Raw genomic sequence first — 57671 nt, 5'->3', positions numbered from 1 at the left:
CGGTGAGGGTGGTCATAAGGGTCGGCCGGCGAGGGTCGGTGACGTTCCAGAGCCGGACTCTGGCGGTGCCGCGCGTGCTGCCGGTTGCCGCGCTTCCGGTGGCGAGAACCTTGCCGTCACGGCTGAAGGCGACGGCCTGCACGCGGCTGGAGTCGATGCGGAGGGTGGCGTCCTGGGCGGGGTGCGCAGGATCGGTGGTGTCCCACAGCGTCACCGTACCCGCTGTGCCGGGGGCGGCGACCGTCTTGCCGTCTGAGCTGAAGGCGACGCTCGGCGGGAGAGTTGCGGGGCTGCTGAGTTCTGCCTTTGCCACCGGGTGATCCGGATCCTTCACGTCCCACAGCGACAGCCGGTGCTCGGTCTGAGCGGCGAGCAGATGGCCGCGTGGGTCGAAGCTGATGGCCGGGGTGGCGTCGGTGGCCAGTATCGCGCGCTGGGACGGTCTGTGCGGATCGGCCACGTTCCACAGCCGGATCGTCCTGTCGCGGGCGGCGGAGGCCAGTGTGCGTCCGTCGGGGCTGAAAGCGACGTTGAATACGCGGTCGGTGTGGCCGTTGAGCGCGGTGGCGTACCCGGCGGAGGATGCGGCGAACAGGCTGCTGCGGGCCTCGGCAGTCGGGGCGATGCGGTATGCCGCCAGGCTCAGTTGCTCGGCCGTGGCGGGATCGCCGGAGCGTAACTGATCCGCGAGCAGAGCGATTTGCCGAGAGGCGATCATGTTCTGCCGCTCGGTCGCCTTCTGGTACTGGCGGACGGCGACCAGGCCGCCGATCAGGGCGAGCACTAGCAGAACGGCAATACTGGCCACACCCGACCTGCGGATGCGCTGAGCTCGGACGCTGGCCGCCAGGAACCGGCGTTCTCGCGGTGCGAGTGCCGCCCTGCGGCCGGGCTCGGTGAACCACATGCGGGCAGCGGCCAGCCGTGCCCCGCCGTACAGCAGGCCCCGGTCGTGGCTGGTGCGCTCCCATTCCCCTGCGGTGTCGGTAAGTTGCTGGTGGAGCAGCAGCCCGCTGCGGTCCTCGTCGAGCCAGCGCCGAAGACGCGGCCAGGCACGGAGCAGGGCTTCATGGGCGATTTGCGCGGTCTCGCCGTCCAAAGTGACCAGTCGTGCGCTGACCAAGGCGTCGCGGGCAGCGGCGATGGCGGCGGCTTCTTTCTCCGGGCGTTCCGCGCACAGTTCGGCCACGTCGACGTGGCGTCGGGTGTCCTCGGCCCCCTTGCCGATGTGCACCATGCGCAGCAACAGTAACCGGGCAGCGCGTTGGCCCTCCGATGAGAGGGTTTCATAGGCTTGGTCGGCCTGTTTGGTGACGGCGTTCCATACGCCGCCGGTGGCGGCGTATCCGCCGATGGTGAGGGTGCGGCTGCCTGCGGCTTCCATCCAGGTGCGCTGGAGCGCATAGGAGAGAAGAGGCAGCGAGCCGTCATCGAAGCCGTCGTCGGTGGGATGCCCGGGCTCCTGGTCGTCCTCGGGCCCGGGACGCAGGTCCCGCAGGATCACCTCGGTCAGCCTCGGCTCCAGGTGCAGCCCCGCCCTCTCGGCCGGCTTTTCGATGGCTTCGCGAAGCTCCGGAAGGCGCATAGGCGGAACGGGCACATGGCGCTCGCGGAAGGCGGCGGCCAGCTCCGGGTAGGCGATGCACCGTCCGTAGAAGTCGGCGCGGACCCCAAGGACGACCACTGCCGCAGGGGCGGTGCCATCGTCAGCGCGCTTGCAGGCGGCACACAGCGCCCGGATAAAGACCCTGCGGTCCTCTTCGTCCGGACACTCGGTGAAGAGCTCTTCGAACTGATCCACCACGATCAGCAGCCGCCCGTCGGCTGCGCCCGTCCCCGCTGCCGGACCGTGCAGCGCCTGACGTACGAGTCCCGGCAACCGGGAGGCATCCGCCCGCAGTTCGGCGGCCACCGTCTCCTGTGGCCTTCCCGCCGGGGCCGCCAGCCGCTTTGCCAGCGCGGCCACCGGTTCCCTGCCCGGTGTGATCAGCATGTGTGACCAGATCTGCGGCCCGCGCACGCGTAGTTCCCCGCGCTCCACCGCGGGTATCAGTCCCGCGTGGAGCAGGGAGGATTTCCCCACTCCGGATGGCCCGACGACCACGACCAAACCGCCCTCGTCGTACCACTCGGACGTCTTGCGCACCAGCTGCGAGACGAGCCCTTGACGGCCGGCGAAAAACCGGGCGTCATCGATGGTGAAGGCGTTGAGCCCGCGGTATGGACAGAGCGGTTCGGGCCCCTGCCCGGCCGAGTCCGGGGCTTCCTGGGGCGGCTTGGACGGTGGGGACTTGACGGCGGGGTTCGAAGTCAGCACCAGATCGCTCGCCCGGTCGCTGAGGTGCCGCCGCGGTGCGGGCACCCCGCGTGGGGGCAGCACGCGACACAGGTAGCGGTAGGCGTGCTCGATCGTCAGATCCGGCAGGCCCGCCGGATCGCCGTTACGCAGCAGGCCGAGGAGTTCTCCGGTGAAGGCGGTGTATCTTTCCCCCACTGGTGAGAGCGCTTGCTCATCGGCCGACGACGAGGCCAGCAGATAGGTACCGCCGAGGGAAGCAAGTTCGAACGCGGTCGCCGCGGCTGTCCCGAACGCTCCCTGGGCTCGTCCCGCGAAACAGCAGTCCAGCACGATGATCACCGACCGTGCCGGGCAATTGTTCAGCGCCTCCCGCACCGCCTGGTACGGCAACGCCTTGAACGCCAGGCCGGTCACCAGCTCATCGGTGGCGTGGGTGGCCAGGTACAGCTCGTTTCCGGCGCTGACCAGCCCATGCCCCACGTAATAGAACAGGAACACGTCGGTTGCCTGAGCCGCGGCATCGGTCAGGGCCGTGCCCAGCGTCATCGGGTCGTCGGGATCGATGACAGGCCGCCCGCGCCACAGATTCCGCGGCCGCAAGCCGCAGCGATCGATGAGGAGCTGGGACAGATCCCGCACGGTGTCCGCCACCGCGGGCAGATCGGGCAGCCGGGAGCCGGCCACATGCGTGCCGGAGCCGATCACCAGAGCCCGTGATCCGGGTGAACTCAGGGCGGTCGGCCGATGGCCTCCGGACACATCAGCTGCCATCGGCCTGGGTCCCTTCGGGCTCAGGGGCAAGGCGCTGCGCCAGCTCTCCGGCCAGCTCCCGCACCTCGGTCGCCGTCAGGCCCCGCACGGGCGCGGCGTTCAATTCGTACGTCGATCCGTCGGGTTTGCTCACCTTGAGGCTGACACTTCCCGTCCGGCGGCGGATCCAGGTGATCAGCACGCTCGCCAGGGCGGTCGCTACCCCTCCGGGACCCACCGCAACAGAAAGAGTCTCCAGGGCCGATCCGAGCGTGCCCGGGACCGGCGGGGCGATATCGAGCCGCACCCGGCCACGCAACCTCTCATCCGCCACCAGCCACTCACACAGGGAACGCAGCTCGTCCCCGGAGCGCTGTCCTCGCACCTCAATGGCAACGTCCATCACGCTCATCTCCCATGACCGGTGCCAGACCACCGGGATCGGTACCACGCTCACCACCATGCCGTCAGGGGCTCTCCGGGCGGAGTTCGCACGCCCGTTGCTCAGGTTCAACTCGTGATTTCCGCGTCCTGGACCGGGTGGCCGGGGCCGGGGCGTGCAGCGCTCGCCCCAGCCCCGGCCGGCGTGTTCACCGCCCGTCAGGTGCGGATCAGCGGAACGCCTCGTATGCCTTGGCGTACATGCTGTGCTTCGGCCCCTTCAGGTACAAGCGCATGTAGTACGAGGTGCCCCTGGCGATGGTGGCGTCGAGCCTCCGCTGTTCGCCGTTGTTGCAGTAGTAGTAACCGCTGTCGTTGACGACGTGGCGGTCCTTGGTGCGGACGATCTCGGCCTTGATCTTGGCCCCGTCGTGGCCGTAGCAGCCGAAGTTCGTCGCCAGCCAGCGGGTTCCGTGGGGAACGAAGTCGGCGGTGGCCCAGTAGCCGGCGGGACCGTGGCTGCCGTGCCAGATCTCGACGTAGCGGGTCTGCGGGTTGGCGGGGGCGGCCTGGGCCGCGACCGGACCGGAGGCCAGCCCGCCTCCCAAGGCCACGGCTGCCGCCGCGAGTCCCAGCATCCTGCGTGTGATCACGTGCGTGTCTCCTTTTCGGTGCCCTGGCGGCGGACGCCGCCAGGACATGGGCGGTTGTGGATCAATTCACCAGCGCCAGCCAGGCCTTGGGCCCGACGATGCCGTCGGGGGTGAGATGGCTGCGGACCTGGAAGGCGATGAGCGCGTTACGGGTGTCGGTGGTGAACCGGCCGTCGACCGGCAAATGGGCACCGTGGGCGTCGAGCTCGGCTTGGACCGCCTTGACGGCCGGGCCCCGGTCGCCCTTACCGACGGTGGCGATCAGCGCCGACCAGGTTTTGGGTCCGACGATGCCGTCGGGGGTGAGATGGCTGCGGGTCTGGAAGGCGACGACCGCGTTGCGGGTGTCGGTGGTGAACCGGCCGTCGACCGGCAAATGGGCGCCGTGGGCGGTGAGCAGGTACTGAACGGTGGCCACCTGGCGGCCGCTGTAGCCCGGCTCGATCACCGGCCATGCGGTGGCCAGTGGGGGCGCCGGCGGGGTGTAACTGCCCTTGGCGGCGAAGTTCCTCAGGTCCTGCATCGTGCCGTTGAACTGGTCCTGGTCTCCGGGAAAGGTCCCGGAGTCGGAGGTCTGCCAGATCGCATAGGTGCGCCAGCCGTTGGGCAGCGGGTGGGGCGTCCCGGTGTAGCTGCCGATCCACAGCAGGTTGGTGGCGGCGAAGGCGGAGGAGTTGTCGGTGCACTGTGACCACCATGATGTGTTGGTGTTGATCACAGGGTGGCGGCCGGTGCGGCGCCGGTATTCGCTGTCGAACGAGGCGATCCAGCGCACCGTCGCACGGGGGCTGACCCCGTAGCAGGTGGGCAGCGTCCGAGTGGGCTCGACGTCCAGGACGCCGGGCAAGGTCTTGCCGTCGGGCCGCCAGGCGCCCCCGTGGTCGATGAAGTAGTCGGCTTGGGCACGCCCGGAGGACTTGTCCGGCCTGGCGAAGTGGTAGGCACCGCGGATCAGGCCGACTTTTGCCGCGCCGTCGTACTGCTGGGAGAAGCGGGAGCTGATGTAGGAGGTGCCCTCGGTCGCCTTGATGTAGGCGAAGGAGGCGCCGTGGGCGGCGACTGAGGGCCAGTTCACGCTTTCCTGATGGGCGCTGACGTCCAGCCCGCGCACGATGGCGGCTCCGGTGGGCTCGGCCGGGGCAGCGTGTGCGGAGGTGGCCGTGACCAGGCTGAGCAGCGCCAGGCTCGTGGCCAGCGCCGCGGTGCGGCCGGTGCGGCTTCTGCCATGGCGGGCGTGGCGGTTGGGCAGGTGGTTCATGGACGGCTCTCCGTTCAGATGGTTTGTGGGGTGCGGCGGGACCGTGCATTGGCCGCGTGGCATGGGCGAGTTGTCGGTGCTACGCGCGCACCAGGCCGTAGAAGAACGCACCGGACAGCGGGAAGCGCTTTTCGTATACGCCGCTGCTGTGGGCCCCGTTCGGGTCGGAGGTGTTGCCGGAGATCACGTCGACGTGGCCGCCGCTGACATGGTCGACGATGCCGATGTGGAAGCGGTTGTGGGCGCTGCCGTAGATGATCAGGTCGCCCGGCTTCGCGGAGTGCAGCCCGCTGGTGCCGATCCACCGGTGGTGCTTGACCGCCCACTCGTTGACAGCGGGCACGTATGTCATGGAGGGGATGTTTTCGCCGGCCTTCCGCCAGACCCAGGTGGCGAACGCGGCGCACCACTGGCCACAGACGTTGTACGGCTTGCCCTTGACGCATAGTCGGCTGTCGGCGTAGGTCCCGAGCTGGCTCCTGGCCACCTTGACGATCTTTGCGCGGAGGGCAGTGGTGGCGTGGCAGGACGTCACGGTCCGGGCGATGCCCAGGGACTTCATGGTGGCCGCGTCGGCGAGGCCGTTGGCCGGCAACTTGTGGGTGTTCTGGTACTTCTTGACTGCTGCGGTGGTGGTTTTGTCGTAGGTTTCGTTGGCCGGCACGGTCACCTTGACCTGGACTTGCTTGACCACGCCGCGGAGGCGGTTGAGGGTCTGCGGACCGATCAGCCCGTCGATGTCGAGGCAGCGGTCGCTTTGGAACGACTCGGTCGCCTGCCGTGTCTCCGGCCCGCTGATCCCATCGACGCTGCCCGCGCGGTACGCCAGGCCGTTGAGATCGGTCTGAGCGAGTTTGATGTCCGAGTTCGTTGCCGCCGATGCCGGGACCGGCGCAGCCAGCATCGTGCCGGTGGCGACGACGGCGGTGAGTGCGCCGAAAGCGGCCGCGCGAGCACCGCGCTTCGGACGCGGGGGTTGTGAACCTCTCGCCGACTGCACGGCTTCCGGCAGTTGTCGCTTCACAGTAGAAACTCCTTTCGCTCTTTTCTGTCGGCACCGGTGGTGGTTTCTCACCGTGGCGCCTTGACTCGGGATGTGGGCCAACGGCGGCCGCTGGCTCCGCGTCCGACGTGCTCCCCGGCCGCCCCCGTGACCGCCGGCGGCTTCCGGCGGCACCCCCGTGACCGCCGGAAGCTGAATTCGGTTGTAGGGCATGGTTGTTGTCCGGTGTCGGCGGATGGACGCCGGACAACAGACTCCGGACAATGAGGCAGGATCAGGAACGCGATCCCGGGGGGCGAGGGTCAAGTGCCGCGTGTCGAACGGCCGTTGGAAGACAACGACGATCCATTAACAGCATTCGCCGCTGACCTGCGTGCTTTACGGGAGAAGGCGGGAAGTCCGCCGTATCGGAAGCTCGCTCAGCTGGCTCACTACTCCTCCACGACCCTCGCGGACGCCGCGGGGGGACGTAAACTGCCCAGCCGTGCGGTCACTTTGGCCTATGTCCGGGCGTGCGGCGGCGATACCGGCGAGTGGGAGAAGCGCTGGCATGCCCTCGCCGCCGAACTGGCGGCCGGACACAACAGCGAACCCGGCCCCGACACGGAGACCGACCAGGACTGCCCCTACATCGGGCTGACCGCTTTCCAGCCCGAGGACGCCGCCCGGTTCTTCGGCCGGGACAAGCTCACCGGCGACCTGGTGACGCAAGCCCGCGCCCAGCGCTTCGTCGCCGTCTTCGGCGCTTCGGGCTCAGGCAAGTCCTCCCTGCTGCGGGCCGGCCTGCTGCCCAAGGTCCGCGGCGGCCGGCAGGCGGGGGCCGCCGGGTGGCGCACCGTGCTGTTCACGCCCGGCCCGCACCCGCTGGAGGAGTGCGCCGCGCGACTGGCCGTGCTGACCGGGGGAACCGCCACCGCGCTCCGCGATGACCTGGAGAGCGAGCCGCGGGCACTGCACCTCACCGCATTACAGGCACTGGCCGACCAGCCGGAGGGCAGCGAACTGCTGGTGATTGTCGACCAGTTTGAAGAGATCTTCACTCTCTGTGCGAGTGCCCGGGAACGGGCACGATTCGTCAACGTCCTGATCACCGCCTGCCAGGCCGCCAACAGCCGCACCCGCGTCGTCATCGGAGTGCGCGCCGACTTCTACGCCCACTGCGCGGAGTACCCCGAGCTCGTCGAAGCCCTTCGCGAGGGTCAGTTCCTCGTCGGGGCCATGACCACCGACGAGTTGCGTCAGGTCATCAACCAGCCTGCGGTACAAGCTGGTTGCACGGTCGAAGGAGCACTGCTCGCCCGGATCATCGCCGACGCCACCGGCCAGGCCAATGCCCTGCCCCTGGTTTCCCACGCCCTGCGCGAAACCTGGCATCGCCGCCGCGGCAACACCTTGACCCTGGCCGGATACGAGGCGGCCGGCGGGATTCAGCACGCCCTCGCCCACAGCGCGGAGGCCGTACACGCCAAGCTGAGCCCGCACCAGCGCCGGCTGCTGCGCTGGATCTTCCTGCGGCTGGTCGCCCTTGGCGAAGGCACCGACGACACCAAGCGACGGGTCCCCCGTGCCGATCTCGACACCACCCATCCCGACACCGGCACGGTGCTGGACACACTGGCCCAAGCCCGCCTCGTCACGCTCGATACCGATACCGTTGAGATCACCCACGAAGCACTGATCCAAGCCTGGCCGCGCCTGCGCGGCTGGCTGAATGAGGACCGCGCCGGGCTGCTCATCCACCAGCAGCTGGCATCGGCGACCGCCGCATGGGAACGCGAGCACCACGACTCCGGCCTGCTCTACCGGGGCGGGCGGCTGGCCGCCGCCCGCGAATGGGCCGAACGCCACCGCGGCGACGCCCAGCTCAGCAGCGGGGTCAGCGCATTCCTGGCCGCCTCGACCCGACAAGAGCGCCGAGCCGTCACCCTCCGCCGTGCCGCAGTCGCCGTCCTTGCGATGCTGACCGTGCTCGCCTCGGCGACCGCCGTGATCGCTTTCAAGCAGCGCGCCACCGCCCAAGCCGAGCGCAACAGCGCCGTATCCCAGCAAATCCTGGCCGAAGCCGACCAAGCCCGCGGCAGCGACCCCTCCCTCGCTGCCCAGCTCGACCTGGCGGCCTACCGGCTGGAGCGCACGACCCGAGCCTCCGTTTCCTTGCTCGACAGCCGTAACTTCCCCCTCTCGCGCCCACTTACCGGGCACAGCCGGCCGGTCTACGGCGTGGCCTTCAGCCCTGACGGCCGCACCCTGGCCACCGGCGCGGGCGACAACACGATCCGGCTGTGGGACATGCGGGACCCGTCCCACCCCAGATCCTGGGGCAAGCCTCTGACCGGCCACAAAGACTGGGTGTACTGGCTCCAGTTCAGCCCCGACGGACGCACCCTCGCCAGCGCCAGCCGCGATCACACAGCCCGGCTGTGGGACATACGCGACCCCGCGCACCCCAAGGTGTGGAACAAACCTCTGGCCGGTCACGCCGCTTTCGTGTTCTCCGTGGCCTTCAGCCCCAACGGCCGCACGCTGGCCACCGCCAGCTACGACAAGACAGTGCGGCTGTGGGATGTGGCCGACCCAGCCCACCCCACCGCCTTGGGACAACCCCTGACGGGCCACACCGACTCCGTGGCCTCCGCCGCCTTCAGCCCCGACGGACGCACGGTGGCCAGCGCAGGACATGATCACACCATCCGCCTGTGGAACGTCACCGACCCGGTGCACCCCACTATGTGGAGACCGCCCCTGACCAGCCCCGATGTCGTCTACGCGGTGGCCTTCAGCCCCGACAGCCGCATCATGGCCAGCGTCGGCGCGGACAAGACAGTGCAGCTGTGGAACGTGGCCGACCCCGCCCACACCATCCCCCTGGGGCCCGCGCTGACAGGCCACACCAACACCCTTCTTGCCGTCGCCTTCAGCCGTGACGGCCACACACTGGCCACCGGCGGCGCCGACAACACCATCCGGCTATGGAACTTGACCGACCCCGCCCACCCCACTGCCTTGGGGCAGCCCCTGGCCGGCCACACCGGTCTGGTCGACTGGATCGCCTTCAGCCCCGACGGCCGCACCCTCGCCAGCGCCAGCGAGGACGCCACGGTACGGGTATGGAACCTGCCGCACACCACCCTCACCGGCCACGCCGGCAGTGTCACCACGGTGGCGTACAGCCCCGACGGCCGTACTCTGGCCAGCGCCGGCGCCGACCGCACCATCCGGCTGTGGAACGCCCGTGACACGGCCGGCCCCACGCCCCTGGGTCCCCCGATCACCGTCCCCAACGGCGCCGTCAACACCGTCGCGTTCAGCCCCGACAGCCGCACCATCGCCGCAGTCGGGGACGACCACACGCTACGGCTATGGAACGCCGCCGACCCGGCGCACCCCAAGCAATTGACCGCGGTGCCCACCGGGAGCACCGGCTCCGCGCACGCCCTGGCCTTCAGCCCCACCGCAAGCCTCCTCGCCACCGACGGTGCCGACCACGCACTACGTCTGTGGGACATCCGCGACCCGGCACACCCCGGACCGGTCGGCCAACCGCTGACCGCACCAACGATCAAGGTCGTCCAATGGGCGAGCTTCAGCCCGGACGGCAACACGCTCGCCAGTACCAGTGACGACGACAAGATCAGGCTCTGGAACGTCCGCCACCCCGCACGACCCCAGCCGGCCTCGGTGATCACCACCGGTGAGACCGGCGGGGTCCTCTGGGGTGCCTACCACCCGACCGAGCACATCCTGGCCACCGCCGCCGCCGACCACACCATCAGGCTCTGGGACATTCACGACCCGGACCGCCCCCGGGTCTTGGGACAGCCACTGAGCGGGCACACCGGCGAGGCGGTCTGGGCCGGATTCAGCCCCGATGGCCGCACCCTTGCCAGCTCAAGCCAGGACGGGACCATACGCCTGTGGAACACCACCGATCCCGCACACGCCACGCCCCAGGGAGGACCCCTCACCGCCAACCACACCGGCATCATCCACACCGCCGCCTTCGCCCCTGATGGGAGCACCCTCGCTTCCGCCGGCGATGACCGCACCATCGAACTGACCGGCCTTGACCCCGAACCGGCCATCCAGCGAGCCTGCGCCACCACCACACCCCTCACGCAACAACAGTGGCAGCAGAACGTCCCCGAACTACCGTTCCGCCCACCATGCACCGAAAAGCATTGAGAGGGCGGTCAACGGGCGAATTCGAGATGGGCGAGGACGAGGAGGACCTGCGGCAGAGAGCGGTCGATGGTGGTTTCTTCATGGTTTTCCCCCGGCGGCAATCGAGCCGCCTATGGGCGCGGTTGTTCGCATCGCCGCCCACAGTCGGCTCATACTGCCCCGCCATCACCACCCTGCGGGACGTGCCGGGCGACAGGGCGCACAACGTGCTAGTGCTGTGACCGCAAAGGTTCACCGGGTCGGTCGCCCCACGTCATGTGGGGCTCGCGTACGGGCCACTCGGCCATGCGTGCCACGCCGAGCCCGACCGACTGTCGGACCGCCTCGTCAGTGGTGCAGGGGCCGCACACGTCGATATCCCGGTCAGGGACGGCACGGGACGCTCCGCCCTGGATCAAAGGGCCGTGGCAGCGAGGGCATCGGGCCTCCATGAACTGACCGTACCGAGGCGGCGCAGTCTCTCGGGCCCGATTTGGACGTCCCGGTGAACGTTTGCGGTTCACAGCACTAGGCCGTTTCGTTCGGATCTCTGGTCGTAGGTTCGGGTGTCAACGCACGTGGGGGCCGGCCGTGGGAGCTGAGTCGGTATCCGTCTGTCGAGTCGGTCCATCAGATGACCTTCTTCTCCTCGGCGACCATCACGGCCACCGATTCCATGTCGATGAAGCGTGCTTCGTCGGGGTTGACCAGCATCCGGTAGTTCTCGGAGGCAAAGAAGGCGTCGTGATCATCCCAGTTCTCGAACCAGATTTCCGTCAGGCCGTCGTAGGCCCGGGGCGGGTAGTTCTCGGCGGGGACCGGGTGGGACACGGTGTACTTGCGCACGTAGCGCTCCGCCTCCGGGATGGAGGTGAACAGCGGAGCGTGCCGGTTCCGGTGGTGTTCGACGAAACGCTCGTACGACATTCCCTCGACGCGGTTGATCATGAAGATGAGTTTCAGCATGGAGTTAACCTAAAAGCTCACATCAATGTCAGGGGCAAGTCGGTCAGCGGCATGAAAGGAGTCCGGCATGCGGATCGGTGAACTGTCCGCCCGGACGGGAGCCAGCCGCCGGTCGCTGCGCTACTACGAGGAGCAGGGCCTGCTCGTCAGCTCCCGCTCACCCAGCGGACAGCGCCACTACGAGGACGAGCACGTTCAGCGGGTGCGCCTCATACAGGCGTTCCTGGCAGCAGGCATGCCCAGCAGCATCATCGCCGAGATGGCGCCCTGCATGTCCGAGCCGACCGAGGACAGGGCGCGGCAGGCACTGAAAATCATGGGCCGCGAGCGGGCCCGGCTGTCCGAGGCCATCGACGGCCTCGCTGCCGCCAGGGCCGCGCTGGACCACCTCATCGAGGACAACCACGCGTACCTGGCACGGTCGACGGACGACGGTCCGTGAACCGGGGATGATCGGATCAGCGCGCGGACCACAGGAAGATACCTGCCACGTGGAGTCCGGCCAGGTAGATGGTGGCAGTCTTTTCGTAGCGGGTGGCGAGGCCGCGCCACTGCTTCAGACGGTTAATGCAGCGCTCGACAGTGTTGCGCTGTTTGTAGCTCTAGGGGTCGAAGGCCGGTGGCCTGCCGCCACGGCTGCCCCGACGTAGCCGGTGTCCGCGCTGGTCGGCGGGGGCGGGGATCACTGCGCGGATGCCGCGCCTGCGCAAGTGTTCGCGGATCGCGCGGGATGAATACGCCTTGTCGGCCAAGACCAGGTCGGGTGTGGTACGGGGCCGTCCTCGTCGGCGGGGAACGCGCAGGCGGGCCATGACATCGCTGAAGCCGGGTGCGTCACCGGCCTGTCCGGCGGTGAGATGGAAGGCCAGTGGCCGGCAGCGGTCGTCGGCGGCGAGGTGGATCTTCGTGCTCAGTCCGCCGCGGGAGCGGCCGATGGCATGGTCGTCCGGTTCACCGGCCGGGGCCCTTTTTTGCGGGCCCCGGCTGCGTGCTGGTGAGCCCGCACAATCGTGGAGTCCACCGACACAATCCAGTTGAGGTCCTCGTCCGCGTCGGCCCGGGCCACCAGGACGGTGAAAACCCGCTCCCACGTGCCATCGACGGCCCACATCCGCAGCCGGTTGTAGACACCCCGCCAGTTGCCGTACTTCTCTGGCAGGTGAACCCACTGGGTACCGGTCGGAACTTGAAGGCGATCGCGTCGATCACCTCACGATGGTCCCGCCAACGGCCACCCCGTTTCGGGGTGCGGTCCGGGAGCAACGGCTCAATCCGCACCCACTGCGCATCAGTCAACGGCACACCCGGACCAACGACCAGCTGATCCAAACGAAACTGCCTAGCGGCCTCAGCCCGCTCGTCTACGTCATAGCGCTACGGCCGCCGATGACCACCGCGTTCACCGAGAGTGTCAACGGCCTTGAAGAGCGGATCTGATCCACTCTCTGCGAATGTGAGACAGGGCCGTTGATCACTCCCGAGGCGATGCCCTGTCCCGGGCGAAAACCTGTTACGCCGTGCCTACTCGCCGTCCGATACTGGGTCCGTCACCGACGTGAGATCGGTTCCCGAAGGAACGATCTGGACGTACAGATCTGTTAGCTCTCCGGCAAGTCGAGCGTTGAGGCCGCCCTGCCCGATGGCTCTGGCGATTTGGTCGTCGGGGACGGCGACGACTGCTCGGTGTCCGTCGATGAAGATGCCGGTCGGTTCGGCGAAGACGAGCGCGTTGACCAGCAGGGTCCGCTGATCGCTGGAGTAGACGATGATTTCGATCTTCTCGTCGGTCAAATTTCCGAAGAGCAGGCGTTGGGCGCCCCGCTTCCGCTCGGCATCCTTTCCTATGAAGGCTCCTTTGACGCTGTACGTCGGCCTGGTGGGCGCCGCGACGATTTTCGTTCGGGCTCCGGGGACTCGCGCGATACCCATGACCGCCACCTGGCCGGTCGTCAGCTCGGTCACGAAGCCGGCCAGGACTCGTTCGACCAGGGCTGAGGCAGTGAGGGACAGAACCAGAGGACCGCGCGGGCTCGTTGCCAGCCTGCCGGGCCGAGTGTCCTCGCTCGGATCGAGGACCAGTGCGACCACGGTCTCGCCTTCCGGCAAACGCCGGATGGGACCGGACTTCCCAAGCTGGTGGAGCTCTTGTTCCGGCAGAAGCGCCTCATGTACACGGCCGTTGACGGGGTCGCGAACAGTACATCGATACGCGCCCGGTACCTGACCGCTGATACGCGCCGTCACCGCCATCCCGGGTGCCGGGAAATGGCCACCGGAATCCTGGAGGATAAACGCGGCGGCTTCGTCAGGCGTAAGGAGCAAGGTGTCCATGGTGAGCCGGACCAGCCCGACCCGGCGCGGGTAACAGCGCTTACAGGAGATCAGTCCACCCGCGCTTACCTTCAGAGCGTCATGTGCGTGGTCACCCCGGTTACGAGGGCAGGCCCAGCCCAGCCCATCGTCCGAGGTGGCGCCCAGTCGGCGGAGGAGCCTGGCAGGATCCGCCGCGTTCGCCTCCGCGATGCGCTGGTTGAGCGGTGAAATCTGAGGCACCGGTACGACCTCGGTCGTCTCGCCTGCTTTGACCACCTCCCTGCGGTAGTGCTCCCCCGCCTGCCTGATCAGTTCAAGATCGACACCTTGCCCTTGGGTCAACTTGTCGACTGGAAGTGGCTCGGCACCGGTGGACAGCACCGGGAAGCGCCAATTTTTCTCCTTGATGCGCAGGGCTGCGACCCTCCTCAGCATGCGCAGGGCGGCCGACGCGGAGTCCGGCGGAACCATGCGCAGGCGTGGCGCGTAATGAATCACCCCAGCCGTGGTCTCCTCAAGCCGCCCGTCGGGATCGGGTGGGAAGGGCACGGTGAGCATGCCGTCCGTCTGCGGACCGCCCACCTGTGCCCAGGAAAGGATCACGTCGGGTTTCGTCACGTTGCCGATACCCTCTGAGTACGGCTCGGAGTCGGCCAGTTCGAGCACGCTGCCGTCCGCGTAGGCGTCCACCCACCGGTGGGTGAACCCCACTACCGCAGCGTACGGTGGCAGGGCCTTCACTCCGCTCGGGGCGATGAAGACGATCTTCGCGGCTGCGTCGCCCAAGGTCAGGCCCATCTGCCGTAGCGTGTCGATCGTCGCGGATTTCGGGTCGGTTTCTTCCCTCGACGACCACGGGATCACCACATCCCTCGCCGCCAGGCCGGGCGGCGTCGATGGCGAGTGCCTTGTCCTGATCGCGAGGTCATACCGCGGCGGCGTGGTGGGGGGTGCTGGAGTATCCGGCAGCGGTATCCCCAGCCGGCGCATGGCTCGCGCGTCTACCCAGGTGAATGCCTGTTGACCGGCAGACACCTGCTCCTGGCCGTCTGGTTGGGGCAGCCAGGCGAGGAAGCTGAGCGCCCTGCCGCTCAGTTCGGCAAGGCGGCCGGTGATGGTGCGGGCGGTTCGCAGAAGCTCAGGTGGGGGGACCGTGCCGAGGAGGATCCGGCGCGTTCCCTCGGCGAAGTCGAACTGCCACTGCTGCGGCGGTCGGTCAGTGCCGCCGACTCGGCGCAACAGCCCGCTGAGAAAGATCTCCGCCAGATGGCCGGAGTCAACCGGCGGACCGAGCGCCTGCCGTACGAGCTGCATCGCAGGCACAGGCATCGGCGCGACCGCCGCCAGGTGCGCCGCAAGCCGGTATGCATCCGTCGACGCAACGTCACGGAAACGCTCCAGCACGGCGTTTGGCGCACGGTTGGTGTCGCTGTCCGCAGTTCGTGGCACGCCGCGTGCTTGCGACGGCGAGGGCGTCAGCAGCGGCAGTAGCGCGCTGGTACCCGCCGAGCCGACCAGCCGGGCCCATGTTGCGACCAAGCCAGACATGGGTGCGAGGACGGGTACCGGGACGCCGTCGAACGACCGGAACTCGGGTGGTAGGACGGGGTCCGTGACACGCCAGGTCCGGTTGGCTGCCGCCGGGCGATGTGCGGTGACCCGCCAGCGCTCCGTCTGGATGCCGGTGCCGGTCCACATCCGAGGTGGCAGCGTGTGCAACACGGCGATCGGGCCCACTCCGGCCAGCCGGTTCAGCAGGTCGTGCATCCGGCCGTCACGCCATGCGTGACCCACACCGTCGCTGACCACGAGGAGCAGCGTGCTGCCTGACGGGTCGAGAACGGCAGAAGGCAAAAGCGTCGCGGGGGCGGTTCCGAACGGACGGTAGCCGAGCAGTGGTCCGTCCGGGGCGTGGGTGTCCAGGCTGAAGGTGTGGATGAAGCGGAACGCCCCGCTGCGCTCCATGAGGAGCCGCACTTCGGTCGCCAGGCGCTGCCACAGGAGCATGGACACCCCGTCGTCGACCAGAATTGCCAGGTCCAGCCACTGCTCCTTCGCCGAGCGGAGCACGACATCTGGCAGTCCGGTCTCGGCCATCGTCATGACGGTCCTGGGAACGTCCAGCTCGGTCCGCCCCGGATCCGGCCGGTGCAGCCGGAGCGGGCGCAGCGCACGGCCGAGGGCCAGCTCCGCAGTGCCGAGGGCCTTCTCGCCCGGGGGCCGGACGGACACGGCGGGGACCGTTGGCGGGACGGCGGTCCTTCCATGCGTCGCCGGCGCGGCGGGGCTGCCGTGCAAGTCGCCTCGGGAACGCCGCGACCGCGCCCCCGGGAAGATATTTGACGGCCCTGGGTGCCCGTCAGCGTCCCCGGGCACAGTGTCGACCAGATCCTCTGCCGGGGGGTCACCGTCGGACGGGATCGCGGACTTCCGGCCCGCCCTCGCCAGCGCGTCAGCAGGGGCCGACGCCAAGTGGGTGGCGAGCCAGAGGGCATCGAGGAACTCCTCGCTCGACAGACCGGCTCCGCAGTCCGCCAGCACCTTCAGCGCTCGCTCGTACATGTGCGACTACACCGTTCCGCCGAGACGATGCAGTACGGCGTCCAGCAGACCGTCGGCATCGAGGCCGACGCCACCGCGGCGCAGGAAGACTGCGTTGAGCAGTTGGTCGGTGGCAAGCTCGCCACTCGCGCGTCGTGAGAGGAACGCCCGCACGAGCTCGTCGAGTCCTTCGACGGCGTCAGTGTCGGTCCCCGCTCCGTCGCCCAAGTGGGCACGCACGATCGCCCGCAGGCGCTCCTCATCGGGCTCGGGTAGGTCGAGCCGGACGCAGCGGCGCAGGAACGCGGGGGGAAAGTCGCGTTCGCCGTTGCTGGTGATGACGACCACCGGGAACTCCGCACACCGCACCCAACCGCGCTCGGTGGCCGCCCGGCCTTCCGGGTCCGCGGTCACCACGCGGACTCGGTCCTGTTCCCGGGACAGCCGGGCCAGCTCGGGAATCTCGAACTCGCCCTCCTCGAAGATAGTCAGCAGGTCGTTGGGGAGATCGATGTCTCCCTTGTCGAGTTCGTCGATCAGCAGGACCCGCGGCCGCGCCACCGGGACGAGCGCTGTCCCCAGCGGCCCGAGGCGCACGTATGAGCCGATGTCCGGCTCTTCCGCCAGCGGGCCATGCCCGTCGGCCCTGTCACGTCGCAGGTTCGCTTCGCGCAGCCTGCCGATCGCGTCGTAGTGATAGAGGCCGTCCTGAAGCGTGGTCCGGCTGTTGATCGGCCAGTGCAGCACCCGGCCCAGATGCAGTTCGTGGGCGATGGCGTGCGCCAGGGACGACTTGCCCGTACCCGGCTGCCCGGTGACCAACAAGGGCCGCCGCAGCAACAATGCCGCACTGACCACGTCCGCCTCGGCGGGCTCGATGAGATAGGGGCGTTGGCGCCGCCGGCCTCCCCCCGCTGGGGCAACACCGAACTGGCGCCAGGGCGGCGCCTCGGGGAACTCCACCTCGCGTACTCGGCCGTCTCCCTGGAACAGCCGCCAGCCGTTTCCGCTGTCCTTCGCTGTCACCCGGCAGTCGTCCTTTCCCAATCGTGCGGAGCGTCAGGTGGATTGGCATAGTCGGCCGTCGGAGGCAGTGGCACTCTGGGGTCGTCCCACACCAGCACCGGGCGCGCTGGGGACGAATTCGGCTCTTTGTACGCGAACTTTCGGAAGTCGTGAATCTGCTGTGGCAGGTCATGTAAAGACACGGTGCTGACGATGTCCTCGAGCCGCTGCGCGTGCTCGAGACTTCCGGCCTCGCGGTCCCACAGCACGACCGGAATACCCATCGCCAGGCAGAGATGCGTAAATCGGTGCCGGTCTGCGGGAGCACCGTGCAGGACGACCCAGGTGATGTCGCCCTTCAGCGAGTCCATCACCGTGAGCACGGCAGTGAAATCATCCCTGATGATGAGGGGGGCCATGTACCCGGCCTCCCAGCGCCGCCGGAGTTCCTGGCGCCGCTGAAGCTCCTGGGGCATCTTCCGGCTGTACTCGCGCAGCCGAAGCGCTACCGGGTACTCCTCCCCCAGTACTCGGCTTCCCTCGGGCACCCCGAGGGAAGGGGGGAGACCGAGTTCGGAGAGTTCGTCCAGCACTTTGTATGCGGTCCAGGTGTCGACGGGCACGTGGACATCGTCCGGGCCGACCAGCACTTCGACCCACGGAGGTGACTGGCCGCCGCCATTCCCATGACGCTTTGCCGCCTGGTGGATCCACTGCCCGACCTCCTCCGAGGTGTACGGCCCGTCCGGCAGCGGCCTTACGCGCTCCAGCGTACTGCCCTCCCGTACCAACCAGATCCGGCAGCGGTAGCGGTCCTGCTGGCCCGAGTCGTCGGGCCAAAGCTCTACAAGGATCCGTGTCACTGGCCGCAGGCGGAACTTGGCCCACCTGGCAGCTTGTATGCGGCAATCGGCCAGGAGGGAGCGGTCGACTCCCAGACGCTCGCGGACGCCTTCGCACCATTCGTCCAGGCGGCGCCTGAACCTCTTGTCGGCGACGGCGGAGGAGAAGTACACGGCCAGCCGCAATAACAGCGGCATCGGCTGAGCTTTGCCGTCCACCGGCGGCGCGTCGTGATAGTTCTCAACGTAATCGACGGCTTCAGGCAACTGCGCTTCCGCCACCCGGACGCCGTTCACCAACCAAGCGGGCGGAGATACGTGATACCGCAGCACCTCTCGAGCCGCCCGACAGACGAGCGTGGGGTGAGCGGCGTTCGCCCGCTCCAATATCTCCAGGAGGTCGGAGTGCTCCGTAACCGACAGAAGCCGGATACCCTCAACCGAACGCCCCAGCGCCAACAGCTCATTCAACGCGCTCCGTTGGTCGTCGCGCAGAGTCTTCATCAATGACTCGACCAAGGTGGCGAGCGCACGTTTCTCGGTGAACAGAAAGGCTGCCAACTCCTCAGAGGAGGGAGGGGCCGCACCCGATCCCTCGGAGGGCACCTGATAACCCAACTTCCTTGCCACCAGGCGTGCGTGGCGCTCCCGTTGTTCCGCGGTCTCGAATATCTTCCACAGAAGATCATCCACGCCTTCCGGCACGGTCTCTGAATCGGCTGCGGAGACGCGCAGGCAATCGGCGAGCACGCGGTGCGCGCCGGCACGACCCAACTCGTCGCGAATGTGCTGCCATGGCAGCACCAAGGTGCGCCGCACCGCCTGTCTGTCCGCGAGCGGCGCGTCGTTTATTACATGCTCGGCCACAAGGCCGACAGCCACACTGAGGTCACCTTGCATCACCAGCGGACCACCGCTGTACCCCGGGCCGATGGAGCCGCCGGTCAGTTGGCCATCGGCGTAGTAGAACCAGGCGTCGGAAACCTTGATGGTCGTGTCGGCGAAGCTGATGGGATCACCGCCACCGTGCCACGCCCGTACCTCAAGCCCTTGCGTCATCTCGCCCCATACCACCGGGCGCGCCGACGCTTCGGCCGGCTCGTCCAGTTCCAGTACCGCCAGATCCCCCTCCCCCCAGTAGCTTCCAGCACTCGGACGGATAGGCACCCACACCAACAGCCTTGCCGTGCACCGATGTTGAACCTCCCCATCGTGCAGCACGATCTCCAATCGGTCGGCAAGCGCCGGCCGGTGCGTATCCAGCGGCTCCCGTCCGAGAGCTTCGTTGACCACATGCGCGCAGGTGAGGATATAGCGCGACGAAAGCAGCGTGGCAGCTCCCGCAGCAGCCCGGCCGTCCCCGGTCAACACCGACACCAAGGTCGGCGCGGCGCTCGCCGACCGACGGAACCACCCCATCCATCAGTCCTTTTGCTCGTCGTCGGCCTTCCAAGTGGCCGAAATCATCATGGTCGCGTGGCCATTCATCCCCACAATGCCCAACTTCAGGTCTTGGCCGACCTGGATCCCGAACTGAACCGAGAGCTCCTGGGGCGGGTCGGGAACGCTGGTGACAGACCGGTGCACCTCCTCGAGCAGCGGCCCCAGCGGACGCAGCATGGTCCGCAAGCCCTCAGTGGCGACCACGGCGGCGCGACCACGGCCGCGGGACACTGGCGTCACCCTGCCGAAGCCCTCTGGAAGATCCCGAAAATCCTCTTCTTCTGCCGGCCTCCCGGCCTGCTCCGGTTCCCCGATGTCGGATAGCTCCAACCGCAAGACAGAACCGACGAGTTCGAGTTCAAGAGACTCAGACATGAGCACATCCTGTCTGATCAATTTGTCGTACGACGAGGAAATGCGAAAAGGTGACCCACTCGGGGCGCCTTCGGTGCCGGCCATGAGATCAGGATTCCGCACCTCTCTCCCGATGGCGGTAGTGCGCGGCGACTCGACCCGCCATCGGCCAAGCTCGCCCGGAAAGCCGTAGGCCAGACGCCTTCTGCACAGATGTGCCAGAATCGCCACGCACTCCATACGATGCGTCATCGGAATCCGGCTCACCGGAAGGCCATCTGCCCCACGCATCATGGTGCAGCCTGCTCATCAGACCCGTAAAGACTCCATCCCCCGCAGATGCGGTCTCACCTCCTCTGGGGTGGGATCGCGTGGAGTCGGCATCCGCCGGGGCTGGTTCAAAGGATCGATCGCCTGCGCGTAGCCACGTGCCCACTCCAGCCAGCGTCGGGGCGCAGCCGGATCCGCCTCGTCCAAGGCACCGCCCAGCTCGTCGAGACGACGCTCGAGAGCATCGCAGTACTCGCTCAGTGCGGCAGCCTCTCGCCTGCGCCTGGCCTCTTCACAAAGAGTCTCGGCGAGTTGCTCCTGGACAGCTTGCTGTTTGGCTTTCTCCACGGCTGCCTACCAGCGGATCTCGCGTTCCTCCTTGGCCTGCTCCTCGCTCGCCCGGCGCTCGGCATCCTCCAGGGCTCGCGCCTCGATCTCCCCGAGGATCACTCCCAGGGTGTCCTCCAGCGTCGCGCGTTTGCGATCGCGCCAGCGGCCCGGGCGGTTGGTCCGGCCGTGGTCGAGCTCTACGACCAGACGTGCGGCGCGCTCCGGGTTCGTGGACTGCGGGAACTCCTGCCTGACAGTAATGGTGTACGCGAAACCGTCGACGACCACGTCGACTCCGCCCTCGCGCCGCGAGTGATACGACCGGCCCGCCCTCACCTCGTATCCGCGCCGGACCGCCTCGGCGGCCAACGCCTGCAGGATCAGCAGTGACCGGCGGCGCAGCACAGGCGGCATCACCAACCGCTCTTCGTCGTCCCTGAGCACGGCCACGGCCGGATGCAGGGAACCCACTCGCGTGGGGACCGGGACCGCCGGGACGTCCCCTTGTGCCTTCTGGCCGCGTGAGTTGGATGCGGACCCTCCACAAGGAACATCTCCAGGCCCCGGGCGCCGAAGCGGGCTCTCTCGATGCGCCTGCCGTGCGGTTCCAGGCCATGACGTTTTGTGTAGTCGACGACCCGCCGCCATTCCGCGATCTCGTCGTCATCGGGCTCGACAAGGCGGACACGCCCCTTGGCAACCAGCCGCTCCACCAACTCCATCGCCTTCACGCGTCGCGCGCGAGCGACGGGCCGTTCGCTGCGGAGCGTCGGAGTGCGCCCCGGCCCGTAGCCCTGCGCCGCCCGTCGCTCACCGTCGAAGGCACAGTCCCAGCGGACACCGCCTGGTCGCCACTGCCGGCAAACGCCGGGTCGTCGGGATGGTGACCATGGCGAAGAAAGAAGTGGCCAGCCTCAGTGCCCTCCGCACGCGCCTTCCCAACGCCGCGCCCGACGTTCAGGAGCCCGCGGTCGCGCAGGGCATACGCCGACCGCCAGTCGCCCGGCGCCCAGGCAGCAGGACCTTCACCAGCTGCGACCCGGTCGAGAAGCGCGCGTTGCCCTTCGTTCAAGGCGGACCACTGATGCATGAACACCAGCCCACACCGCACCAGATGCCCTGCATAGAGCCGAAAGGGTGGCAGCGAGGCAGTGGGAGTTGCCTGGGACTTTTCTGGGATTTCCGGCTGCGTCCACGGGCACGAGCGCGAAACAGCCGAAAGGCCATTCGCACAGGTCAGCGGCCCACACTGCCCCGTCGCAGCGGGTCATGGCGCTGGCTGGTCTCTTCCGCGACATCTGACCAGCGGGACTCGGTAGGTCTGCGCTCAGCGTCGCTCACCCTTCGTGCCCCATCGAAATACGCCACCCTGACAGGTCCTGACCTGCCCAATTCCCAAGTCCCAGGGGCTGATCCGGCCTTCCGGGGAGACAGCAGTGGCCTCGACCATGATCAGACCAGTACCACCAGCAGCCCGTGCACCGTAGTGGGCGAAGTGCCAATCCCCTGGGACGCCGACATCCGCTCCGGACGCCTCTGCGCTGTACTGGCACAACTCCACCGGGGGTGGCGCCACTCTGCAGCCCAAGGGCGTCTAACCTGCATCGTCGCAGATCAGAGGGTCTTTCCTACGGCCAGATCGATGTGCCGGTCTGGTCAGATTCGACCAAGTCCACTCGGACGCATGCTGACCCTTTGCCTGACTTACCTGACACCTCGTCAGGTCGTGGAGATTGGGCGTGGAGGCGATCCGTCCGCCCGCCGCCCTCTTCGGGTAATGAGCTCGTACGAAGGGTGTCGTATTTCGAAGATCTTCGTAGTACGGTGTGTCCCATACAAAGCGCGGTCGAGTTGGCTGCCAGGTGAACGGAGTCCTTTGTGAGCGCCCTCTACGAGCCGTTTCGGCTTCGGTCGTTGACCATCCCCAACCGGGTTTGGATGTCCCCCATGTGCCAGAAGTGAGGCAAATTTGGCATTGCCGCAGGTCAAGGGCAGGATATCCACCGAGGGGGTCAGCAAAAGGTCAGCATCAGCAGGAGTCACTACATGGCCACTCAGCCCCTCGCCCGCGGCATGGGCACGTTCTTCAAGGAATGCAGCTGCGCAAAGCCCACCCGCTGCCCGCACGCGTACAAGATCAGGTACCGGAACGCGGCCGGCAAGCAGACCGAGGAGTCAGGGTTCCAGACACAGGACGCCGCCAAAGATCGACTCACGGAGATCTACAACCAGAAGCGCACAGTCCCCCAGTCCAAGGCCGAACGAATACAGACGCTCGGCCAGATGCGCTTCGAGGAGTACGCGGAGGCGTGGATCCAGCGCCGCCGCGGGGTTGTCCCCTCCACCATCCAGGACATCAAGGGCCTGCTGAAGAACCACGTATACCCCGAGCTGGGATCGCGTCGCATCAACACCTTCGACTCCCTCGTCATCGAGCAGTACATCGCCACGATGGAGCGGAACGGGCTGGGGCTGGCCGTCCAGAAGAACTCCTTCACCCGCTTGAAGTCCGTGCTGCGGGATGCCTACCGCCGAGGCGCGATCCCCGATGACCCCTTCCTGGACGTCACACCGCCGCAATACAATCCCAAGCGGGCCATAATTCCGACCGTTGGCGAATTGACGCAAATACGAACGGCAGGCGACGACGATGACTTCCGCCTCGTGGTCGACTTGATGAGCGGTTGCGGACTGCGCAATGGTGAAGCGCTTGCCGTCAACGTCAACAATATCGTCGCCGACGACGTGTACAGAGTGACCGAGCAGCTTCGCCACGAGGACGGCAAGCTTGGCAAACTCAAGCATAGAAAGTCGGGAGAATTTCGCGAAGTACCCCTACCCCGAACAACGAAAGACGCAATAGAGAAATACGCGGATCAGCACGGAGTCCTGGAAGGGGGTTACCTTCTCCCGTCCAGGAGAACCGGATCCCGGCTCATGTCCCATAGAACACTGCAGCGCCTGTGGGATTCTGCGAAGGAATCCGCAGCTGTTCCCGACGGTATGACCCTGTACAGCTTGAGGCATTTCTTCGCATCGAACTGCCTGACAAATGGGATACCCATCACGGACGTCGCCGAGTGGATGGGACACAAGAAAATCGAAGTTACATTCAAAATCTACCGGCACTTGATGCCCGGATCCATCAACACGGCCGCGAAGATATTGGACGCGGGCCTGGCAGCCTAAAAGCGTGGCCCCTCTCCGATGTGAAGAGGGGCCACTCAGAGGGTCAGATCCTCCGCTGTTCGAGCCACTTGAGCACGTCGGTCTTCTTGAACTTTATCTTCGCGTTACGACCGCCGCCCAGCTTGTACCCGCGAAGCCCTTGCTTTGGGGCGTCCCGGTAGAGCCAGGACAGGGACACATTCAAGAGGAGGGCAGTCTCCCGGGCATCCAGGAGGATCGGGTCACTGGCCAAAGGGACTCACTCTCCGGTCGAACGTCATCGACCACAACGGGAACAAACTGGCATTGGGTGCTGGGTTCGCTACGACTCCACCGCCAAGCACAGCCGAATGCGAACTCTCTCAATGGTCTCCGCGATCGCGCTTTTGGCCAACGGCTGGTCATGGTCTATATTCCGTTCGCGTTCCTGCCAAGGCTCCGTCTCGGCTGCCCCGAACCAGGTGCCCACTCATTGGCGGGTACCGCATGAAATTCCGCGGCAAAAGCGATAACAACAACCCGCCAACGTGGGCTTGATTCGGTTTGGCCGGCATCCGAGATCAGGGGCATCACCTCGGAAGGATGTCCACTATGGAGAGCATGGGAAGAAGTAGCCGCGTCCTCGCCGCTCGTTCACCCCGGAGTTCAAGGCCGAGATCGTGGAGCTGAGCCAGCGGGGTGACCGCTCGATCAGCCAGATCGCCGAGGACTTCCATCTAACGGAGACCGCGGTGCGGTTGTGGTTCCACCAGGCCGACACTGATGCCGGCCTGAGTGAGGGCAGCGGAAAGGAGGAATTCGATCGCCTGCGCAGGGAGAACCGGCGCCTGCGGGAGGACGCGGAGATCCTCAAGCGGGCCACGGCCTTCCTTGCGGCGGAGACCCGGTGAACGTGCACCCATTCATCGAGGCGGAGAAGCAGGCAGGCCACAGCATCAAACGCGCCTGTGAGCTGCTGAAGGTCTCCCGGGCCGCCTTCTGCGCCCGCGCCGTGGGCCCCCGGCCCCCGCGCGTCCGTGACGCGGAACTGACCGAGAGAATCACGCACGTCCATCAGGCGTCCCGCGGCGTGTATGGTGCCCCACAAGTCCATGCCGCTCTAAAGCGCGAGGGCACCGTCTGCCGCCGTCGATGCGTCGCGCGACTCATAAGAGCCGCCGGACTGACGGGGCTTCACCGCCGACGGCGTCGCCGCACCACGATCCCCAACCCACGGACCTTAGCCCAGCTCGACCTCGTGGGCCGTGACTTCCAGCCCAATCCCACCGCGCTCGACACCCGTTTATGCGGCGACATCACCTGCATCGTGCGCCGTGTGGCGGTTCGTCGTATCCCCTACTCAATAGGGAGGAACTTGGAGGAACATTCCTAGGTCACCCGGCTTACCCAGACGCGAAAGCGCGATGGGGACCAGAGCATGCCGGGAAAGCGGTGGCCGTCTGGAGGCGTCCAGGGCGGGGTGCCGCAAGACCTGCGCGATATGGCCAAGGCTGGATTGCTTGAAGCCTAATTCCCAGCGGCGTAAGTGATCGCCCGTCGGAATGACGCCCGAAACCGACGCCTCGTCATGTCCCGGAATGGGAGGTAGTCCGGGGCAACCTCCATGACGGAGGGCACCGCCCAGCGAGGGCGGCCAAGGGGATGAATGGGCGGCCTGTGTCGCGCTCGACACGTACGACGAATACGTACCACGGGATCGCCTACGGGGCGCGAGCCCTATGGCGACGGAGTGCTCGTAGTAGTCGCCGGAGTAACGACCGGCCACGAGGTCCGGGAAAGCCGGAATGAGGGCGAAGGGGCACAGGTGGTCGGATGTCCAGTGAAGGGAGGTACGCGTAATGCAGAACGCCGAAACGGTACTGGACGTCATCCGCAAGCGAGGAGAGCGAGGACTGCCGGTGGAGAGACTCTACCGGCAGCTGTTCAACACCCAGTTGCATTTACTGGCCTACGGACGCATCTACGCTAACAAGGGTGCGATGACGCCCGGGGTCACCGAGGAAACCGCTGACGGAATGTCACTGGAGAAGATCGGCAGCATCATCGACGCTCTGCGTGCTGAACGCTACCGATGGTCCCCTGCCCGACGGGTCTACATCGAGAAGAAGGGGTCAGCGAAGAAACGCCCGTTAGGGCTTCCGACTTGGTCGGACAAACTGGTCGCCGAAGTTGTCCGCCTTCTCCTGGAGGCTTACTACGACGTCCAGTTCTCTGACCGTTCTCACGGTTTCCGCCCTCGCCGGGGCTGTCACACGGCGCTTACGGAAGTGGCCCGGACCTGGCGGGGAGTGCACTGGTTCATCGAGGGTGACATCTCCGACTGTTTCGGCAGTCTGGATCACGAGGTGATGCTCAAGATCCTGGGAGAGAGAATCCATGACGGTCGCTTTCTGCGGCTAATCCGGGCCATGCTCAAAGCCGGGTACCTGGAGGACTGGCGGTGGAATGCCACACTCAGTGGTTCGCCGCAAGGCGGCGTGGCTTCCCCGGTCTTGTCCAACATCTACCTCGACCGGCTGGACCGGTTCGTTGAACAGCACCTGCTGCCGGAGTACACCTCCGGCAGGAAGCGCCGGGCCAATCCGGACTATCTGGCTGTCCAGCACGCGATCGCGAAGGCCAAACGCCACGGGGACCGGGAGGCAGCGCGGGTGCTGCGGCACCAGCGGCGCTCTTTGCCCTATGGCGACCCGAACGATCCGGGCTATCGACGGTTGCGATACGTCCGGTACTGCGACGACTTCCTGCTGGGGTTCGCCGGCCCCCGGCATGAAGCCCAGGAAATCACGTCACGAATCCGGACCTTCCTGAATGAGCAACTCAGGCTGGAACTCTCCGAATCCAAGACGTTGATCACGCACGCAACCAGCCAGGCGGCGCGCTTCCTGGGATACGAGATACGGGCACTTCACGCCGACACAAAGATCACCGACGGACGCCGGTCGATCAACGGCACACCCGCGCTCTTCGTGCCGGAGCAAGTGATCCGCACCAAGTCCGCGCTATACAAGAAGAAGGGGAAACCAGCCTCTCGCGGGGTACTTCTCCACGACGAGGACTTCTCCATCGTCGCGAAGTACCAGGCCGAATACCAGGGCCTCGTCCAGTACTACCTCCTTGCCCAGAATGTGCACCGCCTGGGCAGGCTCCACTGGACCATGGAGACCTCGCTGCTGAAGACCCTGGCCAACAAGCACCGAAGCTCAGTCCGGAAGATGTCTCGGAAATACCGGGCAACCGTCCAGACACCGCACGGACCGCGCCGCTGCCTGCAAGTCACAGTCGAACGCAACGAGGGGAAGAAACCACTGGTCGCCCGCTTCGGCGGAATCCCCCTCAAACAAAAGCGCACTGCCACGCTCACCGACGCCCAACCGGTGACAGCCCCCGCCTACAACGAGCTGATCCGTCGGCTCCTGGCCGAGTGCTGTGAGCTCTGCGAGACCCGCACGGATCTGGAAGTCCACCACATCCGCCGCCTCGCCGACCTCAAACAGCCCGGGCGCCGGGACAAGCCCGCCTGGATCCAACTCATGGCACGACGGAAGCGCAAAACCCTTGTGCTCTGCCGGACTTGCCACGACTCGGTCCACGCTGGACGCGTATCCACACCCTTGCGGAAGTAACCACTGGAGAGCGGAATGCCCGGAAACGGGCACGTTCCGTTCGGGAAGGGGCCGTCGGAAAAGGACCCGCACCACGGGCACCTCGTCGGCGGCCTACTTCACCCCACCGACGAGGACTGGCTTTACCTGGCCACCGTCATCGACATCGCCTCCCGCCGCGTCGTCGGCTGGGCCACCGCCGACCACCTGCCTTGCGCGCGGCCTGCCATCAGCGACGCCCACCCGGCTCGGTGGTCTTCCAGTCCGATCGCGGCTGCCAGCACACCAGCCGTGGCCTGGTCCGGTTCGCCGACAAGTTCAGGATCCGGCTGTCTGTCGGCCGCACGGGCCAGTGCTGGGACAACGCGCTCGCCGAGTCGTTCTTCGCCGCCCCGAAGAGGGAACTTCCCTGCGACCGCCCCTGGCCCAGCCGGGCCTCCGCGCGCACCGCGATCTTCCAGTGGGTCAAGGGCTGGTACAACCTGAAACGGCTGCACATCACTGTCGGCTACCGCAGCCCCGCCGACGACGAAGCCGCCACAGCAGCGGCCTGACCACCACACCGATGATGTCCGTCAAAGCGGAACGAGCTCACGCACCACAGGCGGAATCCTGCGAGACGACAGACCGTTCAACTCTCATCGCCGACAGACCTACCGGCCATGGATGTCCTTGTTCCCGCGGATGGCGCCCGGATGCCGTCCGGATCACTCCACGTCCCCGGCGTAGAAGGCATGCAGGTGCCCGGCGGTGGCTTGGGCTACGAGGCCGGGAAGCAGGGCCTGGAGGAAGGGCGGGATCATCCGTAGGCTGCGTACTCGGTCAAGCGGCATCCACTCGACGCCGGTCTGAGTGTCGTCATGGAGGAGGCCGCCGAGCCGGTCGGGATTCGTGGAGGATGTCGCACCAGAACACCGCCTCGACTCGGTGGTGACCGGTCTCGGACGGGATTGTGATGGGGCTGTCGGGGTGGTTGCCGGCGATGTGCTCGCGCAGGATGAGCATGGGTCCGGCTTTGACGCGTACACCGGTCTCTTCGAGGACTTCGCGCTCGGCGCAGGCCGCCAGTGTCTCGCCGGGCTGCTGGCCTCCGCCGGGGAGCCAGTACGTCTGGATATGGGGGTCAGGCCAGGTCCCGCGGGCCAGGAGTACGTGCTCGTCCCGAACGGCCAAGGCGGAGGCGGCGTTGCGCAGGTACGTGCCGTTGGAGGGTTGGTCAGTCACCCCTAGTAGTGTGGCCCAATGATGGTGTCAGCGTGGGCGGTTGGCGGATGTCCAGCCGAACGATGCTTGGCACTCTGCGCGAGGACACAGCACTCCCCCAGGCGTCGCCATGGACCGGCCCTGCGGTCACGACGCGTCCTTCGGGGTTGGCTCGTTTCACAGGATGTTCCAGGCGAGTTGAGGGTCTTCGCAGCGCAGTCCGGAGATGCGGCGCTCGACTTCCGTGAGAGTTCCGGGGGCATGAGCCGCCTTGCGGGCGTTGGTTGTGATCATGCGTAGCTCGCGCAGGTCCCGCAGTACGCGGTAGCCGGGCCATTGGGTGACGTCGATTCCATAGGCGTTCGCGAACTGGCGGTAGTGAGCCGGGCCGTGGCCGAATCGCCGGCAGTGGATTTCGACCGTGGCCAAGTCCCATTCGGGCTGACCGTAGGCGACGGTGTCCCAGTCGCACAGCACTGCCCCGCCGTCTTTGGTGTGCAGTGCATTTCGGTGCTGCGGGTCGCCCTGCACTACGCCTTCCGGCAGCATGAAGGCGACTTGGGAGAGTTCATCGGCCAGTCGTTCGGCACGATCGGCGAGAAACAGCAGAGTCTGCGGAGGAAGGGACGTCGTGGCGGCCAGCGAGCTGCGGATCGCCTCGACCACATTCAGTCGCCTCAGTCGAACCGGTGGATCGGTCAGTCGATGCAATTCCCGCAGTGGAGCCGCAAGTTGGACGGCGCTGACCGGATGCTCGGGCTGCGGCAGGTAGGTCCAGAAAGTCACCGCATGCCCGTCAACGACGACAGGCTGCTGGGCCACGGGGTGCAGGGGGGCGGTGGGGAAGTTCTGCTTCATCAGCCACTGGACGAATGCGACTGTCCTGACCACGCCTGTCTCGTCCGACCCTCGTCGGGCGATCTTCACCACCACCGGCTCCGTGATCAGGCGCACAACCGCGTTGGTGTGCCCCCGCAGCCGGATCGCACCGGTGCAGTCGAGGCCGACTCGCGTGCAGGCGCGCTCCAGCACGTGGTGCATCTCGGTGTCGTCGAAGCCGCCGAAGGTGATCGTCGTTGGTGCCGTCATAGGGCTAAGGCTGTCGGAGACGGGCGGCCGGTGTCACACCTCCCCGGGCGGAAGCGCCAGAATTTCACCTAGGGCACGTGCTGCCGCTGCTGTTCGTATGGCCGGCGGCAGGACAGCGATCACGTGACGGGCTCGCGCTCCCAGGATGGGCGTCCGGTGAGGCTCAGGAACGCCAAGGTAGGTCGCCTGGGCGAGTTCGCATGCTTCGGTGGGGTTGTGATCCTGGGCCAGACAGATAGCTTCTTCGAGCCGGAGCAGCGCCGGGTCGATGCCTGTACGGTCCGGGTACAAAGCCAGTGCCTGGCGCTGCACCTTGCGGGCCTGTCCGCTGCGGCGCAGGTGTGTGTAGGCGCCGCTGAGGTAGAGCAGCAGCCGTCGCTCGGGGAAGGCGAAGGCATCCTCTCCTCCTGTGTCCGGGGCGCGGTCGAAGATGCTCTGGGCTGTGTGGATCGCGTTGTTCGCGGCCTCGGTGTTTCCTCGCCGAGCGAGCGCTCTGGCCTCGGCGGCCGCAGCCAACGCGCCTGTCGCACGAGGGCGGTTGTACAGGAGGAGCCGGGCCTCGCGTGCCAGGGTGATGGCGGCCTCCAGGGGGCCGTAGTAGTAGGGAAGCATCGCGGCCTGGGCGCGTACACGGGCGCGCAGGTCGATGTTTCCGCTGTCATCGGCGGCGGTGCGGGCCGTGGCGTACCAGGCCCTGGACTGGCGTAGCACGCCCAGTTTCATCAGGGCATCGGCGATGAGGGTAGCAAGTATTGCGGTCATTTCGGAGAGCCGCACCTGAACGGTGGCAGGCTGGCGCTCGGCCGACAGGGCCTGTACATCCCGCAGTTCCGCGAGGAGTAGGGACAACATGGGTTCCGGGGGTATGTACAGGTATTGCCGGCGGAGGTACATGATCCGTTCGTCGAGCAGGTCGAGTTGCGGGGGGCTGACACTGGCCGACGCCAGGGTCCGGTCCACCGATCGACGTGCGTCGTCCAGCAGATGGTCAAATGCGTTCGCCGCCTGGTGCGAGGCTGCCGGCGCACAAGAGGCAACTCCGCGAGGCGTTGGCACATTGTCCGGGTCCACCGCAGCCCCGGGTTCTCGTCGGGGCGTGGTGCGGTAGTCCCCAACGAGGCCAAGCCCGCGGGCATCTGTCTGATACAGGCGACACAGCAAGTCAGCAATGACCACTTTCGGGCTGACCGCGCCTGATTCGTACTGGGATAACTTGTCGATGTCCAATTTGGGTGCTGCCGGATAACTGCCGTACATGAGTCTGTACTCGGCCACAGCGGCTTCCAGGGACAGTCCCCGTGCCAAGCGGTGAGCACGGAGTCGGCTCACACCGCAGCAGGCGTGGATCTCATCCACCAACCGCTCGGTCGGCCAACCGCTTGCCGCACCTCGCTCACGCCAACGCTTCGCACAGGACGGGCGGTGATCTTCTGCCACGGGCGCTGCCTCCCAAATGTTCGTCCTGGTGATGGCGGAGCGTAGCCAGGGGTTCCTCGGCTGGGGGCTGAGATTCGCGGTTTTCCCAGAAGATACAAGGTCGCCTCACCCAAGTCTTTGGTGTTTTAGGGGAATTCGTGGTTTCCCCGGATGGCCGCTCCGGGCGGCTGGACCTCACTCTGTCCTTCCGCCGCGCTCCCGCGTGGCCCCCCGCCACTCAACTTCATGATGCCGAGGCCGACATGATGAGCCAGAGCAGCACCTCCACTCACCGTCCAACGCTTCAGCAGCGCCTGTACCAGAGCGTTCGCCACCTTGCCAAGGAGCCCTCGGAGCAGCAGCGCCAGCCGGATGACGAATCCGCTGATGCGGAGCGGTTCCGCACCGAGCACGGCGACGCGAGGAATTGGAGCAGTCGCGACTTCGAGGACTACTGGGACCTCGCTCGCGCGATGCCCGCCGCCGACCGCAGCCCAGAGAGCACCCGATGACAGCGGATAGGGCGCTAAAGCTACGCCGCCATCTCCCGCCGCATCCTGCCCAGGGCCTCGCCCGCTGCCGCCTGGATGTCCGGCAGGCGCCGGCCGGCCGCGCGCATGACGCGTTGCAACTGGTGCGGCAGCCGCTGCACGACCGCTTCGCCCACCGCGGCGTTCAATGCCTCGGCCGCTCCAATCCGGTCCTCACCGACGAGCCGGACCTGGGCAACGGTGATCAGCTCGATCACGCGCCACTGCGGTGCCACGGTCGTCGTCAGCGTCGGCTGCTCCTCCACCTGCCTTATAGCCAAGGCTGCTCGGTCGGTGGCGAGCAGTCCGCGCAGGCGGATTTCATGGAGTGCGTAAGGGTTGAACAGCGAAGTGTGCGCGACCGTGTCGAGCATGCTGTCCGTTTCACGCACGACGGCGTCGAACAACTCCTGGTGTCCCAGCGCCCCGGCCGCGCGGGCGAGCAGCGGAAGTGCGGCAGCACGGTCGTCCACCGTGGGTGCAATGGCTGCGGCATGGCGAAGGCGTTCCACGGCAGCGCCGCGAAGGCCCGCCTTGCGCAGTTCGTTGCCATGCATGCGCAGTGCACCGGACACCATGGCAGGGTCGTTGAAGTGCCGAGCGGCTTCCAGGGCTTTGGCGGTCCAGCGGGCGGCGGTGGCGAGGCGTTCTTCTGGCAGCACGTTGCCAAGCGCCACGCCGAGGCCAACGCGGGCGTGGGCGAGGAGGCGTACGGTTTCCCGTTCGGCATGCCCGTCCTCGACGCGAGCTTCAAGACGGGCGACCAGCGGCCAGAGCTCGGAGACGGCTTCGGAGGCATGCCCGGACTGGCGTGCGATCTCGGCCAGGCGCACGGTGGATGCGCCGAATTGCAGCATCGAGCGGTGGTCGGTGTCCGCAAGGTCAGTGACGCCCAGGACGTGCGGAGGCAGCCCCAGGCGTGTGGCAACCCGGCGGCGCGAGCCGACGTCGTCCAGGGAGCGCTTGCCGAGCTCCAGCGCCGAGATGTAGGTCTTGTCATAGCCGAGGAGCTGGCCGAGTTCGGTCTGGTTGAGCCGGTGCACCGACCGGTGGAACTGAAGGATCTGCCCAAGGTCGCGGGTGGCGAGTACGGTCTCGGCCTGCGGGGTCGCCCAGTGCCACACCACATGGCGGGCGGCGGGGCGGGGAGGCGGAATGCCGCCACTGGCCTGGTCCGTCATGGCGCCGCCCTTCGGTGTTCGTCAGGTGTGGCGTTGTCCGTACCAGGTGGCGATGGCGCGCTTGTATCCGTCGGGCATGTGCAGTCCCGGCACCTCGTCGGCGGTGAACAGCCCGATTTCCTTGTGCTCGAGGCTGATGACCGGTGTGCGGTCCGCGGTCAGCACACTGCAGCCGTATGTGACGATCAGGACCCGGCGGCCGGGGATCGGCTCGTAGATCCACACGCCGCCGTCGATGAGCGGGCCGGCCTTCACCTCCCACCCGGCTTCCTCCCGCAGCTCCCTGGAGAGGGTCGTCTCGGGGCTGTCGTCGCCGGGTTCGAGCCGGCCGCCGGGCAGCTCCCATTCCTCTCGCTCGTTCTTCAGCAGCAGCACGCGCTGGTGGATATCGAGGGCGACAGCCTTGATGGAGACGGGCCAGGTCGGGGGCGTGTAGGTCATCGCTGCTGTCCTTCGCGGGGCGTCGCCAGTCCAAGAGCCGTGCGGAACATAGCACGCCACCGACAACTCACCGATGTTGTAGGCGAATTGTCTGAGTCGACTATCTGTCGCTGTACCCCGCGGACGGCCAGCGCTGACCCTGGCCGCATCATCCGCGTCGAGAGGAGTACACACATGCGCAAGGCCGATCCGTTCTGGTCCCATTACCTCCACATCCACTCGCCGCGGGCTCAGAAGGTGATCGAGGAGCGGTTACAGCAGTCCGGGCTGGTTATCCTCGACGGGTTCTCCACCCGGCGTGCGGTCATCGACTTCGCCGAGCGGATCATGGACCTCACCCCGCATCGCGACAGCGATCCGGACGGCCTGACAACCATCCGCGATACCCGGCGCCACGCGCATCTCGCCGGGTACGCCGGGCTCACCAACGGGGAAGTCGCCCCGCACACCGAACGCGCCGGCATCCCCACTCCGCCCCGACTCATGCTCATGGTCTGCGGCACCCCTGCCGCCCACGGCGGCACCTGCCTGTTGACCGACGGCCGCAGCGTGCACACGGAGATCGCCGCGCGGATGCGCGAGGTGGCCGTGGCTCTGGCCAAGCCCCGCACCGCCTTCTTCGGTGCCGCCGATGGCCACGCCACCCAGGTGTTCACCGAGCACCCCGACGGCCGGGTGTCCCTACGGTTGCGGCTCGACGGGCTCGCACGGTTCAGCCCCCTCGTCCAGCCCCACCTTCCGATGCTGCGAGCAGTCCTGAGCACCCACCAAATCCCGCTAAAACTCGCCGCCGGCCAGGGCTACCTGCTGGACAACCATCGCTGGCTCCACGCCCGCACCGCCTTCACCGGGCTGCGCCTGTTCTGGCGAGCTCTCGGCGAGCCCCGTTTCGTCCTGCCCCGCGGATTCGCCCCCCTCTCAGGGTTCGCCACGCCATCCGCGACAAGCGCGGAGGGCCTGTCATGAGCCCGACCCAGATCACCCGCCGGATGAAAACCCACGACACCGAGGCAACCGTGCCCGAGCTCCCGATCGACATCGACGAGATCCAGACCACGATCCGCACCACCCTCGACCGTCTCCCGGACGCCACCACGGCCGAACCCCTGCTGCTCAGCCTGCGCGGCCACATCCAGCTGCTCCTCCCCGAGATCGAGGCCAAGGACTGGGAGCGGCACGGACAGGGCATGCTGATGCGCTTCCTGACCGAATCGGTGCGCGAGAAGTTGACCGAGGAGCCGGTGAGACCGGTGGTGGCGCGCTGCCTCTACGCACAGCAACTGGCGCGGGTCTGCCGCAGCCTCCTCCACTTCGCCCAGGCCGATCCGGAAACGGTGCGGCTTCCCCAACAGGTGTTTCCATGAGCGCCCGTCACAGCCGTGAAACCGAGCGGATCGATGTGAGAGACCCACTCCGCAAGATCCTGGCTCTGCTCGGGGTGAGCGTAGCCGTGCCCGCGGGGCTGCTGCACCAACAGATCGGCAGCGCCCTCGACGCCGCCTTGGTCACCCCTGCGCCGGTGATTACGGCGGACGCAGCACCGGACACCCGGTGCCCCTGCAACTCATCTCACCCAACTACCGCGCACCCAGGGGGTGCTTGATGGATCAGCTCCGCATAGTCGTCGGCTCGGACAAGGCCGGTTCCGGCTACAAGGACATACTGGCCGCGGATTTACGGGCGCACCATCTCGTGTCGTCCGTGATTGATGTGGGCGGTATCGATGGCCCGGGCTACGCCACCTATCCGGAAGTGGGATTCGCCGCGGCGCAGTTGGTCGCCGAATCCCGTGCGGACCGGGCGCTGCTGGTGTGCCACACCGGTCTGGGCATGGCGATTGCCGCCAACAAGGTCCCGGGTATTCGGGCGGTGACCGCTCACGACTCGCTGTCGGTCCGGCGGTCGGTGCTGTCGAACAACGCGCAGGTGCTCGCATTGGGGCAGGGCGTGGTGGAGCTGGGTCTGGCCCGGCGCCTGGTTGGTGAGTGGCTGACCTATCGCTTCGACGGCGCCTCCTCGGCTGCGGCGAAGGTCGACCTGATCAGCGACTTCGAGCGGCGGCTTGAACTGCGGGCGAGGAGGGTCCGCTATGCCTACTGATCGTGCGACGGTTCCCCGCAGCCATGCTCCTCTTCGCTGGCCTGTGGAGCCTGCTCAGGGCGGCTGGTACACCGATGCCGAAGCCGAGGCCGCCCGCGTGGTGATGGCCGAGTCGTCCGACTGGCGCGTCGGCTGGAAGTCGGCTGAATATGTTGCGGCGTTCGAGGAGGCTTTCACCGCCTTCACCGGAGCCCGCTTCGCCATCGCCTTCAACTCCGGCGGGACCGCGCTGGAGATGCTGCTCCACTACCTCCAGCTGCAACCGGGCGACGAGGTGATCGTCTGCGCGGTGAACTTCGTCGGCCCGCTCATCGCGGTGATCGGCCAAGGTGGCCGGCTCGTCCTGGCCGAACCGGAGCCGGTGACCCTCAACCTCGACCCGGCCGACGCGGAGCGGGTCATCACTTCCCGGACCCGGGCGATCCTGGTCACTCACTGGAACGGCGCCGTCGCCGACATCCGCCCCTTCCTCGAGCTGGCTGACCGGCACCCGAACCCGGTGCACGGACCGCCCGTCGTGATCGTGGACGCGGCCCGGGCGTGCGGCGGGCGCACTCCCGTCGGCGCCCACGTCGGGGCCGAGGGCTGGGCGACCATGTTCAGCTTCGAGTCGAAGAAGCTGATGACGACCTACGGCCAAGGTGGCCTGATCACCACCAATGACCAGGCACTCGCTGAGCAATTGCACTGGCTGCGCACCTACGGCGGGACGGAGCACTGGGGCACCAACCAGATGATGACCAAGGCCCAGGCCGCCGTCGGGCTCGTCCAGCTCTCCCGTCTGGACGAGATGAACGACGCCCGCATCCAACAGGCCCACCGGCGCAACCGCAGCCTGGCCGACATCGACGAACTCACTCTCCCGCCGACTCGCCACGACCGCCGGCACCTGTACTACCGGCACAGCCTCCTCGTCCCCGATGCCTGGGCCGGCGAAGGCCGCGACGAACTCATGGACATCCTCGCCGCCCGGCATGGGCTCGGCAGCATCATCAGCGACCGTCCCCCATACCTCTTCCACCGCCTGATCCGCGACCACACCGCCGGGCAACACTGCCCCCTCGCCGAGAGCCTGACTTCCCGCCTGCTCTGCCCCTGCCTGCACCCCCGAATGAACCCCAGCGACGAAGCCGAGATCACCCAGGTCATCCGGCAGGCCACCGCGCACCTCGCCCGCACGCGCCCCACACTCCGACCACGAAGGGGATGACGTCCCATGTCGGTGCTGAGCAAAGAGATCGACGGCATCCTGGCCCGGGAAATCTCCCTGGCCACCCCCTACGAGCGCAAGAACGCAGCCGGCCTGCTGCGCATGGTCTTCCTCATCCCCTTCGGCCACGCCTTCTCTCTGATGTGCAACGGCCCGATGGGACTGCACGACCTGATCAACCGCACTCCCGACATCCCGGCCGTCGCCGAACGCGCCCTGCAATACGACTGCCTCGTCCGCGACGGCAACCGCCTGACCACCCCCGACGGCGAGCCCTACCGCACCATCGAGTCACCCCGCCCAGTGAACGAGGCCGACATCGTCGGCGTCTCCCTCATCAACTCCGGTGACCTCCACAGCCTGCTCCGCCTCCTCGACCTCGCCGGAATCCCCCGGCGCAGTGCCGAGCGCGTCCCCGGCAGGGATCCGCTCGTGGTCGGTGGCAACCAGGGACTGGCCGATCCGGAACCGCTGGCCGACTACCTCGACGTTGTGGCCATCGGCGAAGCCGAACGCTCGCTCGCCGAGCTCATCCGGATCGTCCACGCCCACCGCCGCACAGGCGGCGGACCCTTGCTCCAAGAGCTGTCCCGCGTTCCCGGCCTGTATGTGCCGTCGATGTACGAATGCGATCTCCTCCCGGGCGGCGGAGTGCAAGCGGTACGCCCCCGCTCCGCGGCTATCCCGTCGGCCGTACATGCCCAGTACCTGAAGGTCGGGGATCTGCACGACGCGCACTTCGTCTACCCCATCACTGACGGCACGGCTGCCGGCGTCCACCCGGTCGTGGGCTGCCTGCACAGCTGCCACTTCTGCAACCTCGGCGTCCCGCCGTTCCGGCAAGCACCCCTGGAGTTGCTGAGCTCCTACATCGACCGCCTCGAACACCATCGCGTACCGAAGATCATCATCAGTGCGCCGACGTTCACCCAGTACCGCCACCGCCAGCAGCTCCTGGACCACATCCGCGCCTACGCCGACCGCGCCGCCGCCCAGGGGCGGAAGGTGACCACGATCATCGGATCGATCCGCGCGGACGAGATCAACGCCGACTACCTCGACGCCGTCACCGAACTCGGTGACTTCGGGCACCTCTTCACTGAACTGCACCTCGCCCAGCCCCGGGGCGTCATCACCATCGCCCCGGAGTGGGCCGCACCCGACCTGGTGGCCCTGTACGGCAAGACCCAGAAAAAAGAGCGGGTGGACCGGGCACTGGACCTGTGCCGCACCAGCGGCAAGGTCAACACGGTCATGCTCTACTTCATTATCGGAGCACCCGGCGAACGCGCAGCCGACCGCCTGGCCGTAGCCGACTACGCCCGCGACGTGCACCAACGCCTCGGCGCGCCGGACGCGAACGTCATCGTCAAGCTCCACCAGTTCATGCCCAAGCCCGGCACTCCCACCCAACGGCTGCGGATGACCGACCCGGACCTGGTCTGGCAATACGGCGAGCAGATCGAGGACCGGCTCCGCGCCCTGGTCGGCGAGCGCGAGTACGCCAACCATTACCGGGTTGAGCAGTTCCCGACCAGCCGCATGCACCTGGAGGTCATCTGCTCGCGCGGCGACCGCCGCATCGGCCACCTCCTGGAAGACCTCTACGACGCGGGCACGGACCTGTCCGCAGTCACCAAAGACCAGCTTGTACAGGCAATGGCCGGGCACGGCCTCGAATACAAGCGCCACTTGCGGCACATGGACGATGCGGTCCTGCCCTGGCACATCCTCAACCACGTCAACCCAGCGGCCGAACAAGAGCTGGCCAAGGCCCTCGCCAAGCGGGAGGCCGCCTCGTGACCAACGCGACCTTCCCTCTCTACCCACACAAGCACACCCTGGCGGCGGTACCAGACCCCAGCGAGCATGCCGTCTGCCTGCGCACCCGCGTCCCCGCAGCGACCCTGGCCAGCACAGCGGGCGTGATCATGCTCTATCAGCGATCCCTCTTCCGGGAGGTTCAGGCGGGCGCACTCGACGGCTGGGTCCGGGGCGACCTGCGACTGTTGGAACACCGAGGCCGCACAATCGGTATCTGCGGCGGCTTCGGTCTCGGCGCCCCCGCCGCGGCCCTTGTGCTCGAACAGCTCATTTCCCTCGGGACCACCCGCGTGATCACCCTGGGGACGGCGGCATCCCTTCAGCCTGATCTGCAAAGCGGCGACGTCGTGGCCTGCCGGTTGGCTCTGCGCGATGAAGGCGTCTCCCATCACTACCTCGCCCCCGCGCGCAGTGTCCGGCCCTCCGCCCGCCTAACCGATCACCTCGTGCACACCCTCCAGTCCCACCATGTCGCGGTCCGCCAGGGGCCGGGATGGAGCACCGATGCGCCGTACCGCGAAACCCACGCCGAGGTCACCCGCTACAGCACCGAGGGAATCCTGGCCGCGGACATGGAAGCCGCGGGCATCTTCGCCGTCGCACAGCACCGCCGCATCGACGCCGCAGCCCTCTTCGTCATCGCCGACTCACTCCTTCACCGCCAGCCCCGCGAGGACTCGCCGGACACCCAAACGGCGCTGCGCACGGTGCTGCGGGCTGCGCTCACTGCTCTCAGCACTGCTCCGTGATCGCCACGGCCGCGGCACGATGTGCATTACGGTGAGGCGTCCCGCAGATGACGTGACGATGGCGCGCCCGCGCCTGCTCGACCCGCAGCAGAAGGACATCACCACCGTGAGCACTGGCGCACCCCGGCCCACGATCGGCGCCGTGGTCCTGACCATGAACGACCGGCCCGACGACTTCCCCAAGGCGATGTCCTCGCTCCTCGCCCAGGAAGACATCGATCTCGACATCGTCGTAGTCGGCAACGGATGCCACCCCGCCCAAGTGCCCGACGGAGTCCGCACGATCACTCTGCCGGAGAACGTCGGCATCCCTCAGGGCCGTAATGTCGGTGCCGAGAACGTTAAGGGCGACTTCGTCTTCTTCTTCGACAACGACGCCGTGCTCCCCACCCGCGACGCCCTGGCCAGACTCGCCGCCGAACTTCAGCGCGACCCGCACCTGGCATACGTCCAGCCGCGCATCGCCGACTCCGACACGGGCGTCACTCTGCGCCGCTGGGTGCCCCGTCTTCGCGCCGCCGACGCCACGCGGCCGGGCACGGTGACCGTCATGGCCGAAGGCGTCGTCATGGTCCGCCGCAGCATCTTCGAACTCGCGGGAGGCTGGCCGGGAAGCTTCTTCCTCTTCCACGAGGGGATCGACCTCTCCTGGAGGTTGTGGGATCACGGGTACACCGGCCTGTACAAGCCCGAGATCATCGTTCACCACCCGGCGACCAACCCGGCCCGCCATGCCACCTTCTACCGCCTCAACGCCCGCAACCGGGTCTGGGTCGCCCGCCGCAACCTGCCCGCATGCCTGATCCCCCTCAACCTCGCCACCTGGATTCTGCTCACCCTGTGGCGCGTCCGCCAGCCAGCCGCCCTCCGGGCCTCCCTGGACGGCTTCCGGGAGGGGCTGCGCAGTGACCCCCGGTATCGAGCACCGATGAGCTGGCGCACCGTATGGCGGCTCACCCGGGCAGGCCGGCCACCGATCTTCTGATCCGGCATCGAGAGGAAAAAGCACGTCGAACAAGCCCGCGCCGCCAGCCTGCACTCCCGACTTGGCCATGCCCGTCAGTGACGAAGGTCTTTTCTTCGCAGCCGGTTTGCAGCCAACGGTCCGGGGCATCGGACCGTTCCGGCAGGGCGTACCCGCCTTCGGCATGTCGTCATCGAGCCACATTCGGTCGGGCATGAACTCGTGTCGGCGGACCTACTCGAACGCGGCCCGAAGCTATGGCCGCAGCCGCTGTCCAGCGCTTGGCGCCATGTCAAATCCGCGATCTAGCCGCTCCAGACCACTACCCTGCGGCCTTTGTCCGCTTGTGGCTCTCCACGGGAGTCACCACCCCACTCGACACCCACCGCGCCCACAAAGAGCGCAAGTTCCGGCATCCGGGCCAGCGGCGGCTGCCGGACCGGCAGGTGCTGTGCGGGATCCTGTATGTGCTGCATACCGGGATCCAGTGGGAGTACCTGCCCTAGGAGCTAGGCTTCGGCTCAGGCATGACGTGCTGGCAACGGCTGCGGGACTGGAAACTGGCGTCCTGCAGCAGCTCCACGAAGCACTCCTGGCCGAGCTCAACGCGGCACTGAAACTGGACTGCTCACGCGCCATTGTCGACTCCAGCCAGGTAAGGGCCCCGCGTCGGGAATCCCGCCGCAAACCGGACACGCCTTTGCCGACCGGGGCTACGACCACGACATCTGCCACGACCGACTCCGCGAACGACGCGTCATACCCACGATCGCCCAACGCGGAACCCGCCACGGCACCGGACTGGGCACCTGCAGATGGCGAGTTGAGCGCACCCCCACCTGGCTTTACGGCTTCAAACGCCTCCGCATCCGCAGGGAATGACGAGCCGACATCCACGAAGCCTTCCTCCGTCTGGCCGGCTGCCTCATCGAGGTCGTCATCACGCGCCACTTGAACGCTTCGACTCCACGCACCTCGCTCTGAGCGAGGAGAGGCTGGCCGCCGTGATCGCGCGCTGCACCGCTGCGGACTGATCCGGCTGGTTCCGCGCGGGAGTTACGGCGCTCTCCACCTCGTGCGACTGGGCTACGTTCGAATGCGCTAACCGAAGTGCCGTTCAGGACTTGGTGTATCGCGATAGGAAGGCGCGTTCATCGTCCGAGAGTCGGCGGGGCCGTCCAGTGTTGAGGTTGTAAGCGACGATCGTGGTCGTCGCTTCCGCATACAGCTGATCGGCGTCGCGGATCTCGTAGCCGAGTTCAAAACTGGCGGCAGCACCCTTGACGACCCAGACGTGCACATCGACGGGCTCATCCCGGTACTGCAGGGGTGCCCGGTAATCAACGATCGAGCGGGCGACGACGAACGCCTTCTGGCGGCGGCCTTCTTCGTCGGTGGGGAGCACCTCCGCGAACATGCGTGTGCGTGCTTCCTCCATGTACTGGAGAAACAGCGCGTTGTTGATGTGTCCGTAGGCGTCGGCGTCGGCCCAGCGCAACGGGCAGGTATACGTGTAGCGGTGCAACGGAAAGACTTTCTACGAAGGGTCGGTCGCAGGGCGGCGGCAGCGTGAAACCGAGCTGCGGCTCACCTTAGGCTGGCCACATCTTCGCAGCCGGGCCGCAGGTGGTCAGGCTCAGACAATTCCGCCTGGATTTCGCGGAGCAGGCACTGCTCCTCATGGAGTTCACCGAGGAGCTGCTCGATGCGTGAGGCGGCTGCGTCGCGGGGACCCGGCAATGCCAGCCGGGTCAGAGCCTTCAACTCCGCCCGGGCCTCCGCTTGTAGAGCACCCCTCGGTACGCGTGCAATCACCGTGGCGGGTGACACCTTCGTGACGCCCCATTCCCCAGGGGCCTCTTCGACGGCCCACACCACGTTGCGCTGAGTTGGCGAGAGGGTCAATTGACAGTCGGACGCCACAAGGCGGCTGAGAGCCGGCAGGGGGATACCCCCCTTTCCGGCCTGCGCTGCGGCCTTGTCCGGGTTCTCCACCACAAGGCGGGCGGTGGCCACCTTGGCGGCACGACGCCGTTCGGCCTCGGCGATCCGTTCCTGGGCCCTGTCCCGCTCGTGTTGGGCGTTGTGGGTTTCGTTCGCCCAGGCGTTGCGCACGCCGCCCAGCGCATCCCGCTGGCTGTCTGATTCAGCCTCAGCCTCAACCCACGTCATGACTACGAATTTACAGTCGGGCATGATCGCGGGGTACGCCACGTGGCTAACGATCTCGATCGTCCGCCAGCCCAGCGTCGGCACGGTGGCGAGGAAGACATGCCCATCGCGGTGTTCCACCAGGTCGTCGTCCGATTCCCAGATGTGCTGGACGTCAGGGTTCCTCCTGACGTCCTTGATCAGTTCCTGGAGATCCGCGTCATCGCCGTGGGTAGTGAGCGCGAAGCGGAGCATCCGCACGAAGACCGTGGCGTGCTTGTGCCAGTCGTGGTAGGTAGCGCGCCCCTCGGCGGTTGTGAGGGCCCAGCGGATCAGGTTGGCCCGGGGCTCCATAACCCAGGGCCACAGTTCGGCCATGGCCTGGTTGTACGCAAGGATGTTCCAGTTGCGGTCCGATAGGTAAGTGGGGCTGGGCATCTGACCGTCCATAAGCAACCGCAACGCGGACGGCACTTCCTGGCGGCCCTCCGCCGGTGTCCGAAGATAGGTGCCCACATTGTGCAGGAGCAGGGCGTGTCGCTCTTCTTGGTCGAGGCCCAGCACCTCGGCCAAGGACTCGCACTGGGCCCGGGTGAACCGCGGCGTCGCACCGCGCTCGATGTTGCGGTAGGTCCTGACGCTGATGCCTAGGGCCTTCGCGGTAGTCGGCTGGATGAGGCCGGCGGCCTTGCGCCACCTTTTCAGCATCGCGCCAAAGCCCATGTACTGACCGGCGACTCCGTCGGGCCGTACTGCGAGGACCTCCTTCCCAACAGCGTCGTTGCTGCCGTCGGTCCGCATCTGCGCGACCATCAGCCCTCGCTCTCGTGTCATCGACCTAGCGGGGTGAACCCGAATTCGGGCATGAAAAAGAGGGCAGCCTAATCGCTAACCCCCACCCCTGTCCTGTCTCGGTAGACGATACGCAGGATTCAAATGATCTTGACCGCTGGCTCCACCAACCATGCACCCCCCGGAAATGCCCAGTTCAAGGACGAGCAACACAACACATCGGCACCAATCCCCCGTAAACGGACAGACTCCCCCTCCAGCCTCGACTGAGGCTACGAAAGCGGCAAATGTTTGCCGCTTTTCCCCTTCCGCCTCTCAGCCCGGTCTAGACCACGCCGGCGGACACATTCCTTCGCCCGACAGAACTCCTCATTTCGCTTCCCCCGCAAGCAACTTACGACCCATCCGGCAGGTGGATATGCATGTACCGCCCAAGCAATCTATTCGCATAAACAGGACAAAAGGAAGTCGTTGACGCCCTCTTGTCGGCTTGACTTAAATCCTCCTACCAGCCGGCACAGCGAACAGGCACAGCTTGAGACACAGGGGGTCGAGTGAAGATCATCTCCGGAATGCTCGGAGCGATCCGCCTGCTGCCCGTGTTTCGGTCGACTGCCTCCACCCCAGGTGCAGGCGCCCTTCCACTGCGACCTGTGGAGAGTTCTTGAACAAGGTCTGGATCTTGAAGCGGGTCACGCATATGTTCGTCGTCCCTCGCCGGGCACCTGGCCCGGCAGCCGACGGCACGAGGAGCGATACGCGAGACACGCATTCCAGCCGGGCCGCATAGGCCCGGAAACAGCGACGGCGCCCAAGGAGCTGTAACTCCCGGACGCCGAGCGCCAAATGGCACTCCTGCCCCTGCCAGGGCGGAGATTTACCCACCGTCACCGCACCGGCCCTTTCCACGGGGCACACCGGCGCGGGTTTCACCACGAAGGAGAGTGTTGCATGCCTTCTGCCCTACGCAAAAGGCCCGGCATCCCGGCCTGTGCGGCAGGCCCCTACCCCTCGATGCCCACTCAGCCCGGCCGTGAGCGCGCCACGACGGCCTCGGCGGGCCTCCGGTATCGCGTCGTAGGCGGGAGCGGCCGATGAGTGTCGATGCCCGCGAGTGGGGGTGGGAGCACAGCTCCAGCCGGGGAGTGGCGCGTCTGGTCCTGCTGTCGATCGCCGACCGCGTGCCGGACGGACAGTGCGTCGCCTGGGCTTCCCTGGCAAGCCTGATCCAGCGCACGAATGCCTCCCGTACCGCCGTGCGGACCGCGCTCATAGCGCTCGCCGAGAGCGGTGAGCTGGAGCTGCTCGATGACCTGGAGGGCCCGCAGCGCGCCACGGTCTACCGCCTGCCGCGTGCCGCCGCGTGGCTGGCCAAGGTCGCGGCGGCCAAGAAGGACGACCCCGACGCCTACGTCGAGCCCCCTGCGGACACGGACCCGGTCCCCGAGCTGGACGAGGAGGCGAAGAGGAGGCTGCGGCGGTACGGAATCTGGCCCAAGAAGGGTACGGAATCCGACCCGTCCCGGCGGAATCCGACCGGTGCGGAATCTGACCCCTCGCGACGGATTCCGACCCCTCGACGTGTCGGAATCCGCACCAAGGAAGGTACGGATTCCGTACCCCAGAACCAAAGTGAACCGAAGGTGAACCGTAAAGGCAGCAGTAGTGGTGGGGCTGCCGTCACCTCGGCCAGCGAGTGGCAGGTCGACCCAGCCAGCCACACCTGGGCCCGACAGCAGGGACACCTCGATCGCCTCGGCGAGGCGGGGCTGCAGGCCGCCGACGCCAAATGGCGGGCCCACCGGGCCGACTTCAAGCCCCGATCGGCGGCGGCCTGGGCTGCCGACTGGCGGTCCTGGGTGGCCCGCGAGCACGCCCCGGCCCGCCCGAATCCCTCCGCCCCGCCCGGCAGCAACGGCGCCGCCCCGGCAGGCATGACCCGCGCCGAGGCGCACACCGCCGCCCTCCTCGCCGCCCTGGGCGAGCCGACCGGAACGGAGCAGTAGCCGTGGACCGCCGCGAAATCGCCGCCCTGCTGGCCTACATCGGCCGGCTCGACCCCCGCACCATCCGCACCGACCAGGGCGAGGCCCGAGACCAACTCGCCCAGTGGCACGAGCTGCTCGGCGACGTGCCGATGGCCACCGCGCACGGCTGGGATGCCCGGGTCGCCGCCCGCCAGCACATCCGCACCTCGCCGTACCAGATCGTCCCCGCGGACATCGCCCGCCCGTGGGAGAGCTACCGGCGCGACCGCCTGGACCGGCACACCGACCCCCTCCCGTCCGCTGACCCGGACGACCACGCGGCCTGGACCGCCGAACTGGTCGGCACCCGGCGCGCCGTGGCCTCGGGCACCGCGGCACCCGCCCACCACCGGCAGCTGACCAGCGGCCGGTTCAACCCGCAGCTGGAAGCGCGGCTGAAGGAGATCGGCTCCTGCATCCCGCCGCACGCCCGAGCCGCCCTGGCGCCCTACCGGCCCGCCCGCGCCGCCCGGGAGGCGGCCATCGCCGCAGGCCAGCCCGACGCGCTCTCGGTTAGGTGCGAGTGGTGCCACGCGCAAGCAGGCGAGCCGTGCCGCCGCCGGCGCATCGGCCCCGACGGCGGAGCACGCGGCAACGCCCCGCGCGCCACCCCGCACCCCGGCCGCTTCGACCTCGCCGCCGCCCAGCAGGCCCAGCTGGCGATGGCCTGACCGGCGCACCCGCCACCGTCCCGCCCGGCTGCGGCCCCCCGCTCCGCACCGCAGCCGGCACCGAGGTCGCGTCCACCCGCCGCCCAGCGCGGCCGACGCGGCAGTACATCGGAGACCGCCTTGCGCTACATCACCACCCACCACGCGCCGGCCACCGGCCTGCGCGGCATCGGCGACACCAGCTGGCAGCCCCGCGGCGCGTGCTACGGCATGGACGTCGAGGACGCCGACGCCACCTTCTTCCCCCTGCCCCGGCAGCACCAGGCCATCGCCGAGGCCAAGGAGCTGTGCGCCGCCTGCCCGGTTCGCCGCGAATGCCTCAACTACGCCCTGGAAAACGACTTGAAAGAGGGCATCTGGGGCGGGCTGACCGCAGCCGAGCGCCGCCCCTGGCACAAGGGGCTGGAGCAGCGTCTCGACTACACGCGGGTGCTGGCGGTCTTCAACGGGCGCGATGTGCACCTCACCGAGGCCGAACGGCAGAACGTCATCGACCACGCCTACGCCCGAGGCTGGCATGCCGACCGGCTCGCCTTCACCTTGCAGATCGGCCGCAAGCACGCCCAGGAACTGCTGCGGGAGGCCGCCGACAAGGTCTTCGCCCGGGACCGCAACTTGGGTGTGCCCCCAAGTCCCAAGAAAAAGAAGAGGAAGCCGCAGGCACCGACGACGAGCCAGCCGGCGTCTGCTGAGCCCGCCCGGGAAGAGCCGGTGTTCCGTCCGGTGAAGCCGACCTCCGCGCACGCCCCCTTCGGAAAGGCCGTATGACCCACCCCGCCCATGCCCTCGGTGCCATCCTGGACCTGCCCCTGCTCACCATCGGCGTCCCCGTCGCCCTCCTGGCGCTGGCGTTGACCGGCTTGGCGATGCGCCACCGCGGAAGGCGCCCGCAGAATCGTTCGCGCAGCCTGGCGGTCACGGTCGCCGCCCTCGCCGCGCTGGGCTGCACCGCCTACAGCGCGGACACCAGCTGGGCCTTCGCCGCCGACTACCTGAACATGGCCGGCACCGCCGAGCGCAGCGCGATGTTCGGCGCCGCCGAACTGGCACTCTTCGCAACCGCCTTGATGGCCCGGGAGAACCTGGCCGCCCAAGGGGCGCCGGGGCTGCCGGGCACCCTGGTCTGGGTCGTCACCGGCGTGCAGGTGATCCCCGCCTACGCCGAGAGCGGCCCTGTCGGCGGCACGGTCCGCGCCTTCGTCGGCCCGGTCATGGCGGCGATGCTGTGGCACCTGGCCATGGGCATCGAACTGCGGCTGCGCACCCCCGGCGCCGCCTCCCACGGGCTGATCGCCACGCTGGGCCGGGAGGCGCGCGAGCGGCTGCTGTCCCGCCTCGGCATCGCCGCCCGGGACCGCGACGCCGCACAGATCACCCGCGACCGCGCCACCGCCCGCGCCGTCACCCTCGCCACCCGCCTCGCCGAACGCACCCCCAAGCAGCAACAGAGCCGAAGCGGACGGCGCCTGACACGGAAGCTGTCGAAGGCGATCGGCCGGGCCTCGGTCGGCACGGACCCCATCCAGCGCGCAGCCCTGCTCGACCAGCTCGCCGCGCGCCGGCACGCACTCGCGCTCGCCACGGTCCCCCTGCCCTCCCCCTGGTCCCCGCACGATGGCGGCGAGAGCACCGCCACGGTCCCGCCGTCGAACAGCGGAACCACCGCGGTCCCCATCGACGGTCCCCACGCCGACACCGAAGCACTCGGGGACCGGGAACCGCTGGAGCGGGGACCGGTCCCCCAGACCGCCCCCGATGCGAGCGGAAAGGCGCTCCCCGAAGCCGGGGACCGTGACGCGGGCACCGGGGACCGGGACCGCGCCGCGGGGACCGAAGCCCTCAAGCCGGACTCCGGTCAGGTCCTCGATGGCGGCGAGGGGACCGGCCAGCCCGCGGACGAATCCCCTGGTCAAGCCCCTGACGGGCACCGGGGACCGGAGGGCGCCGAGTCGGGGACCGACCCCACCGGGGACCGGGGACACACGGTCTCCCTGCGGCAGAAGCCGAGCACGAAGGCCAAAAGCAAGAGCAAGCGCAGCGGACCGTCCCGCACCCCGCGTACGCAACGTCCCTCGCGGGAGCTGCAGGAGTCCGTGGACCAGCTCGTCCAGCAAGTCCGCCCGCACGTCCCCGAGCTGCTCGCCCGGGACGGCAACGAGGCCGTCACCCGCGTCCAGCTGCGGGAGATCCTCCGGCGCGAGGGCCTCACAGGCGGCCGGAACGACCGACTCAGCCTCGTTCTCCAGCAACTGCGGAGCGAGACGACCAGCACGACAAGGAGCACCACCCGATGAAGACCTGCCGCCAATTCGCCATCACCCGCAACGGCTACGAGCGGGAGATCCAGATCCTGAGCTCCCACTCCGAGCGCCACGCCGACAAACCGTCAGGGAAGGCCAGCGCGAAGCGCGCGATCACGACGAGGGAGCAGATGGCGAGGGCGCTCAGCAGCCACGTCGGGCGCTGCCCCGAGTGCGGCTGAACCGGCCAAAGCAGCAGCACAAAGCCCCTATCCGTACACGGTGGCCCGGCTTCGCGCCGGGCCACCGCCCCTCTCATGCCACAGGAGTTTCACCATGACGACCGCGTCTGCGCCCGACCGCTTCGAGGACCGCTTGGTCTGGGCCTTCATGCACACCTTCCTGACCTATGGCGTCCTCCACTCGGCCGTCGACGGCCCGGACGGGCAATGGTTCGTCCAGATCCATCCCACCGAGCGCGTTCATCACCTCACCGACGCGGAGGACGCCTTCGACTTCGTGCTCGACATCCTGGAGATCATCCACACCGCCCAAGTAGGCGGGCAGTGACGACCCCGCACACCACCCCCGCTTCAGACGACAGTTCGCCGAACTCCAACTCGACCGCGGGGCGAGCAAGTTATCGGCCAAGACACTCTTCCCCGTCGGGGAAGCGCGCCTTGGCCAAGCCCGCCCCGGGGGTGGCGGGAGCGGACCAGCACCGGGGGGTGCTGGTCCGCGAGGCAGCGACCGAGGGCGGATCGCAGCCGGAGGAGACGCCTTCACCGCGCAAGCCGCGCGCCGCGAAGAAAGCCTCGCGCAAGCGCTCACCCAAGCCGCCCACGCACAAGCGTGATTACGTCTGCAGCGTCCGCTTGAACGACGATGAGAAAACCCTGCTCAGCGCTGCCGCCACCGCGACCCGTACGAGCCTGCCAGGCTTCCTCGCCCGCAGCGGTCTCGCCGCCGCTCACGACCTCGACAGCACCGCCGCCGCCATCGCCGGCCACCGCGAGCTGATCGCCGAGCTGTTCGCCGCTCGCCGGCACCTCGGACAAGTCGGCAACAACCTCAACCAGATAGCCCGGGCCATCAACTCCGGTGGCCAGCCAGCGGAAATCGACGCGGTCGTCGCGGCGGTCCAGCGCGCCGTGACCCGCGTACAGGCAGCCACAGATCGACTGCTGGACCAGCGCTGACCTGGCTGCCCCTCAACGCCCCGCATCCCGCCACTTCCAGCAACCACCTCGGACTGCAGCATGATCCCCCGGATACAAAAGCGCGGGCAGCGCACCATCGGTCTCCTCTCCTACCTCTACGGGCCCGGGAAGCACGAGGAGCACATCGACCCGCATCTGGTCGCCTCGTGGGACCACAACGCTCCCGACCCCGGCCGCGACCCGTCTGCCACCCTCAAGCAGCTCCAGCAGCTCCTGGACCAGCCCGTCGAGAACATCGACCAGGCCAAGCGGCCGAAGAAGCACGTATGGCACCTGTCCGTCCGCAACAGCGCCGAGGACCGGATCCTGACCGACGAGGAGTGGGGCGAGGTGGCGCGCCGGATGGTCGCCGCAGCCGGTATCGACGATCCCGAACAGGGAGCGGGCTGCCGGTGGGTGGCCGTCCGGCACGCGGATGACCACATCCACATCGTCGCCACGCTTGTCCGTGAGGACGGCTACAAGCCTGACCTCCACCACGACGCCGCCCGGGTCCAGGCCCAGGCCCGTGTCCTGGAAGTGGAGTTGGGCTTGCGCCGTCTTCACAAGGGCGATGGCACCGCAGCCCAGCGGCCCACCAGCGCCGAGCGGCACAAGGCCGAGCGCCAGGGCCGGGAGCGCACCGCGCGGGAGGAGCTGCGTGAGACGGTGCGGCGCGCGGTGGCCGGTGTGACCAGCGAGAGCGAGTTCTTCGAGCGGTTGGCCGCCGCCGGCCTGCTGATCCGCAAGCGGGTCGCCCCCTCCGGTGACCTGCTCGGGTACAAGGTCGCTCTCCCCGATGACCGCAACAAGGACGGCGAACCGGTCTTCTACCCCGGCGCCCGCCTGGCCCCTGATCTGTCCCTGCCGCGCATCCGGGAGCGTTGGTCCGCCGACGCTCGCGACCAGGACGTCGCGCCCCCGCAGGCGCCCGCCCCTGCGGGGCCGAGCGGCCCGGCCGGCGCCCGCAGGCGGGCGGCCTCGGCCGCGTGGGCGGCGGTGCTGGTCATCGAGCACGGCGACGACGCGGTCGCCGCCGCGTACATCGCCGCCGCCGGGGAGGTTCTGGACGCGCTTGCGAAGACCTCCGCCGCTCACACCCGGCGCGAATTGCGCGAGGCTGCCTGGGCGTTCGAGCGTGCCTCCCGCTCCCATGTCCGTGCCGAGCGCGGTCACGACCGGGCGCTGCGGCAGGCCGCGCGTGACCTCGTCCGCGGCGGGCCGGCGCTGGGCCGGGGCGAGGATGGCGCGACCACCGCGATGGCGATCGACATGCTGTTCTTTCTCATCACCGCCGCCGCCCACTGGCATGCGAAGAAGAACCATGCCCAGCAGGCTGCCGCCGCCCGCCAGGCCGCCGAGCACCTGCGCGCCGCTTACCAGGCCGCAGCCGCCCAGCCGCTGGGGGCCCTGTACCAGCGCGGTCGGCGCCTGGGCCGGGCGTTGCGGCAGCGGCAGACGGCGGTGCTGCGCGAGGCGCTGCCGGAGCTGGCCGAGCGGATCCTCGCCGAGCCCGGCTGGTACGCGCTCGCCGCCACCCTCGCCGACGCCGAGGCCGCTGGCCATGACCCGGCCGCCCTGCTCGCCGACGCCGCCGGGCGGCGGGAACTGGACACGGCGGCCTCCGTCAGCGACGTCCTGGTGTGGCGGCTGCGCCGGGCAGCCGATCTGCCTGCGGATACCACCGGCATGGCGGCCGAGGGGCAGCCCCTGCAGGGCTCGCCGAACCGTACGGGCCGGGCGGCCGGAGTCGGCCACAGCGCCCCGGCGCGGCAGGACCGTCACGGCCCGCGTCATTGACCCGGCATGCCTTGACGGGCCAGTCGGCTTCGACCGGTAAACCGGTCACGAGTCCCCGCCGCACGGGCTCAGGGCAGCCGGGCGGTTGGCGCTGGTGCGGGATGGTTCACAGCCAGGGAACCTCTATCCGGAGCCATCTGAGGATCTGCTCGGACAGGTCGTGTGCAGTCCAAAGGAGTACCGGGTAGCCGTCGGAGCTGTATCCGCTGGGCGCCCTGCCGGTGAGGCTTGGCCCGGGGCTGCGGTGCACACGAACGGGTATCGGCTGGCCCGAGCCCTGGGGCCGGCTCGGCGTGCCGCGGCGGGCGCGGTCGGCGTCGTAGGCGGCACGCTGCCGCGGATCGTGGAGAACGTTGTAGGCGGTTACGACGGCGGCGAAGGCGTCGTGCGTCGCCGCTGCGGCGTCTGCGGTATCGGGGTGCAGGCTGCGTACCAGGCGCCGGTATGCGGTGGTGATCTGCTGGCCGGAGGCAGACGGCGATACGCCGAGCACCGCGTAGTGGTCCGTGAGCGGGCGCTGGCCGGGCATGACCCTCACCTCCCTTGCTGCCAGTGTGCCCCCGCCAGCGCCGGGGGGTGCTTAATGGTGTCCGGGATGCCTGTTCGGCACTGGTGGGAGCCGCCGGGAGACTCAGCTCTGTTCGCCTACGATGCGGCTGAGCGCCGTCCGGCTGTGGTGGTAGCGCCGCAGGTCGGCCCATCCATGTCCTCGGCGGCCTCGCTCGGCGGCCAGGGGTATCAGCAGCCAGGCGATCGCGTCCACACATACCTCCTTCTTCGACTCGCGTCGCTGAGGGCCGAAGGTCGGCTCGCCGCCCGTGACCGGGCCTGGCCACGGGCGGCGAGCCGCCTTGATCGGGGTCAGGCGTGCAGTTCCTTGGCGCGCTCCCCGCCGCTGATGGCGATCTTGCGCGGCTTGGCCTGCTCGACGACCGGGATGCGCAGGGTCAGAACACCGGCGTCGTACGAGGCGTCGATGTGCTCGGTGTCCAGGGAGTCACCCAGGAACAGCTGCCGGGTGAAGGTACCCGAGGGCCGCTCGGCGGCCAGGACGTCCCCGTCCTGCGGCACCGTCGGCTTGCGCTCCGCGCGCACGGTCAGCACGTTGCGCTCGACATTCAGGTCGATGGAGTCCACTGCGACGCCGGGCAGGTCGAAGCGGACGAGGAACGAGTCGTTCTCGCGCCAGGCGTCCATCGGCATCACCGAGGGACGGGCCGCGGTCCTCAGCAGCTGCTGGGTCAGACGGTCGAGGTCACGGAAGGGATCGGTACGCATCAGCATCGTCGTCATCGCCTCCTTGTCACCGTTGGGATCCGGGCCGATGCTCAGTTCCGACACCACCCTTATATAGCCCACCTCTATGAAGTTGACAACTTCCGACTCAACTTTGGGAAATCCTCGCCGGAAGGACGGCGGGGCGCCGACTCTCGTGAGTGGCAGGGACCTGCTACTGAAGGACGGACAGCGCACCGCCAAGCACGCGCAGCGCACGCGACCGGGCAGTGGTTGCCAAAGCGCCGGACAGGGTCGTATATGGATTGGTGGGTGCGCTCCGCGGAAGCCGCCCCGCAGCAGAGTCGCAGTCACTGTCCGGAAGGAGTGACCCGAGATGCTGATGCGTACCGATCCCTTCCGTGACCTGGACCGACTTGCCCAGCAAGTGTTCGGCACCGCGGCCCGGCCGGCCATGCCGATCGACGCCTACGAGGCCGACGGCGCCTTTCTGATCCACTTCGACCTGCCCGGGGTCGATCCTGGCAGCATCGACCTTGGCGTCGAGCAGAACGTGCTGACGGTGCGGGCCGAGCGCCCGTCCCCGCAGCCGGACGACCGCGAGATGGTGGTGGCCGAGCGTCCGTATGGCACCTTCAGCCGACAGCTGTTCCTCGGCGAGACTCTGGAGACGGACAAGATCGAGGCCAGTTACGACGCCGGGGTGCTCACCGTGCGGATCCCGGTCGCCCAGGCGGCCAAGCCCCGCAAGATCGAAATCAGCAGGGGCGACAGCGGGGCCCAGCAGATCACCAGCTGACCGCAGCCGCGCCGGACCGGGCCCGGCGCTTGTTCAACCAGGCCACGGTCCGGGCCGTCGCACGCGGCCTCTAGGGCCATGGCAGCCGCCCACGTCCGTCGCGCTACCTGCGGAGGAGGTGGACACAGTGATCACCGAACTGGCAGTGGAACGCGTCAAGTTCACCTGCGGCCAGTGCTGGCACGAGTGGAGCACCGACTACGACGTCCAGCACTACCGCGACGACACCGGCCACGAGTGGGAGTACTTCTCCAAAGACGGCATCGCTGTGGCCTCCCCCTACACTCCGGCCGGAGCCCCACCGTGCCCGCGGTGCGGCCGTCACTGGGTGGGCAGGCTCCTGGCCCGCCGGCCGATCCCCACACCGCCCGGACCTGCCCGGACACCGCGGGAGAAGATCGAGGCCGGGCACCGCCCCGAGCGCCAGACGGCACCACTGCTCGGCGCCTCCGCCCACACCCAGCCCACCCCTTCCATGCCCTCGGAGCATCAGCCGGGCCCGGAGGCGTCCACGCAGGGGCCACGGTGACCGGCGGGAGGTGACGCACCGCGCAGAAAGGGAGGTGTGCGGTCATGGCCGAACTCTCAGTCCGTGCGGACGAATTGGTCGTCCGGCTGGCCTGGTGGGAGAAGGCCGCCGCCAGGCGCGGGAACGTGCGCGTGCCGCTGGCGGCCGTGGAGAAGGTGTCGGTCCAGCCCTGGTGGCGCGCCCTGCGCGGCATGCCGGGCCGCGGCCTGTGGATGCCGGGCACCCTGTCCGTAGGCGTGCGCGAGCTTGGCGGGGCGCAGGACTTCGTCGTCCTGCGGCCCCGGCAGGGGGCGGCGGCCTGCATTGACCTGCGCCCGGGTTCCGCGCCGTTCGCCCGCATCGCCGTCTCCGGTCCTTGTCCCCAGGCCACTGTCGCCACCGTGCGCACGGCCAGAAGCCGTCAGGAGTGCTCGCGCCCGGCCGCCGCCGCAGACCCTGAACCGGATGACGCACCGAAGAACGCGACGGGGCAACCGGTGTTCACGCCACGGCCCGCCACCGTCATCGCCACCACTGGCTGGCCCGTTTTCGTCCGGCTGGCCTCTGCGGCGACCTCGCGATGCTGGTAGCCGCGTGCCACGGCCTGTGCGTGGCCCGACGGGCAACAGCCAGGTGGACGGGGCTCGCGCGCTCTCCTCGACTGTGGACTTTGTGAATTGAACGAGCGAGCGAGCCTCGGGCACGATCATGACGCGTGCAGGACGGGACGAGGGAGGACGCGAGGGTGTTTGGCCGGATACGACGCCGCCGGGAGCAGGAGTTCAGCGAGATGCAGCGCCAGCACTACGAGGCGTGGCTGCGGATGGATGGCCAGGTACCGCCGGTCGTCCAGACGCAGACGGCCGAGCAGCCCGTCGAACCGGAGCCGGTGCCGATGGTGGACGACTTCCTTCCGCCGGAACTGCGTGTCCCCAGCCACGACCAGCTTGAAGGCCGGATGATGCCCTGGCCATGGCCCATCGTCCTGGACGGCGAGGTCGTCGCCTGCGCCGAATGCGGCGCGTACCGGGACTGGCTCATCCTCTCCACCCGCGACCAGGTCTGGCTGCGCTGCCGGGACGGCCACCAGCAGCACGAGATGCGGCTCGACACCGCCTGGTACAACCGGCACGCCGGCCCCGGGGACGCGATCCACGCGACGTTCGAGGACGGCCTGCGCCACCTCGGCCACCGCTGACCCCCCACCCCCCTTCGACCCCCTTCCCGGGCCCCACGGGCCCACACTGCCCAACCGTCACCGAGCACCAAGGGGTCAAAACGCCTATGCGCGTTCGCGTCGCCACCACCGCCCTCGGCCTCACCGCCGTCGCCCTCCTCGCCCTGCCCGCCTGCTCCACCCACCCCAGCGAGGCGAAGCCCGCCTCCCCCTCCTCCGCCCACACCGGCACCCCGGCCGCCGCCCAGCCCAGCAAGGCTCCGCTGTCATCGGCCGCGCTGGAGACCCGCCTGCTCGACGAGAGCGACCTCGGCACCGGATACACCCGCAAGCCCGAGACCCCCGCTCAGCATGATGACGTCACCGTCCTGGGCTGCCCCGCCCTGAGCAAGCTGGGCGCGGACGCGGCAACCGGCGGCTCGCTCGACTTCCCCCGCCAGGCGAAGGCGGCCTTCACCTACAGCGGCGGCAGCGACTCGGAGATCTCCGAGGAGCTGTACAGCGACACCCCCGCCAAGCTGTCCGACGGCACCGGCCGGATCTTCGACGCCATGACCGGCTGCCCGGCGTACCAGGTCCTCTCCGGCAGCAGCGCGATCGACGTCACGGCGCAGAAGACGGCCTCGCCCCGGCTCGGCGACGAGCAGTGGAGCCAGCTGCTGACCTTCTCCGCCGGCGGCCAGGACAGCGTCGTCAAGCAGACCGCGATCCGCGACGGCAGCCTGCTCCTCGTCGTCTCCGGCGCGCCGGCCCTGGTCGACCAGCACCTCGGCAAGGCCCTCGCCAAGGCGTCAGCAGCCCGCTGACGCGCTGTCCTCCGACCCCGAGTTGGACTCTTTGCCGCGGCAGAGCCGGAACACTGCACTATTCACCCGGGCCTCGCAGATCCCGGCCGTGCCGTGGCCGTCCGGTGGCAGCAGGGAGGCGACTGGATGACGTTTGCCCGCTGACGTTGCGGGCCGGTCTTCGACAACCTGAACAGCGGCGGTTGTCTCCGTGCGAGTGAACGCCGGTTGTGTGCGCGTGGCCAGAGGCCGGGATTCGCAAGCATTCCTGATGTGGATGACGCATTGGCCTCGCCCGCCGCACGAGTAAGGACGGCCCGATCCGCGGGCGGCACCGTGGCGTTCCTGGGCATCACGGCGCTCGCCTTGGTGGCCGTCGGGACTTCCGTGACGGGCGTCGCGTTGACGGTGATGTACCACGTCGAAAGGCACCTGTCGTTCGTGAGGGCCTTCCCGCACAACCTGCTGCTCGCGGTATGCCTAGCGGCGGCGGGAGCGCTGGTCCTGCGACGGGACCGGCGGCATGGTGCCGGCTGGGTGCTGCTGCTGGTAGGTGCTGCGTTCGGGATCATCGGCCTGGCGAACGTGCTCGGGAATCTACGTGACTTGCATGTGCCCGCCGGCGACGCCGTGTCCTTCCGCCTGCGCAAGATTCTGTACGCCGTGGCAGCCTTTACCAAGGATGGGGGCTTGGCCCTCCTGCCGCTGTGGTTCCCGGCCCGGCTGCTGCCAGGCCGCCTCCGGCAGATCACTGTGGCTGCCGTCTGCACCGCCTACCTCGCCTACCTCACGCCGTTTGTCTGGTACTGCTTGCACGCCCCGGACGAACACTGGCAGGCCGCCGAACATCACCCGCTGTGGGGCCAGTTGGGCGCCTTGATCGTCTGGATGTCGCGGACCATGGCCGCAGCCTTCACTGTCGGGCTGGCGCTGCGGATCCGACACTGCCAGGGGCTGGCGCGGCGTCAGCTGGGTGTGCTGCTGATCTGCTTCGGTGTGTACTGGGCCGTATCGATCACGGACATGCTCGGCCAGCAGTTCTTCCACGTCCGTAACCCTGCCTGGCTGGACTTCGCCACAAGCGGCCCGACCGTTCTCGGGCTGGCATTGATGTCGGCCTCGGCCCTGGCCCGCGATGACCTCACCAAGCACGATCGGATGCTGCGTCGCCTCCTGGTCATCGTGGGCCTGGGAATTGGGCTCTTCGCCAGCTACCGGGCCCTGTTCGCCGTGGGGCAAGCGCTGTACCACGGGGAACCAGCGACCAGCGCAGCCTTCGCTGCCGCTCTGTCGGTGCTGGCGTTGCGCCCGCTGGCCGCGTTGCTGTGGCGGGCTGTCGACTGGCTGTTCTACGGCCGCCGTGCCGGCCCGTACCAAGCGGTGCGGACCCTGGCCGGGCAGCTGCGCGAGCGATCCAATGCCGACGAGGTCGCGGAATCGGTATGCCGTACCGTGGTCGAGCGGCTGGGCCTGCCGATGGCCCTGCTCAAGGCATACACCCGCAATGGACAGCACCTGCTGGCCCATGTGGGCCACGGGTCCCCGGACATGGTGCTGTGCGAGCTGCCGCTGTGGCACCACGGTGAATTGGTCGGCGAGCTCGCAGTCGCCTGCCGGCCTGGGTACACCGGGCTCGATGGCACAGACCGGTCCGTACTCGAGGCACTGTCCGATCAGGTCGCGCCGGTTGTGGCTGGACTACGGCTGCGTGAGGAACTGCGGGCCAGCCGAGAACGTGTGGTGACCGCTCGCGAGGAGGAACGCCGCCGCCTGCGCCGGGACCTGCACGACGGCATGGGACCGGCGCTCGCCGGCATCCGCCTCCGCCTGGAGACGGCCGCACTGCACCTCGGCGCCGACTCCGCCGCCACAGAGCTGATCGGCCAGGCTGTTGAACAAACCGCCGCGACGTTGCGCGACGTGCGGCGGATCACCGACGATCTGCGGCCCACCGAGGTCGACGACCTGGGCTTGAGCGCAGCCCTGGAGCAGCTCGCCAGCAGGCTTTCAGGGCCACAGACCCGCATCACCGTCGCCGTTCCCGCGCAGTTGCCGGCGCTTCCCGCCGCGACAGAAGTGGCTGCCTACCGGATCGTCGCCGAGGCCCTGACCAACGTTGTCAAGCACGCCAACGCCGACCGTGCCGAACTGCGCGTGCGAACGGAGGGTTCCTGGCTGGAGTTGGACGTGGTGGACAACGGGGCGGGCATTGCCGTGTCGGCGAGTACCACCGGGAT

50 protein-coding genes and 4 pseudogenes (2 of these 54 only partly in view) are annotated in these 57671 nt (G+C 68.0%); 30 read left to right on the top strand and 24 right to left on the bottom strand.

The window, feature by feature from the left end; all coding sequences use genetic code 11:
- The 5 genes from CV755_RS09465 to CV755_RS09445 form a co-directional block, all read right to left on the bottom strand.
- On the bottom strand, window positions 1–3070 hold the 5' portion of the coding sequence (locus CV755_RS09465) for a caspase, EACC1-associated type (RefSeq protein ID WP_109279715.1). The gene continues 1589 nt to the left of window position 1, outside the view; only the first 3070 of its 4659 coding nucleotides appear in the window; it begins with the start codon at window positions 3068–3070; the stop codon falls past the left edge of the window.
- The gene (locus tag CV755_RS09460) at window positions 3060–3512 is read right to left on the bottom strand and encodes an effector-associated constant component EACC1 (protein WP_206608404.1); all 453 of its coding nucleotides are present in this window, start codon (window positions 3510–3512) and stop codon (window positions 3060–3062) included. The genes CV755_RS09465 and CV755_RS09460 overlap by 11 nt, the downstream gene beginning before the upstream one ends.
- A 148-nt stretch (window positions 3513–3660) precedes the next feature.
- A complete protein-coding gene (locus CV755_RS09455; RefSeq protein WP_109279714.1) occupies window positions 3661–4083 on the bottom strand; it encodes a hypothetical protein in 423 nt (140 codons plus the stop codon).
- Between the two features lie 61 nt (window positions 4084–4144).
- Complete coding sequence (locus tag CV755_RS09450) at window positions 4145–5341, bottom strand: GH25 family lysozyme (RefSeq protein WP_109279713.1); 1197 nt, start codon at window positions 5339–5341, stop codon at window positions 4145–4147.
- A 79-nt stretch (window positions 5342–5420) separates the two neighbouring features.
- Window positions 5421–6365 carry a peptidoglycan-binding protein gene (locus CV755_RS09445; RefSeq protein ID WP_241561081.1) on the bottom strand — a complete coding sequence of 315 codons (945 nt, stop codon included), beginning with the start codon at window positions 6363–6365 and terminating at the stop codon, window positions 5421–5423.
- 474 nt (window positions 6366–6839) lie between these two features.
- Between CV755_RS09445 and CV755_RS09440 the strand changes: the two genes are divergently transcribed.
- A complete protein-coding gene (locus CV755_RS09440) occupies window positions 6840–10526 on the top strand; it encodes an nSTAND1 domain-containing NTPase (RefSeq protein ID WP_206608403.1) in 3687 nt (1228 codons plus the stop codon).
- 609 nt (window positions 10527–11135) lie between these two features.
- Here the strand turns inward: CV755_RS09440 and CV755_RS09430 are convergent.
- The gene (locus tag CV755_RS09430) at window positions 11136–11471 is read right to left on the bottom strand and encodes an EthD domain-containing protein (RefSeq protein ID WP_109279710.1); all 336 of its coding nucleotides are present in this window, start codon (window positions 11469–11471) and stop codon (window positions 11136–11138) included.
- Between the two features lie 67 nt (window positions 11472–11538).
- Between CV755_RS09430 and CV755_RS09425 the strand changes: the two genes are divergently transcribed.
- On the top strand, window positions 11539–11913 hold the full coding sequence (locus CV755_RS09425; RefSeq protein ID WP_109279709.1) for a MerR family transcriptional regulator: 375 nt from the start codon (window positions 11539–11541) through the stop codon (window positions 11911–11913).
- Window positions 11914–11929: 16 nt separating this feature from the next.
- On the opposite strand, the pseudogene CV755_RS09420 reads toward CV755_RS09425, so the two are convergent.
- The 7 genes and pseudogenes from CV755_RS09420 to CV755_RS35965 all read right to left on the bottom strand — a co-directional run.
- Window positions 11930–12791: pseudogene (locus CV755_RS09420) on the bottom strand (IS5 family transposase).
- Between the two features lie 201 nt (window positions 12792–12992).
- The gene (locus CV755_RS09415) at window positions 12993–16346 is read right to left on the bottom strand and encodes an SAV_2336 N-terminal domain-related protein (RefSeq protein WP_109279708.1); all 3354 of its coding nucleotides are present in this window, start codon (window positions 16344–16346) and stop codon (window positions 12993–12995) included.
- Window positions 16347–16352: 6 nt separating this feature from the next.
- Entirely contained in the window at window positions 16353–17351 is a 999-nt protein-coding gene (locus CV755_RS09410; RefSeq protein ID WP_109279707.1) for an AAA family ATPase, read from the bottom strand.
- The gene (locus CV755_RS09405; RefSeq protein ID WP_109279706.1) at window positions 17348–19591 is read right to left on the bottom strand and encodes a VMAP-C domain-containing protein; all 2244 of its coding nucleotides are present in this window, start codon (window positions 19589–19591) and stop codon (window positions 17348–17350) included. The genes CV755_RS09410 and CV755_RS09405 overlap by 4 nt, the downstream gene beginning before the upstream one ends.
- A gap of 3 nt (window positions 19592–19594) precedes the next feature.
- Window positions 19595–20074 (bottom strand): CU044_2847 family protein, encoded by a 480-nt coding sequence (locus tag CV755_RS09400; RefSeq protein ID WP_241561080.1) that lies wholly within the window; start codon window positions 20072–20074, stop codon window positions 19595–19597.
- A gap of 519 nt (window positions 20075–20593) precedes the next feature.
- Window positions 20594–21019 carry a hypothetical protein gene (locus CV755_RS35970; RefSeq protein WP_241561079.1) on the bottom strand — a complete coding sequence of 142 codons (426 nt, stop codon included), beginning with the start codon at window positions 21017–21019 and terminating at the stop codon, window positions 20594–20596.
- 940 nt (window positions 21020–21959) lie between these two features.
- Window positions 21960–22157, bottom strand: a pseudogene (locus CV755_RS35965) (NADH:flavin oxidoreductase/NADH oxidase); the annotation flags it as partial.
- Window positions 22158–22615: 458 nt separating this feature from the next.
- Between CV755_RS35965 and CV755_RS09385 the strand changes: the two are divergent.
- Window positions 22616–23758, top strand: coding sequence for a tyrosine-type recombinase/integrase (locus CV755_RS09385; RefSeq protein ID WP_241561078.1), 1143 nt, complete (start codon window positions 22616–22618; stop codon window positions 23756–23758).
- Between the two features lie 43 nt (window positions 23759–23801).
- Here CV755_RS09385 and CV755_RS09380 read toward each other — a convergent pair whose 3' ends face one another.
- The gene (locus CV755_RS09380) at window positions 23802–23990 is read right to left on the bottom strand and encodes a helix-turn-helix domain-containing protein (RefSeq protein ID WP_109279704.1); all 189 of its coding nucleotides are present in this window, start codon (window positions 23988–23990) and stop codon (window positions 23802–23804) included.
- 376 nt (window positions 23991–24366) lie between these two features.
- On the opposite strand from CV755_RS09380, the pseudogene CV755_RS09375 reads away from it, so the two are divergent.
- The 4 genes and pseudogenes from CV755_RS09375 to CV755_RS34580 form a co-directional block, all read left to right on the top strand.
- Window positions 24367–24627, top strand: a pseudogene (locus tag CV755_RS09375) (transposase); the annotation flags it as partial.
- Window positions 24624–25109, top strand: coding sequence for an IS3 family transposase (locus CV755_RS37125; protein WP_161968633.1), 486 nt, complete (start codon window positions 24624–24626; stop codon window positions 25107–25109). The pseudogene CV755_RS09375 and the gene CV755_RS37125, both read left to right, overlap by 4 nt.
- 466 nt (window positions 25110–25575) lie before the next feature.
- Entirely contained in the window at window positions 25576–27363 is a 1788-nt protein-coding gene (locus CV755_RS09365; RefSeq protein WP_109279701.1) for a reverse transcriptase/maturase family protein, read from the top strand.
- Window positions 27364–27593: 230 nt separating this feature from the next.
- Window positions 27594–27896: an integrase core domain-containing protein gene (locus CV755_RS34580; protein WP_161968632.1), complete on the top strand. Its 303-nt coding sequence runs from the start codon at window positions 27594–27596 to the stop codon at window positions 27894–27896.
- Between the two features lie 304 nt (window positions 27897–28200).
- Here the strand turns inward: CV755_RS34580 and CV755_RS09355 are convergent, their stop codons facing one another.
- From CV755_RS09355 to CV755_RS09345, 3 genes are all read right to left on the bottom strand, one after another.
- Window positions 28201–28566 carry an NUDIX domain-containing protein gene (locus CV755_RS09355; RefSeq protein WP_109279699.1) on the bottom strand — a complete coding sequence of 122 codons (366 nt, stop codon included), beginning with the start codon at window positions 28564–28566 and terminating at the stop codon, window positions 28201–28203.
- A 156-nt stretch (window positions 28567–28722) separates the two neighbouring features.
- On the bottom strand, window positions 28723–29634 hold the full coding sequence (locus CV755_RS09350) for a phosphotransferase family protein (protein ID WP_109279698.1): 912 nt from the start codon (window positions 29632–29634) through the stop codon (window positions 28723–28725).
- A gap of 33 nt (window positions 29635–29667) precedes the next feature.
- Window positions 29668–30909 carry an NsdA family TPR-like regulatory protein gene (locus CV755_RS09345; RefSeq protein WP_241561077.1) on the bottom strand — a complete coding sequence of 414 codons (1242 nt, stop codon included), beginning with the start codon at window positions 30907–30909 and terminating at the stop codon, window positions 29668–29670.
- A 299-nt stretch (window positions 30910–31208) separates the two neighbouring features.
- Here CV755_RS09345 and CV755_RS09340 point away from each other — a divergent pair, with 299 nt between their 5' ends.
- Window positions 31209–31562, top strand: coding sequence for a hypothetical protein (locus tag CV755_RS09340; protein WP_109279696.1), 354 nt, complete (start codon window positions 31209–31211; stop codon window positions 31560–31562).
- A gap of 20 nt (window positions 31563–31582) precedes the next feature.
- Here CV755_RS09340 and CV755_RS35370 read toward each other — a convergent pair whose 3' ends face one another.
- Window positions 31583–32761 (bottom strand): helix-turn-helix transcriptional regulator, encoded by a 1179-nt coding sequence (locus CV755_RS35370; RefSeq protein ID WP_193553382.1) that lies wholly within the window; start codon window positions 32759–32761, stop codon window positions 31583–31585.
- Between the two features lie 21 nt (window positions 32762–32782).
- A complete protein-coding gene (locus CV755_RS09330) occupies window positions 32783–33202 on the bottom strand; it encodes an NUDIX hydrolase (RefSeq protein ID WP_109279695.1) in 420 nt (139 codons plus the stop codon).
- Window positions 33203–33376: 174 nt separating this feature from the next.
- Here CV755_RS09330 and CV755_RS09325 point away from each other — a divergent pair, with 174 nt between their 5' ends.
- The 8 genes and pseudogenes from CV755_RS09325 to CV755_RS37120 form a co-directional block, all read left to right on the top strand.
- On the top strand, window positions 33377–34168 hold the full coding sequence (locus CV755_RS09325) for a TauD/TfdA family dioxygenase (RefSeq protein WP_109279694.1): 792 nt from the start codon (window positions 33377–33379) through the stop codon (window positions 34166–34168).
- The gene (locus tag CV755_RS09320) at window positions 34165–34566 is read left to right on the top strand and encodes a DUF6415 family natural product biosynthesis protein (RefSeq protein WP_109279693.1); all 402 of its coding nucleotides are present in this window, start codon (window positions 34165–34167) and stop codon (window positions 34564–34566) included. The genes CV755_RS09325 and CV755_RS09320 overlap by 4 nt, the downstream gene beginning before the upstream one ends.
- Before the next feature lie 235 nt (window positions 34567–34801).
- Window positions 34802–35302: an RpiB/LacA/LacB family sugar-phosphate isomerase gene (locus tag CV755_RS09315; protein WP_109279692.1), complete on the top strand. Its 501-nt coding sequence runs from the start codon at window positions 34802–34804 to the stop codon at window positions 35300–35302.
- Window positions 35292–36512 carry a DegT/DnrJ/EryC1/StrS family aminotransferase gene (locus CV755_RS09310; protein ID WP_109279691.1) on the top strand — a complete coding sequence of 407 codons (1221 nt, stop codon included), beginning with the start codon at window positions 35292–35294 and terminating at the stop codon, window positions 36510–36512. The genes CV755_RS09315 and CV755_RS09310 overlap by 11 nt, the downstream gene beginning before the upstream one ends.
- 6 nt (window positions 36513–36518) lie before the next feature.
- The gene (locus CV755_RS09305; RefSeq protein ID WP_109279690.1) at window positions 36519–38315 is read left to right on the top strand and encodes a B12-binding domain-containing radical SAM protein; all 1797 of its coding nucleotides are present in this window, start codon (window positions 36519–36521) and stop codon (window positions 38313–38315) included.
- Complete coding sequence (locus CV755_RS09300) at window positions 38312–39085, top strand: nucleoside phosphorylase (protein ID WP_109279689.1); 774 nt, start codon at window positions 38312–38314, stop codon at window positions 39083–39085. Before CV755_RS09305 ends, CV755_RS09300 begins: the two co-directional genes overlap by 4 nt.
- Before the next feature lie 106 nt (window positions 39086–39191).
- Window positions 39192–40070, top strand: a complete 879-nt coding sequence (locus CV755_RS09295) for a glycosyltransferase family 2 protein (RefSeq protein ID WP_109279766.1) — start codon at window positions 39192–39194, stop codon at window positions 40068–40070.
- 428 nt (window positions 40071–40498) lie between these two features.
- A pseudogene (locus tag CV755_RS37120) lies at window positions 40499–41033 on the top strand (transposase); the annotation flags it as partial.
- A 133-nt stretch (window positions 41034–41166) separates the two neighbouring features.
- Here CV755_RS37120 and CV755_RS09285 read toward each other — a convergent pair.
- Together CV755_RS09285 and CV755_RS09280 are read right to left on the bottom strand one after the other, a co-directional pair.
- The gene (locus tag CV755_RS09285; RefSeq protein WP_241561076.1) at window positions 41167–41547 is read right to left on the bottom strand and encodes an acyl-CoA thioesterase; all 381 of its coding nucleotides are present in this window, start codon (window positions 41545–41547) and stop codon (window positions 41167–41169) included.
- A gap of 89 nt (window positions 41548–41636) precedes the next feature.
- Window positions 41637–43013, bottom strand: coding sequence for a helix-turn-helix transcriptional regulator (locus CV755_RS09280; RefSeq protein WP_241561075.1), 1377 nt, complete (start codon window positions 43011–43013; stop codon window positions 41637–41639).
- Window positions 43014–44086: 1073 nt separating this feature from the next.
- Here CV755_RS09280 and CV755_RS09275 point away from each other — a divergent pair.
- From CV755_RS09275 to CV755_RS09240, 8 genes are all read left to right on the top strand, one after another.
- Window positions 44087–44998 carry a helix-turn-helix domain-containing protein gene (locus tag CV755_RS09275; RefSeq protein ID WP_109279687.1) on the top strand — a complete coding sequence of 304 codons (912 nt, stop codon included), beginning with the start codon at window positions 44087–44089 and terminating at the stop codon, window positions 44996–44998.
- Window positions 44999–45000: 2 nt separating this feature from the next.
- Window positions 45001–45690 (top strand): zinc finger domain-containing protein, encoded by a 690-nt coding sequence (locus CV755_RS09270; protein ID WP_109279686.1) that lies wholly within the window; start codon window positions 45001–45003, stop codon window positions 45688–45690.
- 120 nt (window positions 45691–45810) lie between these two features.
- Window positions 45811–46458 carry a WhiB family transcriptional regulator gene (locus CV755_RS09265; RefSeq protein WP_109279685.1) on the top strand — a complete coding sequence of 216 codons (648 nt, stop codon included), beginning with the start codon at window positions 45811–45813 and terminating at the stop codon, window positions 46456–46458.
- Window positions 46455–47984 (top strand): ICP22 family protein, encoded by a 1530-nt coding sequence (locus CV755_RS09260; RefSeq protein WP_109279684.1) that lies wholly within the window; start codon window positions 46455–46457, stop codon window positions 47982–47984. Before CV755_RS09265 ends, CV755_RS09260 begins: the two co-directional genes overlap by 4 nt.
- Window positions 47981–48172 (top strand): hypothetical protein, encoded by a 192-nt coding sequence (locus tag CV755_RS09255; RefSeq protein WP_109279683.1) that lies wholly within the window; start codon window positions 47981–47983, stop codon window positions 48170–48172. Before CV755_RS09260 ends, CV755_RS09255 begins: the two co-directional genes overlap by 4 nt.
- A 94-nt stretch (window positions 48173–48266) precedes the next feature.
- Window positions 48267–48500: a hypothetical protein gene (locus tag CV755_RS09250; RefSeq protein ID WP_109279682.1), complete on the top strand. Its 234-nt coding sequence runs from the start codon at window positions 48267–48269 to the stop codon at window positions 48498–48500.
- 158 nt (window positions 48501–48658) lie between these two features.
- Window positions 48659–49129: a plasmid mobilization relaxosome protein MobC gene (gene mobC, locus CV755_RS09245; protein ID WP_241561074.1), complete on the top strand. Its 471-nt coding sequence runs from the start codon at window positions 48659–48661 to the stop codon at window positions 49127–49129.
- 60 nt (window positions 49130–49189) lie between these two features.
- The gene (locus tag CV755_RS09240) at window positions 49190–50929 is read left to right on the top strand and encodes a relaxase/mobilization nuclease domain-containing protein (RefSeq protein WP_241561073.1); all 1740 of its coding nucleotides are present in this window, start codon (window positions 49190–49192) and stop codon (window positions 50927–50929) included.
- A gap of 106 nt (window positions 50930–51035) precedes the next feature.
- Here the strand turns inward: CV755_RS09240 and CV755_RS09235 are convergent, their stop codons facing one another.
- From CV755_RS09235 to CV755_RS09230, 3 genes are all read right to left on the bottom strand, one after another.
- Window positions 51036–51458 (bottom strand): J domain-containing protein, encoded by a 423-nt coding sequence (locus tag CV755_RS09235; protein ID WP_109279681.1) that lies wholly within the window; start codon window positions 51456–51458, stop codon window positions 51036–51038.
- Window positions 51459–51560: 102 nt separating this feature from the next.
- Complete coding sequence (locus tag CV755_RS36665; protein ID WP_277751791.1) at window positions 51561–51692, bottom strand: hypothetical protein; 132 nt, start codon at window positions 51690–51692, stop codon at window positions 51561–51563.
- Between the two features lie 98 nt (window positions 51693–51790).
- A complete protein-coding gene (locus CV755_RS09230; RefSeq protein WP_109279763.1) occupies window positions 51791–52213 on the bottom strand; it encodes an Hsp20/alpha crystallin family protein in 423 nt (140 codons plus the stop codon).
- 328 nt (window positions 52214–52541) lie between these two features.
- Here CV755_RS09230 and CV755_RS09225 point away from each other — a divergent pair, with 328 nt between their 5' ends.
- From CV755_RS09225 to CV755_RS09200, 6 genes are all read left to right on the top strand, one after another.
- Window positions 52542–52964, top strand: a complete 423-nt coding sequence (locus tag CV755_RS09225) for an Hsp20/alpha crystallin family protein (RefSeq protein WP_109279680.1) — start codon at window positions 52542–52544, stop codon at window positions 52962–52964.
- 127 nt (window positions 52965–53091) lie between these two features.
- Window positions 53092–53493, top strand: coding sequence for a hypothetical protein (locus CV755_RS09220; protein ID WP_109279679.1), 402 nt, complete (start codon window positions 53092–53094; stop codon window positions 53491–53493).
- Window positions 53494–53537: 44 nt separating this feature from the next.
- Window positions 53538–54062: a hypothetical protein gene (locus tag CV755_RS09215; RefSeq protein ID WP_193553380.1), complete on the top strand. Its 525-nt coding sequence runs from the start codon at window positions 53538–53540 to the stop codon at window positions 54060–54062.
- A 200-nt stretch (window positions 54063–54262) separates the two neighbouring features.
- Window positions 54263–54670: a hypothetical protein gene (locus tag CV755_RS09210; protein ID WP_241561072.1), complete on the top strand. Its 408-nt coding sequence runs from the start codon at window positions 54263–54265 to the stop codon at window positions 54668–54670.
- Window positions 54671–54756: 86 nt separating this feature from the next.
- Complete coding sequence (locus CV755_RS09205) at window positions 54757–55455, top strand: hypothetical protein (protein WP_109279678.1); 699 nt, start codon at window positions 54757–54759, stop codon at window positions 55453–55455.
- Between the two features lie 252 nt (window positions 55456–55707).
- Window positions 55708–57671, top strand: the 5' portion of a protein-coding gene (locus CV755_RS09200) for a sensor histidine kinase (protein ID WP_153068624.1). Its footprint extends 115 nt past the window's final position; 1964 of the gene's 2079 nt are visible here — the first part of the coding sequence; the start codon lies at window positions 55708–55710; its stop codon lies off the right edge, out of view.

It is taken from the genome of Streptomyces orinoci (assembly GCF_003121295.1).
Classification (GTDB): Bacteria; Actinomycetota; Actinomycetes; order Streptomycetales; family Streptomycetaceae; genus Streptomyces; species Streptomyces orinoci.
This window is presented reverse-complemented; position numbering and strand designations above follow the sequence as displayed.

What these genes read in the sequence shown, in the direction of transcription:
- CV755_RS09460 (WP_206608404.1), bottom strand. Translation starts at nt 3,512, where the DNA reads ATGGTGGTGAGCGTGGTACCGATCCCGGTGGTCTGGCACCGGTCATGG.
- CV755_RS09450 (WP_109279713.1), bottom strand. Translation starts at nt 5,341, where the DNA reads ATGAACCACCTGCCCAACCGCCACGCCCGCCATGGCAGAAGCCGCACC.
- CV755_RS09430 (WP_109279710.1), bottom strand. Translation starts at nt 11,471, where the DNA reads ATGCTGAAACTCATCTTCATGATCAACCGCGTCGAGGGAATGTCGTAC.
- CV755_RS09425 (WP_109279709.1), top strand. Translation starts at nt 11,539, where the DNA reads ATGCGGATCGGTGAACTGTCCGCCCGGACGGGAGCCAGCCGCCGGTCG.
- CV755_RS09415 (WP_109279708.1), bottom strand. Translation starts at nt 16,346, where the DNA reads ATGTACGAGCGAGCGCTGAAGGTGCTGGCGGACTGCGGAGCCGGTCTG.
- CV755_RS09405 (WP_109279706.1), bottom strand. Translation starts at nt 19,591, where the DNA reads ATGGGGTGGTTCCGTCGGTCGGCGAGCGCCGCGCCGACCTTGGTGTCG.
- CV755_RS09400 (WP_241561080.1), bottom strand. Translation starts at nt 20,074, where the DNA reads ATGGCCGGCACCGAAGGCGCCCCGAGTGGGTCACCTTTTCGCATTTCC.
- CV755_RS09385 (WP_241561078.1), top strand. Translation starts at nt 22,616, where the DNA reads ATGGCCACTCAGCCCCTCGCCCGCGGCATGGGCACGTTCTTCAAGGAA.
- CV755_RS09365 (WP_109279701.1), top strand. Translation starts at nt 25,576, where the DNA reads ATGCAGAACGCCGAAACGGTACTGGACGTCATCCGCAAGCGAGGAGAG.
- CV755_RS09350 (WP_109279698.1), bottom strand. Translation starts at nt 29,634, where the DNA reads ATGACGGCACCAACGACGATCACCTTCGGCGGCTTCGACGACACCGAG.
- CV755_RS35370 (WP_193553382.1), bottom strand. Translation starts at nt 32,761, where the DNA reads ATGACGGACCAGGCCAGTGGCGGCATTCCGCCTCCCCGCCCCGCCGCC.
- CV755_RS09330 (WP_109279695.1), bottom strand. Translation starts at nt 33,202, where the DNA reads ATGACCTACACGCCCCCGACCTGGCCCGTCTCCATCAAGGCTGTCGCC.
- CV755_RS09325 (WP_109279694.1), top strand. Translation starts at nt 33,377, where the DNA reads ATGCGCAAGGCCGATCCGTTCTGGTCCCATTACCTCCACATCCACTCG.
- CV755_RS09320 (WP_109279693.1), top strand. Translation starts at nt 34,165, where the DNA reads ATGAGCCCGACCCAGATCACCCGCCGGATGAAAACCCACGACACCGAG.
- CV755_RS09310 (WP_109279691.1), top strand. Translation starts at nt 35,292, where the DNA reads ATGCCTACTGATCGTGCGACGGTTCCCCGCAGCCATGCTCCTCTTCGC.
- CV755_RS09305 (WP_109279690.1), top strand. Translation starts at nt 36,519, where the DNA reads ATGTCGGTGCTGAGCAAAGAGATCGACGGCATCCTGGCCCGGGAAATC.
- CV755_RS09280 (WP_241561075.1), bottom strand. Translation starts at nt 43,013, where the DNA reads ATGGTCGCGCAGATGCGGACCGACGGCAGCAACGACGCTGTTGGGAAG.
- CV755_RS09275 (WP_109279687.1), top strand. Translation starts at nt 44,087, where the DNA reads ATGAGTGTCGATGCCCGCGAGTGGGGGTGGGAGCACAGCTCCAGCCGG.
- CV755_RS09260 (WP_109279684.1), top strand. Translation starts at nt 46,455, where the DNA reads ATGACCCACCCCGCCCATGCCCTCGGTGCCATCCTGGACCTGCCCCTG.
- CV755_RS09255 (WP_109279683.1), top strand. Translation starts at nt 47,981, where the DNA reads ATGAAGACCTGCCGCCAATTCGCCATCACCCGCAACGGCTACGAGCGG.
- CV755_RS09250 (WP_109279682.1), top strand. Translation starts at nt 48,267, where the DNA reads ATGACGACCGCGTCTGCGCCCGACCGCTTCGAGGACCGCTTGGTCTGG.
- CV755_RS09240 (WP_241561073.1), top strand. Translation starts at nt 49,190, where the DNA reads ATGATCCCCCGGATACAAAAGCGCGGGCAGCGCACCATCGGTCTCCTC.
- CV755_RS09235 (WP_109279681.1), bottom strand. Translation starts at nt 51,458, where the DNA reads ATGCCCGGCCAGCGCCCGCTCACGGACCACTACGCGGTGCTCGGCGTA.
- CV755_RS09230 (WP_109279763.1), bottom strand. Translation starts at nt 52,213, where the DNA reads ATGCTGATGCGTACCGATCCCTTCCGTGACCTCGACCGTCTGACCCAG.
- CV755_RS09225 (WP_109279680.1), top strand. Translation starts at nt 52,542, where the DNA reads ATGCTGATGCGTACCGATCCCTTCCGTGACCTGGACCGACTTGCCCAG.
- CV755_RS09215 (WP_193553380.1), top strand. Translation starts at nt 53,538, where the DNA reads ATGGCCGAACTCTCAGTCCGTGCGGACGAATTGGTCGTCCGGCTGGCC.
- CV755_RS09210 (WP_241561072.1), top strand. Translation starts at nt 54,263, where the DNA reads ATGCAGCGCCAGCACTACGAGGCGTGGCTGCGGATGGATGGCCAGGTA.
- CV755_RS09205 (WP_109279678.1), top strand. Translation starts at nt 54,757, where the DNA reads ATGCGCGTTCGCGTCGCCACCACCGCCCTCGGCCTCACCGCCGTCGCC.